Raw genomic sequence first — 55837 nt, forward strand, 5'->3', positions numbered from 1 at the left:
ACGGACCCGTGGCCGTCGTCCACCCCGAGGGCGCCTGGTACGGCCCCGTCGGACCCGACGACGCCGTCCGGCTCGTGCGCGAGCACCTCGCCGCCGGCCGACCCCTCGACGACCTCCGCATCCCCGGCACCACCGCGCCACCCGAAGGAGCAGCATGACCCGCATCGCCCTCATGTCCACGTCCGACACCGACCTCCTGTCGGCCCGCGCCAGCGGCGCCGCCTACTCGTGGGCGAACCCCGGCCGGGTGACCGACGACCGCCGCGACGCGCTGGTGGACGAGGTCGACCTGGTCGTCCTGCGCGTCCTGGGCTCACCGGAGGACGTCCGCGACGTCGCCGCCCTCGTGCGCGAGCGGGGCCGTCCGCTCGTCGTGCTCGGTGGCGAGCGGCTCCCGAACGCGGCCCTCATGGAGCTGTCGACCGCGCCGATCGGCGTGTGCGCCGAGGCCCACCGCTACCTCGCCGAGGGCGGCGCCGAGAACCTGCGCCAGCTGCACGCCTTCCTGTCCGACACCGTCCTGCTCACGGGCGAGGGCTTCGAGCCGCCCGCCGTGCTGCCCGAATGGGGCGTGAGCGAGCGCGCCACGCCCGCCACCGAGGGCCTGCCGCGCGTCGGCATCCTCTACTACCGGGCGCACGAGGTGAGCGGGAACCAGAGGTTCGCGCACGAGCTCGCGGACGCGATCGACGCGACGGGTCGTGGCACCGGCGTCCCGATCTTCGTCTCGTCCCTGCGCGCCGCCGCCGACGACCTGTTCGACGAGCTCGCGACCCTCGACGCCATCGTCGTCACGGTGCTGGCCGCCGGCGGGTCCAAGCCCGCGACCGCGAGCGCCGGCGGGGACGACGAGGCGTGGGACGTCGAGCGGCTGCGTGCGCTGGACGTGCCCGTCCTGCAGGCACTTGCGCTGACCTCGACGCGCGAGGAGTGGGAGGCCTCCGACGACGGCGTCACGCCGATCGACTCGGCCACGCAGATCGCCATCCCCGAGTTCGACGGGCGCCTCATCACGGTGCCGTTCTCGTTCAAGGAGGTCGACGACGACGGCCTGCCGCGCTACGAGACCGATCCGGAGCGCTGCGCACGGGTGGCCGGCATCGCGGTCAACCACGCCCGGCTCCGGTTCGTGCCGCCGGCCGAGCGCAGGGTCGCCCTCGTGCTGTCGGCCTACCCGACGAAGCACAGCCGGATCGGTAACGCGGTCGGCCTCGACACGCCCGTGTCGGCGATCCGCCTGCTCCGGCAGCTCCGCGACGCCGGCTACGACCTCGGCGCGCCGGGCGAGATCCCCGGCGTCGACCCACTGCCGCCCGTGGAGGGCGAGGAGCCGGACACCACGTCGGGCAACGCGCTCATCCACGCGCTCATCGAGGCCGGCGGCCAGGACGAGGAGTGGCTGACGCAGGCCCAGCTCAGCAGCTCGCACGTGCGCATCAGCCGCGACGACTACCTGCGCTGGACCGCCGACCTCCCGGCCGCGCTGCGCGACGAGATGGTCGAGACCTGGGGCGAGGCGCCGGGATCGCTGTTCGTCGACGACGACGGCGACATCGTGCTGGCCACCCTGCGCGCGGGCAACGTCGTCATCCTCATCCAGCCGCCGCGCGGCTTCGGCGAGAACCCGGTCGCGATCTACCACGATCCCGACATGCCGCCCTCGCACCACTACCTCGCGGCGTACCGCTGGCTCGAGCACGGCTTCGGGGCCGACGCCGTGGTGCACCTCGGCAAGCACGGGTCGATGGAGTGGCTGCCGGGCAAGAACGCCGCGCTGTCGGCCGCCTGTGCGACGGACGCCGCGATCGGCAGCATGCCGCTGATCTACCCGTTCCTGGTCAACGACCCGGGCGAGGGCGCGCAGGCCAAGCGGCGCGCGCACGCGACGATCGTCGACCACCTCGTCCCGCCGATGGCGCGCGCCGAGGGCTACGGCGACATCGCGAAGCTGGAGCAGCTGCTCGACGAGTACGCGAACGTGGCCGCGATGGACCCGCCGAAGCTGCCGGCCATCCGCCAGCAGATCTGGACACTCATGCAGTCCGCGCAGATGCACCGCGACCTCGGCCTCGACGAGCGACCCGGCGACGAGGAGTTCGACGACTTCCTGCTGCACGTCGACGGCTGGCTGTGCGAGATCAAGGACGTCCAGATCCGCGACGGCCTGCACGTGCTGGGGCAGGCGCCCGAGGGCGAGGCGCGGGTGAACCTCGTGCTCGCCGTGCTGCGCGCCACGCAGGTGTGGGGTGGCCAGGAGAAGGCGCTGCCGGGACTGCGCGCGGCGCTGGGCCTGGCGGAGGACGCCCCCCTGCCCGAGGTCGACGCCGTCGAGGCCCAGGCCCGCGGTCTCGTCGAGACCATGGAGAAGTCGGGCTGGGACCCGGCCGCGATCGACACGGTGCACGACGACCCGATCGTGCAGGCCGTGCTGCGCTTCGCGGCCGAGCAGGTCGTCCCGCGGCTCGCGGCCACCACCGACGAGCTGACCAACATCCTGCGCGCGCTGGACGGCCGGTTCATCCAGGCCGGACCGTCGGGCTCGCCGCTGCGCGGCCTCGTGAACGTGCTGCCGACCGGCCGGAACTTCTACACGGTCGATCCCCGCGCCGTGCCTTCGCGGCTGGCGTGGGACACGGGTCAGGCGATGGCCGAGTCGCTCGTCGCCCGGCACCTCGAGGACACGGGGGAGTACCCGCGCTCGGTCGGGCTGTCCGTCTGGGGCACCTCCGCGATGCGCACGTCCGGCGACGACATCGCCGAGGTCCTGGCACTGCTGGGCGTCCGGCCCACGTGGGATCCCGCGTCGCGCCGCGTCAACGGCCTGGAGGTCATCGACCTCGCCGAGCTGGGGCGCCCGCGGATCGACGTCACGGTGCGCATCTCCGGGTTCTTCCGCGATGCGTTCCCGCACGTCATCGAGATCCTCGACGACGCGGTGCGGCTCGTGGCCGACCTCGACGAGCCCGAGGAGTCCAACTACGTGCGGGCCCACACGGCGCAGGACCTCGCGGAGCACGGCGACCACCGCCGCGCCACGACCCGCATCTTCGGCTCGAAGCCCGGCTCGTACGGCGCCGGCATCCTGCAGGTCGTCGAGTCGGGCACGTGGCGCGACGACGCCGACCTCGCCGAGGTCTACACGGCGTGGGGCGGCTTCGCCTACGGCCGCGACCTCGACGGCGTCGCCGCCAGCGACGACATGCGCACGAGCTACCGCCGCATCGCGGTGGCCGCGAAGAACATCGACTCGCGCGAGCACGACATCGCCGACTCCGACGACTACTTCCAGTACCACGGCGGCATGATCGCCACGGTCCGCGCGCTGACCGGCACCGAGCCGAAGGCGTACGTCGGCGACTCCACCACCCCCGACGCGGTGCGCACCCGCACGCTGCAGGAGGAGACGAACCGCGTCTTCCGCTCGCGCGTCGTCAACCCGCGCTGGATCTCCGCGATGCAGCGCCACGGGTACAAGGGTGCGTTCGAGCTGGCGGCGACGGTGGACTACCTGTTCGGCTTCGACGCCACGGCGGGGGTCGTGCACGACTGGATGTACGAGTCCCTGGCGAAGGAGTACGTGCTCGACGAGACGAACCAGGAGTTCATGCGGCGCTCCAACCCGTGGGCCCTGCGCGGCATCGTCGAGCGGCTCAACGAGGCCGCCGACCGCGGGCTCTGGGAGGAGCCCGATCCCGAGGTCATGGCCGAGATGGCGCGCGTCTACCTGGAGGTCGAGGGCGACCTGGAGGACGACGCGTGACGCGGCGGCTCGCGCTCGTCGGACTCGGGCCGGGCGACCCCGACCTGCTGACGGCGCAGGCGGCCCGGGTGCTCAACGAGGTCGACCACCTGCTCGTCGCCGACAAGACCGCGCAGCACCCCGGCACGGCCGACCTCATCGCCATGCGCGAGGAGATCTGCCGCCGCCACGTGCGCGGACCGTGGCACCTCGTGGCGGTGCCCGACCCGGAGCGCGACCGCGACGACCCGACCGACTACGCCGGTGCCGTGCGCGACTGGCACGAGGCGCGCGCGATCGCGTTCGAGGCAACGCTGCTGGAGCACCCGGGGGACGCGGCGATCCTGGTCTGGGGCGACCCGTCGCTCTACGACTCGGCGATCCGGATCGCCGACCGCATCGAGGAGCGCGGGGTCGTCGAGGTCGAGGTCGAGGTCGTGCCCGGACTCAGCAGCGTGCAGCTGCTCGCCGCGCGGCACCGGCTCGTGCTCAACGCCGTCGGCGGCCCGATCACCATCACCACCGGCCGGCGCCTGCTGGAGGACGCGACCGCCGGAGACAACCTCGTGGTGATGCTCGACGGGTCGCTGACGTGCCGGCGCCTGCCGGAGCGCGCGGCCTGGAACGTCTGGTGGGGCGCCAACCTGGGATCGGCGGACGAGGTCGTGGTCGCCGGCCGGCTCGACCGCGTCGTCGAGGAGATCGCGGCCAGGCGTGCGGAGGCCCGGGCCGCCCGCGGCTGGGTCATGGACACGTACCTGCTGCGCCGGGCCTGACTCAGTCCCACGTCCGCAGCGAGGGCCGGTACGTCAGCTCGACGGTGCGGTCGTCGAGCACGCGGTGCTCCAGCAGCTCGAGGTCGAAGTCCTCGGCGTCGGCCAGCACGGGCCGCTCGCCCGTGCGCCCGGTCAGCACCGGGAACACCGTCAGCTGCACCACGTCGACGAGCCCCGCCGCCATGAGGTCGCGGTTCAGGCCGAGACTGCCGTGGGAGCGCAGCGGCACGTCGGACTCCTCCTTCAGCCGCGCCACGACCTCGGCAGCGTCGCCGCGAGCCACGGTGACGTCGGGCCAGTCGAGGTCGCCGTCCAGCGTCGACGAGACGACCGTGGTGGGCATCCGGCGCATCCGTCCGACCCACGTGTCGTCGAGCTCGGGGTACTGGTCGGCGGACAGCATCTCGACGAACTCACGGAAGGTCGTGGCGCCGAGCACCATCCGGACGTCCGACGAGTAGAGCTCCTCGCGGCGCCGCAGCAGTTCGGGACCCTGCCGGCCCCAGTAGCCGCCCCAGTCGCCCGGCGGCGGGTACGAGCCGTAGCCGTCCACGCTGGCGAACACGTCGAAGGTGTAGGTCGCGGTCATGCTGCCTCCCCGCCTCGGTCCCTGTCCCCGAGTGTCCACCGCAGGCGTCGATCCGGCCAGCACCGCGTGACAGCATGGGCCCATGCCCGATCCCCGCGTCGTCGCCGTCAGCCGGGACGACCGGCACCGCTTCAGCAAGGTGCCGGTCGAGTCCATCACGCTCGTCGAGGGCCACGGGGTCGAGGGCGACGCCCACGCCGGCGCCTTCGTGAAGCACCGGTCGCGCGTGCGGAAGGACCCCCGGCAGCCCAACCTGCGCCAGGTGCACCTGATCCACGCCGAGCTGTTCGACGAGGCCCGCGTGATGGGGCACGAGCTGACCGCCGGCGACCTCGGCGAGAACGTGCTGACCGAGGGCGTCGACCTGCTCGGCCTGCCCACCGGGACGCTGCTCGATCTCGGCGGCCCGGTCGTGCGGATCACCGGCCTGCGCAACCCCTGCGTGCAGATCAACCGCTTCCAGCCCGGACTCATCAAGGTGGTGCTGGCCAAGGCGGACGGCACGCCCGCCTCGCGACCCGCCCCGCCCACCGGCTCCGCGGGCGCCTCGGCCCCCGTGGTCCGCAAGGCCGGCGTGATGGCCGTCGTCGAGCGCGGGGGAGAGGTGCGCCCCGGCGCCGCGGTCACCATCACGCTGCCGGCCGAGCCGCACACGCCCCTGCAGCCGGTCTGACCTCCGCCCGTCCCGAGATTTGCTCCACTTTCCACGTTTCATACGTGCCAAAAGGTGGAAATCGGAGCAAATCTCGGGGGCGCTGGCTAGTCGTCGGCGAGGCGCGCGGGGAAGCCGCCGGTCGAGATCGGGCCCCAGGACGTGGGCGTGATCCGGATCAGGCTCTTGCCCTGGTCGAGCATCGCCTGCCGGTACTCGTCCCAGTCGGAGTGCTCGCCGGAGATGTTCCGGAAGTACTCGACGAACGCGTCCAGCGCGTCGGGCACGTCGAGCACCTCGGCCGTGCCGTTGACCTGCACCCACGCGTCGTTCCACTCGTCCGACAGCACGACCACGCTGACCTCGGGGTCGCGGCGCGCGTTGTGCGTCTTCGCCCGCTCGGGATAGGTGGAGATCACGAGCCGTCCGGAGTCGTCGACCCCGCCGGTGACCGGCGAGGCCTGCGGGCTGCCGTCGGAGCGTCGCGTGAGCAGGATGAACCGGTGACGCGGCCGGACGAAGTCGAGCAGCTCGTCGAGGCCGACACGGGTGTTGGTGGCGATGGAGCGGGGCATGGACTCACGCTACGCCGCGGGGATGATGGGGGCATGGTCGAAGCTCCCGTCCTCGCCGCGAGCGCCGTCGTGCTCGACGACGAGGGTCGCGTCCTGCTGGTGCGCCGCGCGCACGACCCGGGACGCGGGCAGTGGTCCGTCCCGGGCGGCCGGGTCGAGCCGGGGGAGACGCTCGAGGAGGCGTGCGCCCGCGAGGTGCTGGAGGAGACCGGCTACGTCGTCGAGGTCGGGCCCGAGCTCTGGACCGCGCACGTGCCGATCGGCGACGGCCGCGACTACGAGATCCACGACTTCGCGGCGACGGTCGTGTCGGGCCGGCTCGTGGCGGGTGACGACGCCGATGACGCGGGCTGGTTCAGCCTCGACGAGATGGCGGCACTGCCGATGGTCGACGACCTGCTGGACCTGCTGCGCTCAGCCCGCGCGTGAGATCGTGAACGCGCACAGGAACCCGATCGTCGTCAGGAGCCCCGCGTACAGGTGCGTGCGCTCGAACGCCTCGGGGATCATCGTGTCCGCCACCATCGCCAGGATCGCGCCCGCCGCCACGGCCGTGATGGCGGCGATCGTGGTGGGAGAGGCGCCCTCCAGCAGCAGGCACCCGGCCATGGCCGCCAGCCCGCTCGCCACCGCGATGCCGCCCCACACCCCGAAGACGTAGCGGGCCGAGCGGCCCTTGCGCTTCATGCCGGCGGCGCTCGACAGCCCCTCGGGCAGGTTCGAGACGAAGATCGCCGCCAGCACGGGAACCCCGACGCCGCCCCCGCCCACGAGGGACAGCCCGAGGACGACCGACTCCGGGATGCCGTCGAGCAGCGCGCCGATGGCGATCGCCGTGCCGCTGCCCGACTGCTCCTCCTCGGACGACTGCTGAGCACCCGACCGCTTCCGGTGGCGGGCGCCGTACCGGGCCAGCACGAGGTTGGCCGCGACGTAGGCGAGCGCGCCGGCGAGGAAGCCGAGCACGGTGGGTCGCAGTCCGCCCAGCTGCTCGGCCTCGTCGACCAGGTCGAAGGACAGCGCCGAGATCAGCACGCCGGCGCCGAACGCCATCACCGACGCGACCACGCGGCGCGGCACGGGCACGAGCCACGCGACCGCCGCGCCGATCACCAGCGCACCGCCCGCCAGCAGGCCCCACAGGCCCGCCTCCACCCCGATCGGCATGTCCATCCCCTGATCGTGTCAGTCCGGAGGCCCCGACGCAGGTCACGACGGGCCGATGCGGGTGCATCATGAGAGGGATGCCGAGGAGGTGGACGCATGTCCGTCGACTACTACGTCGCGTGGTGGAACGTGGAGAACCTCTTCGACGAGGAGAAGGCTCCCGCGACCCGGCGCACCGAAAAGGTCCGGCGGGCCCTCGGGAACGACCTCAGGGGCTGGACACGCACGCTCCGCAACCGCAAGATCGACCAGCTCGCGTCGGTGATCGCCCAGATGAACGACGGTGCCGGACCCGACCTGCTGGGTGTGTGCGAGGTGGAGAACCGCTTCGTCCTCAACCTGCTGGTGGCCAACGTCGAGAAGCGTCTTCCGGGGCGGCACTACGGCATCGCCCACGCCGACACCGACGACGCGCGCGGCATCGACGTGGCGTTCCTCTACGACACGGGGCTGTTCGAGGTGCCCGCCGACGAGACCTTCTTCCACGTCGTCATGCGCCGCAACGCCACGCGCGAGATCGTGCAGGTCAACTTCCGCACCCGCCACGGCGCTCGCACGTGGGCCGTCTTCGGCAACCACTGGCCGTCGCGGAGCGGGGGCCAGTACGAGTCGGCCGGCTACCGCGACATCGCGGGTGAGACCCTCGCCTACTTCCACGAGCGGGTGCTGGAGGTGCACGGACCGGAGACCCCCGTGCTGGCGCTGGGCGACTTCAACGACGAGCCGTTCGACGTCTCGCTCGTCACGCACGCGCTCAGCACCCGCCAGCGCAACCGCGTGCTCAACGCCGACGTCCCGCTGCTGTGGAACCTCGCCTGGCCGCTGCTCGGCGGCCGCGGCGGCCAGCCGGACGGCAGCTTCTACTGGCAGAACCAGCCGAACCTGCTCGACCAGGTGCTGGTGAACCGGGCGATGGCGGCCGACGGACCGCTGCGCGTCGACGAGGAGTCGGTGCGGATCCCGCGCTTCCCCGGCACGGCGGACGAGGGACAGTACCCCCGGCCGGTCCCGTTCGGCGGGATGGGCCACCCGGTCGACAAGCAGGGGTTCTCGGACCACTTCCCGATCGCGCTGCGGGTGACAGAGGAGGACTGACGGGGCTCAGCCCTTGCCCTTGCCCTTCGACTTCCCCTTGGCCTTGCCGTTGTTCTTGCCCTTGCCCTGGTTGCCGCTGGACTTCGCGGCGCCGCTGCCGCCGCTCGTGGCCTTCGGCGCCGTCGCGGCGTTCGTGACGACCGGCGCAACCGCCACGGAGACCAGGATCGTGGCGCCGTCGGGCAGCCGGCCGGTCTTGTCGAGTGCGACGACCTCGCCGGTGTCCCCGGCCCGCGTGACGTCCGCGCGCTTCACGGCGAAGCCGCGCCGCTCGAGCGCCGCCGCGACGTCGGCGAACGGCTTGCCGATGAGGCTCTTGGCGGTGATCCGCACCTTGCCGGACGCAACCGAGAGCGTGACCGGGCTGCTCTCGGAGCCCTCCGCGCCGGGGGCGGGGGACTGCTCCACGACCTCGCCCTCGGGCGTGTTCGCGACGTCGACGACCTTCGTGCGGGCGGTGAGTCCCGCCTCGTCGATCCGGCTCGTCGCGTCGGCTGCCTGCATCCCCACGACGTCGGGCACGAGCGGCGGCCCGCCGAACATCAGCTGGCGTCCTCCGAGCAGTGCGGCCACGAGCACGATCACGCCGACCGACGCGTAGGCGACCCGCGGGCGGCGGCTCCGGTGAGGGGCGACGGCACGGACGGCCGAGGTCGGCAGCGGGATGGGGTCCGTGGCGACGTCGCGGCTCGGGTGGGGCTCCTCGAAGCGCTCGGGCAGGTCGATCGATCCCGCCGCGCCGATGCGGGACGCAGCAGACGCGACCTCGGCCGCGGTGGACGGGCGGTCGGCCGGGTCCTTCGCCGTGAGCGATCGGATGAGATCGGCCACGTCCTCGGGCACGCTGGGCCCGAGATCCGGCAGCTCGTCGTGCAGCTGGGCCATCGCCGTGCCGATGTGCGTCTCGCGGCGGAACGGTGAGGTGCCGGTGAGGCAGTGGAACGCCACGACGCCGAGCGCGTACAGGTCGGACTGCGGGGTGGCGAGGCGGCCGCGCACCTGCTCGGGACTCATGTAGTCGGTCGTGCCGACGAGGGACCCGGTGTCGGTGAGCGGCTCGCTGGTGTCGGTGCGGGCGATGCCGAAGTCGACGAGAACCGTGCGGCCCTCGGGGGTCAGCATGATGTTCGCGGGCTTGAGGTCGCGGTGGACGATGCCGGCGTCGTGCGCGGCCTGGAGGCCCTCGGCGACCTGCTGCACGACCGACATCACCTGGTCGGGCGCCATCGGCCCGCGCTCCTTGAGCAGCTGGCCCAGCGAGTGCCCCTCGACGTACTGCATGACGATGAAGGTCGCACCGTCCTCGGGGGAGTCGTCCTCCGCGAAGTCGAAGACCTGCGCGACGCCCGGGTGGTGGATCGAGGCGGCCAGGTGGGCCTCGCTGCGCATCCGCGCGCGGTTGACCTCGTCGTCCTCCGTGCCGGGCCTGAGCACCTTGATGGCCACGGTGCGGCCGAGGCGCGTGTCGGTGGCTCGGTAGACCGAGCCCATGCCGCCGGTGCCGACGACCTCGTCGAGGGCATAGCGCTGCATCAGGGTCTGGGTCACCAGTCCACGGTAGGTCGGATTCGCCGACTTCGCGGCCCGAGTGATGAAGCGCACGGGCTCGCGAGGACTCTCGCTCACGCTGTCGGGACTAGGATTTCCGGGCGTCCGCACCCCGTCCCCGGATGCACGGAACGGAACCCCCATGACCTCCTCCGCGCCCTCGCGCGTGCCCGAGACCGGACGCGTCCCCACGGTCCGCGCCGCGCTCGCCTCGCCGCGCCTGCTGCGCACCGAGGTGCTGGCCGGGCTGGTGGTCGCGCTGGCGCTGATCCCCGAGGCGATCGCCTTCTCGATCATCGCGGGCGTCGACCCCGAGGTCGGCCTGTTCGCCTCGTTCACGATGGCCGTCACGACGGCGATCCTCGGCGGCCGTCCCGCGATGATCTCCGCGGCCACGGGCGCCGTCGCGCTGGTCGTCGCGCCGGTCATGCGTGAGCACGGCTACGACCACCTCATCGCCACCGTGATCCTGGGCGGCCTCATCCAGGTCGCGCTGGCGTTCGCCGGCGTCGCCCGGCTCATGCGCTTCATCCCGCGGTCGGTGATGGTCGGCTTCGTCAACTCGCTGGCGATCCTCGTGCTGATGGCGCAGGTGCCGCACCTGATCGGCGTGCCGGGGCTCGTCTACCCGATGGTGGCCGCCGGCGTGGCCATCATCGTGCTGCTGCCGCGACTCACCCGGGCGATCCCGTCGCCGCTCGTCGCGATCACCGTCCTGACCGCGGTCGCCGTGACGATGTCGCTCGGCGTGCCGACCGTGGGGGACGAGGGCGAGCTGCCCAGCAGCCTGCCGTCACTGTTCACGCCCGACGTCCCGCTGAGCCTCGAGACGCTGCGGATCATCGGCCCGTACGCGCTGGCGATGGCGCTCGTCGGCCTGATGGAGTCCCTGCTGACGGCCAAGCTCGTGGACGACATCACCGACACCCACTCGAACAAGACGCGCGAGTCGTGGGCGCAGGGCGTCGCCAACGTCGTCACCGGCCTGTTCGGCGGCATGGGCGGCTGCGCCGTGGTCGGCCAGACGATGGTCAACGTGAAGGTCTCGGGCGCTCGCACGCGGCTGTCCACGTTCCTCGCCGGTGTCTTCCTGCTGGTGCTGGTGGTCGGCCTCGGCGACGTCGTCGCGACGATCCCCATGGCCGCGCTCGTCGCGGTGATGATCATGGTCTCGGTGGCGGCGTTCGACTGGCACAGCATCGCGCCGGCCACCCTGCGCCGGCTCCCGCCCAGCGAGACCTTCGTGATGGTCGTGACCGTCGCCGTCGTCGTGGCCACGGGCAACCTCGCGATCGGCGTCATCGCCGGTGTCCTGGTCGCGTCGGTGATGTTCGTGCGCCGGGTCGCCCACTTCACCGAGGTGGTCGACGTCGCGCACCCCGACCCGGACACCCGGGTCTACAAGGTCAGGGGCGAGCTGTTCTTCGCGTCCAGCAACGACCTCGTCTACCAGTTCGACTACGCGGGCGATCCGCCAAACATCGTCATCGACCTGTCCGAGTCGCACGTCTGGGACGCGTCGAGCGTGGCCGCGCTCGACGCGATCGAGACCAAGTACGCGGCGAAGGGCAAGACCGTGCGCATCGAGGGCCTGAACGAGGCCAGCCTCGAGCGGCACCGCCGACTGGCCGGCCATCTCGACGCGGGGGACTGAGCGGCGCTAGCCCCGGCCGACCATCCGCGGACCCGACAGGCGGCGCTCCAGCCGATCGGCCTCCCGCTTGATCGGGCGGGCCACGTACTGGCCGAGGATGACGCCGGCGGCCAGGGCGAGGGCGGTCGCCAGGGCGGAGGCGAGCTCGAGCACGCCGTCGTGGCCCTGCGCGAGCAGCGCGAGCCCCCGGTAGACCTCGAGGCCGGGGAGCAGGGGCACGATCGCGGGCACCACGACGACCAGCGGCGGCACCCGGAACCGGCCGGCGGCGAGGTGGCACACCGCGCCGATCACGACCGCGGCCACCGCCGACCCCCACGTGCGCCCGACGGCGGTGCTGTTGACCGACAGCAGCACCGCCTGGCCGAGCCCGCCCACCAGCGCCACCGCCACGAGGGCGCGCCACGGGGCGTAGGAGGCGAACGCGAAGCCCGATGCCGCGAGGGCCGCTCCGACGACGATCACCCCGGCCTCGGCGATGCCGGCGGCGCCGACCTCGAGGTCGACGAGCCCCACCCCGAGCAGGTCGCCCACCGTGAGCCCCGCGCCCACGCCCGCGATGATCCCCATCGTGTTCAGGAACGCGTCGATGACGCGGGCCGACGCCGTCACCGGGAAGCCGGTCAGCGCGTCCTGCGTGGCGCCCAGGATGCCCACGCCCGCCAGCAGCATGACGATGCCCGACGTGACGACGCGGGACGGATCCGCCTCGATCGAGGTGGCCGACGCGAGCACCGCGATCATCGTCGCGACGAACCCGCCCGCCGCCTGCTGGTAGAACGTCGGGATGCGGTGCGGCGGGAGTAGACGCTGCGTGGCGTCGATGCCGCACGCGGCGATGAACGCCAGCGCGCAGATGACCGGCCCGCCACCCAGGGTGAGCGCGATCCCCGCGCCCATGACGCCCCAACCGAGCGTCACGGCCCAGCGCGGCCGGCTGTGGCCGGTCGACACGATCCGGGCGACGCGGTCGCGGGCCTCGTCGCGGGTGATGCGGCCGGCCACCAGCTCGGTCACCGCCTGGTCGACCTCCACGAGATTCGCGTAGTCGACCGGCCGTCGGTTGACCCGGCGCACCTGGATCGCGGCGGGCTCGTCCCGACTCGGCTGGTGCCGCAGCGTGAGGTCGACGAAGGTCACGTCGGCCGAGACGTTGCGCACGCCGCAGGCCCGCGTGACCTCGAGCATCGTGGCCGACACGTCCGCGGCGCCGGCTCCGGAGGACAGCAGCACCTCGCCGATCCGCAGGGCCAGGTCGAGCGCCTCGTAAGCCTCGCGGCGCTCGCTCATGCGAAGCGTTCGAGGAACAGCGCCTCCGCCAATGCCATGGACGCGATCTCCCGCGGGTCGACGCTCTCGTTGGGGGCGTGGATCAGGGCCTGCGGCTCCTCGACGCCCATGAGGAAGATCTCCGCCTCGGGGTAGAGCTCGTCGAACACGTTGCACAGCGGGATCGAGCCACCCTGGCCCAGGTGCGTCATCTCGACCCCGTACGCCTCGTGCATGGCCGACGCCATGGCCCGATACGCCGGCCCGTCGGTGGCGGCCCGGAAGGGCGAGCCCGTCGCCTCGGTCTCGACGGTGCAGTGCACGCCCCACGGGACGGCGGCCTTCAGGTGCGCGACGAGTCCGGCCTCGGCCTCGGCGGGGTCGACGCCGGGCGGGATGCGCAGGTTGAGGCGAGCGGCCGCCTTCGGCACGATCGCCGCGGCCGAGCCGATCACCGGCGGGCAGTCGATGCCCAGGATCGTCACCGCGGGCCGCGCCCAGAGCATGTCCGAGACCGTGCCGTCGCCCAGCAGCGACACCCCGTCCAGCACGCCCGCGTCCGAGCGGAACTGCTCGGGCGGATAGGGCGCACCCGTCCACTCCTGCCCGCTGTCGAGACCGTCGACGGTGGTGTTGCCCTCCTCGTCGCGCAGGCTCGCGAGCGTGGCCACGAGCGCCGCGAGGGCGTCGGGCGCGGCGCCGCCGAACATCCCGGAGTGGATCTCCGACGTCGCCGACTCGAGGGTGACCACGACGTTGACCATGCCGCGCAGGCTCACGGTCGCCGCCGGACGGCCCACCGCCGCGTTGCCCGTGTCACACACGAGGATCGCGTCCGCGCGGAACAGGTCGGGGTTCGCCTCGACGAACCCCTCGAGACCGCCGGTGCCCTGCTCCTCCGAGCCCTCGACCACGAGCCGGAGGTTGACCCCCAGGTCGTCGCCGATCGCCCGCAGGGCCGCGAGGTGCATGACGATGTTGCCCTTGCAGTCGGCGGTGCCCCGGCCGTACCAGCGCCCGCCGGACTCGGTCAGCTCGAACGGGGGAGTGCGCCAGTCGGCCTCGTTCCCGGGCGGCTGCACGTCGTAGTGGGCGTACAGCAGGACCGTCGGGGCGTCCTCCCGCGCGGACGGTCGGGTGCCGACCACCGCGTGGCTGCCGTCGGCCGTCTCCTCGAGCCGGGCGTCGGCGAAGCCGAGTGCCTCGAACCGTGCGCGCACCCACTCCGCCGTGCGCTCACACTCCTCGGGCGGGAACTGGCGGGGGTCGGCCACCGAGCGGAGCGCGACGAGCTCGGTCAGCTCGTCGCGCACCGAGGGCATGAGGGCATCGATGCGCTGGCGCAGGTCCATGGATCAGTCTCCGATGTGGTCGTCGGTCTTGAGGTCCTCCACGTACGAGCGGAAGTCCTCGAGCTCGTCGGGGCAGTAGACCTCCATGACGAGCAGCTGACCCTGGACGGCCCGGCTGTCGGCGATCACCGGCCGGGCGCCCGGGCCCGTGGCCCCGTTCGTCAGCAGCGAGGCGAGCGTCGCCCGGCGGAGGGCGTCGTTCGGGTTCTCGCACGTCGCGCCGCCGTCGTCGCCGAAGACCCGGACGATCATGTCCCGGTCGGGCGTACGGGCTGCGCCCGCGTCGACGAACGCCTCGATCAGCTGGTCGGCCTTCTCCTGCGCGCGGTTCGACTCGCGCGCCTCGCTGAAGGTCAGCACGGCGACCACCGCCGCGATGCCGAGCAGGACGCAGGCCGTGATGTAGATCCACGACCGCTCGCGCTTCGTCTGCGACTCCCGGTGTGTGCTCATGACTCGACCACCTCTTCAGGCTGGGGCTGCTTCCACGACGGCTTGCGGAAGCGGTAGAACAGGAACGGCACCAGCAGGCCCAGGCCGAGCGCGCCGCCGCCCACGATGAGGAAGTAGACGCCGGAGCTGCCCGAGGCGAACTGCGACGGCGGGATGAAGCCGACCAGCAGGGCCGCCAGCGAGGCCGCGAAGCCCACGCCGCACAGTCCCACCAGCATCGGGGCGCGGTAGCCGCGCGGGTGGTCGGGCTCCTTGCGACGCAGCTGCACCGCGGCGACGAACATCAGCAGGTACATGATCAGGTACACCTGCGTCGTGATCACCGAGAAGATCCAGTACGCGCTGGAGACGTCGGGGATCAGCGCGTAGGCCAGGCCGATCACCGTGGTGACGAGGCCCTGGACCACGAGGATGTTCTGCTGCACGCCGTTCTTGTTGAGCTTCTGCAGAAACGGCGGGAGGTAGCCCTCCTGCCGCGAGATCAGCAACAGGCCCTTCGACGGTCCGGCCAGCCACGTCAGCATGCCGCCGAGCGAGGCGGTGACCAGCATGATGCCGACGATCGGGGTGAGCCACTGCCAGCCGAAGTTCGCGAAGACCGCGTCGAACGCCTGCATGACGCCGGCGGTGAGCGAGAGCTCCTCGGCGGGCACGATCCACGCGATCGCGAGCGCCGGCAGGATGAAGATCGTCAGCACGAGGCCCATCGCCAGGAACATGGCCTTCGGGAACTCCTTGGCGGGGTTCTTCAGCGACCCGACGTGCACCGCGTTCATCTCCATCCCGGAGTACGACAGGAAGTTGTTGACGATCAGCACGAGGCTGGACAGTCCGGCCCACGCGGGCAGCAGGTGGTCCGACGTCATCGGCGCGGCCGACTCGTTGCCCTGGCCGAGGAACACCACGCCCAGCAACACCAGCACGACGCCGGGCACGAGCGTGCCAATGATGAGGCCGCCGCTGGCCAGGCCCGCGACGCCCTTCGTGCCGCGCGCCGAGACCCAGACGCCCGACCAGTACACGACGATGATGACCGCGGCGGTCCAGACGCCGCTGCTGGCCAGGGCGGGGTTGAAGACGTAGGCCAGCGTGCTGGCCACGAACCCCAGCAGGCTCGGGTAGTAGAAGATCGTCATCGCGAACTGGCACCAGACGGCGAGGAAGCCCATCGGCTTGGACAGGCCCTCCGACACCCACTTGTAGATGCCGCCCTCCCAGCCGGACGCCAGCTCGGCCGAGACCAGCGAGGTCGGCAGGAGGAAGACGATCGCCGGGAGCAGGTACAGGAAGACGCAGGCGAGACCGTAGACCGCCATGGTCGGGGCCGCGCGCAGGCTGGCCACCGAGCTGGTGGTCATCATCGCCAGCGCGATCCAGGAGATCCACTGGTGCGTGCTCGCGCGACTCGTGGCCGCGCGCACGCGGGAGCCGCCGCCCTCCGCGGAGAGGTCCGCGGTGGTCATGAGGTGCCTCGAGGCACTGCGAGGGTGAACATGTGCTCCTCCGTCCGTGCAGCCGTCAGCCGGCTGGTGGTCCGAGTCTCACGCCGCGGCGGGCGAGGCGGCCTCACCCCTGGCGGGTGATCAGTGGACGACGGCGAGGCCGCGGTCAGTGGCGTTGAGGCGCCGCCCGCCGGTGGCGGTGACCGTCACGATGTCCTCGATCCGCACGCCGAACCGCCCGGGCAGGTAGATCCCGGGCTCGACCGAGAAGCACATGCCCTCGACGAGCGGCTGCGTCTCGCCCTCGATCATGTACGGCGGCTCGTGGGTGGTCGTGCCGATGCCGTGCCCGGTGCGGTGGATGAACCGCTCGCCGTACCCGGCGTCGGTGATCACCTTCCGGGCGGCGCGGTCGATCTCCTGGCACGGCACGCCCGGGGCCACCGCCTCGACGCCGGCCTGCTGGGCCTGGCGGACGACTTCGTGCACCTCGCGCACGAGGGCCGACGGCTCGCCGACCGACACGGTGCGGCTGGTGTCCGACCCGTACCCGTGCATGAGGCCACCGAAGTCGAGGACGATCGCGTCGCCCTCCTCGATGGTTCGGTCACCCGCCTCGTGGTGGGGGTTGGCGCCGTTGGGACCCGAGCCGACGACCGTGAAGTCGACCTGCTCGTGCCCGAGGTCGCGCAGCAGCCGGGCGAGGTCGGCGGCGACCTCGGTCTCGCGACGTCCCGCGAAGCGCACCTTCAGGATCTCGCCGTAGGTCGCGTCGGCGGCGGCGCCCGCCGCGGCGAGCCGGGCCACCTCGGCCTCGTCCTTCACCGCGCGCAGCATCGGCAGCGCCTGGGTGAAGGAGCGGTAGGCCACGCCAGGAGCGGCGTCCTGCAGGCCCAGCAGGTGCATCGCCCAGGCGGAGTCGGAGATCGCCAGCGTCCGGGTGCCGCCGAGGAGGCCGGCCGCGACGGAGAACGGGTCCTGCCCGTCGGTCCAGTCGACGAGCTCCAGCGCGGAGGCGGCGGCGCAGCCCTCGGCGTCGGGGCGCTCGAGGGTCGGCACCACGAGGGTGGGCTCGCGGTCGGCCGTCAGCACGAGGGTGGTGAGCCGCTCCGTGATCGCCGTGGGCCGGTACCCGGTCAGCCAGACGAGCTCGGGGCCCGGCATCACCAGCAGACCGTCGAGGCCGGCGGCCTGCGCCGACTCGACCGCGTGGCGCATCCGCGCGGCGAGGTCGTCGGCCGTGAACGGGGTCGGTGTCGTGCTCATCGGGTCGCCTCCGCCGCGCCCGAGGCCGTGGTCGGCAGCGTGTGGGTGATCGCGGCGGCCGAGGCGACCGCGTCGTCCACGGTGCCGCGGGCCGCCCGATGCTTGGCGATGACGAGTGCCATCAGCACGCCGAGGAAGCTGAAGACGGCCATCAGCCACGACGCGGCGGCCAGGCCGTCGGCCAGCGCCTCCGCCTGCCCGGCGCCGTCGTCGGTGCGGTTGCCGATCACCGTGCCGTACACCGTCGCGGCCAGGGCGGTGGCGACGGCCGCGCCCACGTAACGGGCCATGTTCGAGACACCCGACGCCCCGCCCACCTGGCTCTGGGGCACCGAGGCGGTCGCCGCCGACGAGGCTGGGCCGTTCGACAGGCCCATGCCCACCGCGATCGCGACGAGCGGCAGCAGGAACGCCACGTACCGCCAGTCCGACTGGACGAAGCCCACGATGACGAAGCCCACCGTCGTGAGCACGAACCCGACCCCGATCGTCTGCCGGCCGCCGAACTTCGCGGCCAGCTTCGGCACCAGCGGGGCGACGACGACCAGGCCCACCGTCGCCGGCAGGGTCGCCAGGCCGGCCTGGAGCGGGCTGAAGTCGAGCGTCGACGGGTCCTGGAAGTAGAGGCTCAGCAGGTACATCAGGCCGTTGATCGTGCCGGCACCGATGAGAATCGCGATCGTCGAGCCGACGAGCACGCGGTTCCGCAGCAGCGCGAGGTCCAGCAGCGGCACGGCCACCCGCTTCTCCACGACGATGAACGCCCAGCCGGCGGCGATCGAGATCGCGAAGCAGCCGAGCGTGGCGGGGGAGAGCCAGCCCCAGTCGCTGCTCTCGGTCACCGCGAGGATCAGCGGCGTCAGCGTCGCGGCGATCAGCACGGTGCCGGCGTAGTCGATCGACCGCGGCCGGTCGGGGTCGCGCGACTCGGCGACCGTGACGAAGGTCAGCAGCATGCACAGCACGGCCACCGCGGCGTCGATCCAGAACAGCCCCTGCCACCCGGTGATGTCCACCAGGACGCCACCGAGCAGCGGTCCCGCCGCTGCTCCGACCGCCGCCGCGGCGCCCCACAGGGAGACCGCCCTGAGCTGTGCCTCGTCCTCGTTCGCCACCGAGAGCAGACTCAGGCCGCACGCCAGGATCGTGGCCCCGGCGGCGCCCTGGATCACGCGCCCCGCGATGACCATCCCACCGGACTCCGCCAGCGCGATGAGCACGCACGAGACGACGAACAGCAGCAGGCCCAGCTGGAAGACGCGCTTGCGACCGAAGACGTCGCCCAGCGAGCCCGAGGTCACGATGACGGCGGCGCCCACGAGCGAGTACCCGGTGACGGCCCACTGCAGCGTCGTGACCGACGTCCCGGTGTCCTCCGAGATCGCCGGCAGCAGGATGCTCACCGCCGAGGTGTTGGCGTTCACCACGAGGGTGGAGATGCACGTGGCGGCGAGCACGCCGCCGGCACGACTGGTCGACGGTGCGGTACGGCTCATCCGATCGTCCTCACGGCTCACGGGGCTGGAACCGCCCCAGGGTGTCGTCCCCCGCCTCGACGATGCCGAAGCTGGACTCGGGCACGGGGTTCCACGCGCCCTTGAGGTCGCCGAGGGGCTCAGAGACCACGATCCGCGTCTCGTCGTCGAGCTCGGAGAACACGGGGTTGTCCGGGTACATCTGGCGCAGGGTGGACAGGGCCGTGCTGACGTACAGCGTGCGGCTCTGACCGATGCTGGAGTACCGGAAGCCCCACAGCCGCTCGCCGTCGGTCGTCGCCACGGTCATCTGGAGCGGCTCGTCCACCCCGTGCGCGCGACCCACCGCCTCGACGAAGCCCGCCATGCGCTCGACCGCGCCGATCGTGTCCTCGTGCAGCCCGAACGTCAGCGCGAGGAAGAACATCACCTCGGAGTCCGTGGAGCCCGCCATGAAGGGGTAGAGCTCGGGATCGACCGCCATGACCAGATCGCGCTTGAGCACCGAGAAGTCGCGGATCGCGCCGTTGTGCACCCACAGCCAGCGCCCGTGCCGGAAGGGGTGACAGTTCGACTGCTGCACGGGCGTGCCCGTGCTGGCCCGGATGTGCGCCAGGAACAGGCCCGACGAGGTCGACCGCGCCAGCTCGCGCAGGTTCTGGTCGCCCCAGGCCGGCCCGACGCCCCGGAACAGCACGGGCTCGTCGCTGCGGCGCGTGCCGGGCAGTGCCGGCGCCTCGTCGAGGCCGTACCAGCCGACGCCGAAGCCGTCGCCGTTCGTCGTCTCGATCCCCATGCGCGAGTGCTGGCTCTGGTCGATCAGGGAGTGGACGGGCTTGTAGAGCAGCTCCTCGAGCAGGATCGGACTGCCCGAGTACGCCAGCCATCGACACATCGCGGCCTCCTCCAACGCTCGGTCTCCTCGGAGCGTGACCCAGCCGCGCGCCGGGATGCCTCATCCCACGGGGATGAGGTCCGTCCGCCGCGCGGTCCGCACGATGGGTCCATGCTGACCGTGGGCGTGGAGGAGGAGTTCCTGCTCCTCGACCCCGAGGGAGCGGTCCGGCCCGTCGCCGACGACGTCATCCGCGCGATCGGCGACCCCCGGGTGAAGCCCGAGCTCATGTCGTTCCAGGTGGAGACGAACTCCGGCGTGTGGACCGACCTGGCCGATCTCGATCGCGAGCTGCGCGACCTCCGCTCACGGGTGGCGGGCGCGTGCCGCGACCTCGGGGTGCGGCTCGTCGCGGCGGGCTCGCCGCCGATGGACGACCCGGGAGCCGAGCTCGTCACCGACGCACCGCGCTACCGCGGTCTGGCCGAGCGGTTCCCCGAGGCCACCGCCGCGGCCGGCACGTGCGCGTGCCAGGTGCACGTGGGGCTGCCCGACCGCGACCTCGCGGTCCAGGTGCTGGCGCGCCTGCGCACCTGGCTGCCGACGCTGTTCGCGCTCGGCACCAACTCGCCGGTGACGTCGGGTCGGGACTCCGGCTGGCAGAGCACGCGGTACGCGCGCCAGCTGCTCTGGCCGACCTTCGCGCCGCCCGAGCCGTGGGCCGACGCGGCGGCCTACGACGCCGCGGTGCAGGAGCTGGTTGACCGCGGCGCCGCCCTCGACGCGCGCAGCGTCTACTTCCTCGCGCGGCTCTCCCCGCGCTATCCGACGATCGAGATCCGCATCGCCGACACGTGCCTGGAGACCGCCGACGCGGTCCTGCTCGCCGGGATCTGCCGCGCTCTGGTGACGGTGCTGGTGGCCGACGTGGAGCAGGGGCGTCCTGCCGTGAAGGTCTCGGGCACGGCGCTGCGCACCGCCCTGCTGGCGGTCGCCGTGGACGGAAGGCCACCGTCGAGCGGTCCGGACGAGGTCACCCGGGCGGTCGTGGTGGCCCGGCTGCTGCGCACGATCCTGCCCGGCACCACCGGCCGCGACGACGCCGACGTCCTGCTGTGCGGCCTCGAGCGCGTCCACCGTGAGGGCACGAGCGCCGACCGTCAGCGCCGGCTCCTGACCACCCACCGCGAGCCCCGCGTGTTCGTCGACGTCCTCGCGTCGGCCACGGCGGGGGAGGAGACGCCATGACCACCGACCGACCGCCTCACGGCTTCCGGATGCGCGTCGCCCGGCGCTTCGCCGGGCTGCACCCGGCCGGCATGATCCATGGCGCGCTCGTCATGGGCGCCACCCTCGCCCTGATGAGCGAGAAGACCCGGGCCGAGGTCAGCGTGATCGGCGCGGCGGGTGTGCTGACGATCTACTGGCTCTCGCACGCCTACACCCACGCCCTCGGACGGGGCATCGACGGTGACCAGGTCCATCTCGCCGCCCGCCTCGTCGGCAGCGTCCGGCACGAGTGGCCCGTGTTCCTCGGTGGTCTGCCGGCCCTCGTCGTGTTCGCGACCATGCTGGCCTTCGGGTCGCAGGTCGCGACGGCGATGGCCGCGGGCCTGTGGGTCACCGTCGTGCTGATGGCGGTGTCCGGCTACCTCGCAGCCCACCAGGCCGGCGTCTCCGGCTGGCGGACCGGTGCCGAGACGGCGTTCGCAGCGCTCCTCGGGCTCTTCATGGTGGGGCTCAACACCCTGCTGCACTGAGGTGTCAGGCAGCCACGGGCTCGCGGCGGCTGCGCAGCACGGCCTTGACGATCTCCTCGACCACGACGAGCGTCGCGGCCAGGCCGAGGCACGTGCCCCACTGGCCGAGGGTCATCTCGGTCGTGCCGAAGATCCGCTGGAGGAAGTCCAGCGTCGTCACCAGCACGATGGCCAGCAGCGCGATCCCGTACCGCCGCAGCTGCGCGACCGCCGGCAGTGCCCGACTGTCGAAGATGGTGTTCTCCTGGTCGCGGCTCAGCAGTGCCCCCGCCAGGTGGAACAGCGAGAGGGTCGTCAGCAGCATCGTCGAGGCCAGCACGGCGTCCTCCCACTCGACGCCGATCTGGTAGGCCGCGAGCGAGCCCGCGGTCATCACCGCGCCCTGGACGCACAGCCGGATCCAGTTGGCGCGCGACAGCACCGGGGCGCCGACCGGCCGCGGCGGGCGCGCCATGAGGCCGCGGGCCGGCTGGTCGAAGCCCAGCGCGATCGCGAGCGGGATGTCGACGACCATGTTGAGCCACAGGATCTGCAGCGGATTCAGCGGTGAGCCGTCGGCGATGCCCAGCACCCCGGCCACGAGGAACACCGCGATGTAGGCGACGAGGGTCGACATCTGGAACCGCAGGTACTTCAGCAGGTTGTCGTAGAGGGTGCGGCCGTACGAGACCGCCTCGACGATCGTCGCGAAGTTGTCGTCGGTGAGGATCATGACGGCGGCCTCCTTCGAGACCTCCGTGCCGGTGATGCCCATCGCGACGCCGATGTCGGCCGACTTCAGCGCGGGGGCGTCGTTCACGCCGTCGCCCGTCATGGCGACGATCTGACCGTTCCGCTGCAGGGTCCGCACCAGACGGACCTTGTCCTCGGGCGCCACCCGGGCGACGACGCCGATGTCGTCGACCCTCCGGTCGAGCTCCTCGTCGGACATCGCGGCGAACTCGCTGCCCGTGACGGCCTCGCCCTCGATGCCCAGCTCGGTCGCGATCGCCGCCGCCGTGGACGCGTGGTCGCCGGTGATCATGCGCACCCGGATCCCGGCCTCTCGGCACTCGGCGATGGCGGCCTTCGCCTCGGCGCGCGGCGGGTCGACGATGCCGACCATCGCGAGCAGCGTGAGCTCCTGGACCTGCCCGATGAGGTCGGTGCCGTCGCGCACGACCGAGGGTTCGAGGTCGCGCTGCGCCACGACCATGACGCGCTCGCCGGCGGCCGCGATCCGGTCGTTGGCCTCGAGCGCCAGGTGGCGGTTCTCGTCGCTGATGGTCACCAGCGTCCCGTCGGGCTGCCGGAACGTCGTGGCGCGCGCGATCAGCACGTCGGGCGCGCCCTTGACGTAGCAGCGGACGACCGGCGTGCCGTCGTCCGCGGTCATGTCGTGGAACGTCGCCATGAACTTGTACTCGGAGTCGAACGGGACCTCGGCGACGCGGGGGTGGGCCGCGCGCGTATCGGTGATGTCGAGGCCCCCCTTGGCGCCCAGCACGATGAGCGCGCCCTCGGTCGGGTCGCCGATGAGGCTCTCACCGTCCAGCACCGCGTCGGCGCACAGCACCATGGGCAGCAGGTAGGGGTCGAGGTCGACCGCCCCGCCGCCCACGCGGCTGATCTCGCCGGCCGTCGCGTAGCCCTCGCCCGAGACGCTGAAGCGGTGGTGGCCCGGGATCACGAGCTCGCGCGCGGTCATCTTGTTGAGCGTCAGCGTGCCCGTCTTGTCCGAGCAGATCGCCGAGGTCGAGCCCAGCGTCTCCACGGCCGGCAGCCGTTTCACGATCGCGTGGCGGCTGGCGATCTCGCGCGTGCCCATCGACAGCAGGGCGGTCACGACGGCGGGCAGGCCCGTCGGGATCGCCGCCACCGCGAGCGCGACGCCCGTGACGAAGAGGGTGTCGAAGGACTGGCCGCGGGCGAGGCCGAGCAGCAGCACCAGCACCAGGGCGACGCCCGCGATGGAGGCGATGATCTTCGACAGGGAGTCCAGCTGGCGCTGCAGCGGCGTCTTGCCGACCGAGGTGCCGGCGAGCAGGTCGGCGATGTGACCGATCTCGGTGTCCATGCCGGTCGCGGTGACGATGATCTCGCCGCGGCCCCGGGTGACCGACGTGTTCATGTAGGCCATGCAGGTGCGGTCGCCGAGCGGCACGTCGTCGCCGGGCACGGGCTGGTCGGACTTGCCCACGGGCAGGCTCTCGCCGGTGAGCGCGGCCTCCTCGATCTCCAGGGTCGCCGCGAGCCACACGCGGCCGTCGGCGGGGACGCGGTCGCCGGCCTCCACCAGGACGATGTCTCCGGGCACCAGCTGCTCGGCGTCGACCTCGACGGCCCGGTCGCCGCGCCGGACGCGCGCGATCGTCTTCATCATCTGCGAGAGCGCCTTGACGCTCTCCTCGGCCTTGGCCTCCTGGCGCAGCCCGATCACGGCGTTGAGCACCGTCAGCCCGGCCAGCACGACCGTGGTCCCGGTGTCGCCCGTCACGACCTGATTGATGACGGCGGCGCCGAGCAGGATCAGCTGCATGAAGTCGCGGTACTGGCGCAGGAACGCGCGCAGACCCGACTCCTTGGCTCCCTCGGCGAGGCGGTTCGGTCCGACCGAGGCGAGCCGCCGGGCGGCCTCCTCGTCGGTGAGGCCCGTCGCGGGCACGACGCCGAGCGTCCGCGCGACGGCCGCTGCCGAGGACCCCACGGGGTCGAGGTCGGTGGGCACCCGGTCCGTGGGCGTGCTCTGCATCGTCATGGCGCGAGCATCCCCGCACGCGTGCGGCGACGCCTCATCCTCGACGGGTGAAGCGGAGCACGCCGCGTCGGGGGTGCACTCGGTGGGGGCACTCCCGCCCCCGTTCGCACCACAGGAGACCGCATCATGGCCCAAGCCACCCTGACAGTCTGGAAGTTCGCCTCGCCGGAGGGAGCCGACCGTGCGTCGGAGACGCTCCAGCGACTGAGCCGCGAGAACCTCATCACCGTCCACGACGCCGCGACCGTCTCGTGGGCCGAGGGCGCGAAGCGGCCGAAGACCCACCAGCTGCACTCGACCACCGGCGCGGGCGCGCTCGGCGGGTCCTTCTGGGGCATGCTGTTCGGCCTGATCTTCTTCGTGCCGCTGCTGGGCGCCGCGATCGGCGCGGCGACGGGCGCCCTCGCCGGGTCCCTGGCCGACGTCGGCATCGACGACGGCTTCATCAACCGGATCCGCGACGAGGTGACGCCCGGCACCTCCGCCCTGTTCGTCATGACGTCCGACGCGGTCCTGGACAAGGTCACCGACGCGTTCGCCGACCTCGGCCCCTCGGAGCTGGTGTTCACGAACCTCAGCTCCGAGCAGGAGACCGCGCTGCGTGAGGTCTTCGCGGGCGAGTGAGCCCAGGTCAGGCGTCGCGCAGCTCGTCGCCGTGCACGATGACGGCCCAGATCACCAGGACGTCGATCGTGATCATCACGACCGACCACAGGGGATAGGCCGCCATGAACGCGAAGTTCACCAGGATGCTGAGCATCGCGACCAGCACGGCGATCACGCGGGCCCACACCTTGCCGGTGAGCAGCGCGACGCCGGCCGCGGCGACGATGACACCGCCGATCAGGTGGGCCCAGCCCCACGCGGTGTAGTCCGCGGTGACGACCAGGCCGTCGTTGCCGACGAGGAAGTACTGGTCCTTGAACAGGGCGACGAGGCCCGTGATGGCGTGCAGTGCTCCCAGGAGCACCATCATGAAGGCGGCGAAGTAGACCCAGCCCACCCAGCCGGAGACCGGGCTGGGCTGAACGGCTTGGTACTGGCCGGAAGTGGGGGTCGTGGCGGGCCCGGCGGGCTCTGCGGTGCGAGACATGATCGTGCCTTTCTGTCAGGGCAGCAGCCTCAGTGTCCGAGCGCGCGCGAGCGGGTCGCCTCACCCTGCACGGATGATCCGCACACCGGTCCATGCGCGCTTGCATGGCAGGAGGGCCCGCTCGGGCCCCGGCCCCTCGGGCCCGGACGCAGGAGGACCAGCGACATGACCGACTCACGCACGGCACCACGCCGTTCCCAGGGAGCCGCCTTCGGCTTCATCGCGTTCGCCGGAGTGATGATGATCCTGATGGGCGTCTTCCACGCCTTCATGGGCATCGTGGCCCTCGCCGAGAACGAGATCTACGTCGAGGGCCCCCAGTACCTCCTCGAGTTCGACGTCACCGCCTGGGGCTGGATCCACCTGATCGCCGGCGTCGTCGTCGTCATCGCCGGGTTCGGCGTGTTCAGCGGGCAGGGGTGGGCGCGCGGCGTCGGCATCGCCGTCGCGGCGCTCAGCATGCTGCTGAACTTCGCCTTCATCCCGTACTACCCGATCTGGTCGCTGCTCGTGATGGCGATCGCGGTGTGCGTCATCTGGGCGCTGGCCGACCACGGCCCCGACTTCCCGGTCCGGGACACCACGCGCGGTCTGTGAGGGCCAGGACCGAGGAGGCCGCATGACGATCGAGCAGGGCCCGGGGCCGGGACCCACCGGGCGGACCGTGTCGGGCGTCCTGACGTTCGTCGTCGGCGCGGCCGCGCTGACGATCGTGCTCGGCGGCGTGCACGCCGTCGCCAGCATCATCGGGCCGGTCTTCCTCGCCCTGGTCATCACGGTCACGGTGCACCCCGCCCGCCGCGCGCTGGAGCGCACGCGGCTTCCGGAGTGGGCCGCCTCGACGGTCATGCTGATCGCGGCGTACCTGCTGATCGTCGTGATGACCCTCGCCCTGGTGGTGTCGGTGGCCCAGCTGGCCGCGCTGCTGCCGAAGTACACGACGGAGTTCACCGAGACCGTGAACGACGCGGTCGCGACCTTGGAGGGCTTCGGCGTCGAGCAGGCGCAGCTCGACAAGGTGGCCGCCGCGATCGACCCGGCGCGGCTCGTGGAGCTGGTCGCGTCGATCCTGGGCGGCACGCTGGGAGCGCTGACCGACGTCTTCTTCCTGTTCACCGTGCTGCTGTTCATGGCGTTCGACACCAACGCCGCCCGCCGGAACCTGCACCTGCTGGGCGGTCGCTTCGGCGACGTGGTCACGGCCGTCGGGCACTTCGCCGACGGGACCCGCACGTACATGGTCGTCGCCGCGACGTTCGGCCTCATCGTGGCGATCGTCGACGGCGTCGCGCTGTACGTCATCGGCGTCCCGGGCGCCTTCGTCTGGGCGGTGCTGGCGTTCGTCACGAACTTCATCCCCAACATCGGCTTCGTGATCGGTCTCGTGCCGCCGGCGCTGATCGCCCTGCTGGAGGACGGACCGGGGCTCATGCTCGCGGTCATCGTCGTCTACTGCGTCGTGAACTTCGTGATCCAGTCGATCATCCAGCCGCGGGTCGTGGGGGAGAGCGTCGGGCTCTCGCCCACGCTCACGTTCTTGTCGCTCGTGTTCTGGGCCTGGCTGCTCGGTCCGCTGGGCGCGCTGCTCGCGGTGCCGCTCAGCCTGTTGATGAAGGCGATGCTCGTGGAGGCGGATCCTCGCCTGTCGTGGGCGCTGCCGCTCATCTCGGGAAGACCCGAGACCTCGGACTGAGGCCGCGATGGACCAGGACAGCAGCCGGGACGAGCCGTTCGCACCGGTCAGTCAGTCGACCGAGCGGATCGACACGGCCGTCGAGCGGCTGCCGCCTTGGGCGCGCGAGCGCGTGCAGTGGGTGCTGTCCACGTGGATCGGCCGCACCCTGATGCGGCTGGCGGCCGCGTCCGTGCGCGTCGAGATCTTCGACCGCGCCATGACGATCGCCGCGCAGTTCTTCACCTCGATCCTGCCGCTGCTCATCGTCGCGGTGACCTTCCTCGGAGCCGGCTCGGACCAGATCGCCGAGGTCGTCGGCGCATCGGGGGAGACCAGCGAGCTCATCGACGAGGCCACCCGCGGCGAGGGCGCCGCGGCGTTCGGCGTCGTGGGCGTCCTGTTCGTCCTCGTGTCCGCGACGAGCCTGTCCCGCGCGCTGAGTCGCGCGTTCGCCGTGGTCTGGCAGGTCGACCGGCCGCGGGTGGACCTGAGGTCGGCCTGGCGCTGGTTCGCGGTGGTGGTCGTGCTGATGATGGCGGTCGTCGTGGTCCAGAACCTCACCCAGCGCACGAGCGCGCTCCCACCCCGCTCGCTGTGGCCGGCCGCGCTGTCCATGGCCACCGACGTCGCGGTGGCCGTCTTCGTCCCGTGGGTCCTGCTCGCCGGGCGGATCGCGGCGCGGTGGTTGCTGCCCGGCGCGGTCGCCTGCGGGATCGCCATGGCCATCGTCCGCCCGGCCGCGGAGGTGTGGCTGCCGTGGGCGCTCGACGTGAGCGCCGGGCGCTACGGCCCGATCGGGATGGCCTTCACCTACCTCGCCTGGCTCTACGTGGTGGCCTTCATCCTGATCGGCACCGCGGTGCTGGGGCAGGTCCTGGTGAGCGACGAAGGACGGGCCGGCGCCTGGCTGCGGGGCGACCCCGGCTCACCCCCGGAGCATGATGCCCGGCTCGGTCCCGATGACGAGAATCGCGACACCGGAAGGAGCGTCCGATGACCCAGGACTCCACCACACCCATGCCCGCCACGACCACGAACGCCTCCCGCGGCCGCACGGCCGGCGCGGTCGTGTGCCTCGTGCTGGCCGCCCTCCTGACCACCCCGGCGGCGATCGCCTACTGGGGCCAGCGCACCCTGAACGACGGCGAGCGGTACGTCGAGACCGTCGGCCCGCTGGTGCAGTCGCCCGAGATCCAGGAGGTGCTCGCCACCCGGGTGACCACGGCGATCTCCCAGCAGGTCGACATCGAGGGCCTCCTCGACCAGGCGTTCGCGGGCCTGAGCGACGAGGCACCCCGCCTCGAGCTGCTCGCCGCGCCGCTGTCGGCCGCCATCAACGCCGCGATCGACCGCCAGGTCCGCGCCTTCCTGGCCTCCGACGCGTTCGCGGACCTGTGGACCCGGCTCAACGTCCGCGCGCAGCAAGCGTTCCAGCGGATCCTCGAGGGCCGCGGCGGGGGAGCGGTGAGCCTCCAGGGCGACGACGTCGTGCTCGACGTCGGCGAGGTGATCGACGAGGTCAAGGCACGGCTCGTCGACCGCGGCATGACGTTCGTCGAGAACGCTCCCATCCCCGAGACCGATCGCACGATCGTCCTGATGGAGGCGCCGCGCGTGCAGCAGATCCGCACGATCTACGCCTTCAGCGACCCCGTGGCCCGCTGGGCGCTGCCGGTCGTCGGGGTGCTCTACCTCGGCGCCGTCCTGCTCGCGCGGCGCCGGCCCCGCATGACGGTGGCCGTCGGGATCGCGATCGCCGTGAACGCCGTCGTGCTCGCGATCGCGCTCGGCGTCGGCCGCCAGCTCTTCTCGAACGCCCTCGCCGAGACGTCCTTCGGCCCGGCCAGCACCGTCTTCTACGAGACGCTGTCGGCGTACCTCGAGCGCGGCCGGCAGGTCGTGCTGATGCTCGGCCTCGCGCTCGTCGTGGCCGGCTGGTTCACCGGCTCCAACCGGTCGGGCACGGCGGTGCGCACGGCGATCGGCGGTGCCCTCGAGCGGTTCGGCGCCGGCGTGGTTCACGGCCAGCTCGGCCTCGGCTGGCGCTGGGTGACGGACAACGTCGCGTGGCTGCGGGTCGTGGCCGTCGGCGTGGCGGTGGTCGTGCTGGCCTGGGGCAACGAGATCTCGCCCGAGCGCTGGTGGTGGTCGCTGGCCCTCGCGCTGGTCCTGCTCGCCGTGCTCCAGGTGCTGGCGGGTGCGGGCCGGGCCGTCAGTCCGGCAGCGTCCCGGGATCACGCCCCGACAGCCCACGCCTAGCGGCCGAGGCGAAGACCTTCACGACGGCGCCGAGGATGACCAGGTCCAGGATCATCTGCGCCGTGACGGCCACGCGCATCCCCTGCGACGTGGCGGTGATGTCGCCGAAGCCCACCGTCACGAACGTCGAGACCGTGAAGTAGAGCGCGTCGACCCGGGTGAGCGGCCTGCTGAACGCGTCCGGGTCCGCGAGGGACACCGTGAGGTAGGCGCGCGCGAACATCAGCAGGAACACCGGGATCGCCAGCGCGAGCGCCTCGACGGCCCGGATCACCGGGAACGTCGAGCGCGCGATCAGCGGCACCTGGACGGCCACGACGCCGCTGAACACGAGCAGCGCGAGCAGGAACCAGGGCAGGTCGGATCCCGAGTCACGCGCCGGCAACAGGAAGTAGGCGCAGAGCAGCACCGTCACCGACAGCACGACGCGCACGGCGGCCCGCCGGACGAGCGCCCACGCCTGTCGGCGGGCCGGGTCCGGCCTCGGACGGGTCATGACTCACATCTGCGCGAGGATCCGCGCCTTCTGCGCGGCGAACTCCTCGTCGGTGAGCGTTCCGGCCTCGTGCAGGCGCCCGAGCTGGCTCAACAGGGCGATCGGATCGTCCGCCGGCGGGGCCGCGGGCGGCGGGGGCGGAGGCGGCGCCTGCTCGTACTGCTGGTCGTAGCCCTGCTGGTACTGCGGCTGCTCGGCCGCCCAGCGGGAGGCCTGGCGACGCGAGACGCGGTTCGAGACGGCCGTGGCCGTTCCGGCGACGACGGCGGTGCGTGCGACGCCCCTCAGTAGTCCTGGCATGTCGTGCTCCTTCGCTCGGGTGGTGTGCGGGCTCAGCCCGCGGCCTCGGTCGCGTCCAGCGCCTCGGCGATGTCGTCCAGGGGGATGAAGCCGGCCGCGACCAGCTCCGCGCCGTTGCGGCGCAGGGCATGGACGAATGGGGCGGCCCAGCGGTTCTCGTAGAGCAGGATCGCCGCGGCACTGCCGTCGGTCAGCACGTCGCCCGCCTCACGCAGGTCGTGCTCGCCGAGCAGGCTCGACGACGCGCCCTCGAAGACCGTGAGGTCGAACGCGCCGTCGCCGTCGAGGTCGTTGATCTCCAGCGCGCTGACGGACCCGTCGGCCTCCTTCAGCACGAAGGCCAGGTCCAGGATGCGGATCGTGCCGCTGTCCGTGAGCGCGACCAGCTCCTGCAGTCCCTCACCGGTCATCCTCGCACCGGGGAACTCCACGATCAGGTAGCCGACCGGTCCCCATTCGACCTCGTCCATGGCGGTGCCGTCCTTCCTCACGGTGGCGACGCGCGGCGTGCGTGTCCCGATCACGGTAGGAGCGCGGCCGGGGGAGCGGCCTCATCCTGCGGGGACGAAGTGCCGTCCCACGGCCGGAACGATCGGCAGGCGAACTCATCACGTCGTGACGAGGAGAGCCGGTGCCGATCCGACGAGACTGCACGCAGGACGACGACCACTCGGGAGGTGGGCCATGACGACGGAGCACCCGCGCCAGCAGGTGTTCGAGGTCAGGATCGAGGGCGCCGTTCCCGACGAGGTCCTAGGGGACCTCGCGGACATCCAGGTGGTCGGCCGCGAGCTGCGCACCTCGCTGCGCGCCCGCATCCGCGACCAGTCCGAGCTCCACGGATTCCTGGCCCAGCTGCGCACGTACGGCCTCGAGGTCGTCGAGGTGCGCCGCATCGTCACACCGGACGACGAGCCGGAGGCCGAGGAGCCGTGACCGGACGTGGCGGGCCGACCGTGGAGTACGAGCTCACGATCGACAGCGGGCTGGGGCCCGTCCTGCGGAACGCGCTCGGACCCGAGCTCGTGGCGCGCACCCGCACGTGCACGACGTTCGTCGCGGTGACCGCCGCGGACGTCGACGCGCTGGTCGCCGTGATCCATGCGCTCGGACTGCGACTGGAATCCGTCGTCGTCGTCGACCCCGCGGTGGCTACCCTCAGTCCATGACCGGGGCGCCGGAGGGGGTCGGTCGCGGCGAGATCATCGCGGCGGCCCGGTGCGCGCCGTCCCGCGTCGTCGCCGTCACGGCCGCCGCGGGGTATGGCAAGACCACGCTGCTGCGCCGCTGGGCGACCTTCGACCACCGCACCGTCGTCACCGCGTCCCTGGCAGCCTCCGACGACGATCCCGACGCCCTGGTCGCCACGTTCGCCGACGCCTTCGCCGTCGCGGACGGCACCACCGCTCCGCGGCGGCCCACGCTGCGCGGACTCGTCGCCGCGGTCAGCGCGCGCCCCCGACCCTTCGTGCTGCTCGTGGACGACCTGCAGGTCCTGCGGTCGGACGAGGCGCACGACGTCGTGCGGCTGACCGCCGCGCGCATTCCGTCGGGCTCGCAGCTGGTGACCGCGAGTCGGCGCGCTCAGCCACACCTGCCGCGGCTGCGTGCCGAGCACGAAGCGCTGGAGCTCGACGAGTGTCACCTCGCCGTCGACGGCATCATCGCCCGCGCGATCCTCGCGCGCGCCGGGCTGGACGTGGAGCCCGAGACGGCGGCCCGACTCGCGCGCGACTGCGAGGGGTGGGCGGCCGGCGTCGCCCTGGCGGCCGCGGTGGCGAAGGCCTCCCCGGACGGTGGGCTGGACGTCGCCGGTGACGACCGGTTCGTGGCGGACTACTTCGCGTCCGAGGTGCTGGGTCCGCTGGACGCCGACCAGCGCGAGTTCCTGCTCAGGACGGCGATCCTCGACCGGCTGGGCGGCGAGCTGTGCGACGCCGTGCTCGACCGCACGGACTCCACCGCGCGCCTGCGCGAGCTGGAGGACGCGAACCGCTTCGTGATGCCCACCGGACGCGGGCGCGCGTGGTACCGCCACCATCGCCTGTTCCGCGAGTTCCTCCTCGCCGAGCTGCGCCGCGAGGACCCCGAGCACGTCGAGCGCCTGCACACGCGGGCCGCCACCTGGCACGAGGCGCGCGGCGAGCAGGAGGCCGCGATCGAGCACCTTCTCTCCACGTCCCGGCACGAGCGGACCGCGGCCCTGGTCGACGCCGCGGCGCCGGCGGCGTGGGAGCGGGGCGAGTCCGCCGTGGTCCAGCGCTGGCTGACGACGCTGGGCGAGCTGCAGCTGGCGTCGCACCCGCGGCTGGCCGTCGTGCAGGGGTGGGTGGCGGCGTTGACGGGGGACCCCGGCACGGCACAGCGCTGGCTGTCCTTCCTCGAGTCGACCGCGGACCCGACCTCCTCCCTGGAGGCCGACCGTGCCCTGCTCCGCTCCGCGATGGCACCGGACGGTCCCGACCGGGCGCTGCGCGACGCGCGGTACGCCCTGACGCACGTCGATCCGTGGAGCTTCCGTCGCGTCCGAGCCATCGCCCTGTGCGGCGAGGCCCACCTGATGCTCGGGCAGGTGGACGAGGCCCTCCCGTGCCTCGAGGAGGCGGCGCGCGAGGCGACGCGGGGCGGTCACTACTACATCGCCGTGGGCGCGCTCGCCCTGCTGGGCTGGATCGCGATGGACCGTGGCGACTGGCGCGCCGGGGGCGAGCACGTGCGCGCGGCGGTCCGCGCGACCGAGGAGTCCGGCCTGCCGGGTCACCCGGCGACCGTGCTGACGCTGGCGGCCTCGGCACGCCTGCACCTGCGCGTCGGTGACCGAGCGGCGGCCCTGCACGAGCTGGGCGAGGCCATGGAGTCGCGTCACGTCAGCACGTCCGCGCGGCCCCTGCTCGCGGTGAAGGGCCGGCTCGCCGTGGCGAAGCTGCTCTGGGCCACGGGCGACCACGGTGGTGCCCGCGAGCTGCTGCGCGAGCTGCACGACCTCGCCCGCGAGCGTCCGGACCTCGGCGTCCTGGGCGCCGAGCTGGCCGAGTTCGTCGCCATGGTGGACGGCGGCGACCGCGACGACGGGGTGACCGCGCCACTGACCCCCGCGGAGCTCCGTGTCCTGCCGTACCTGCAGACCCACCTGACGATCGCGCAGATCGGCGAGCGGCTGTTCGTCTCGCGCAACACCGCCAACTCCGAGATCGCGTCGATCTACCGCAAGCTCGGGGTGAGCACCCGGGGTGCGGCGGTCGCGCGGGCCACCGTGCTGGGGCTGCTGGGGCAGTAGACGCCTTCGGAGGCACTGGGAGCACACGGTCCTTCACACGATTCGTGTGATCTGCGCGGCTGCGGCCGCTCACTAGCGTGCTGGGAGGGGAGGTGAGGGCTATGGTGCGACGCTCGCAGGACGAGCCCTCGTCCGCAGATCACGAGTCCTACCGGGCCGCCCCCGCCACCGGCGGCTGGCCGGGAATCCCCGACCGACCCCGCCAGTTCGTCAGCCGCGCGCGACTGCTCGACCTGATCGACGCCGACCCCGGCTGCTCGCTCGTGCTGGTCAGCGCGCCCGCAGGGACGGGCAAGACCTCGCTCGTCGTCGACTGGGCCACCACGCGTGCGCCCGAGCGCCTGGAGTGGATCACCTTCGACGCCGGCGACGTGCTGTGGCCCGCGTTCGTCGAGGCGCTCGGGCGTCTCGGGATCGTCGTTCCCGCGGGACCGCTCCCGCCCGGGGACGCGCCCCTGGACTCGCGGGTGCGCCGTGAGCTCGCCGTCGCGATCGCGTCCGAGCCCGAGGCCATCACGATCGTGATGGACGGGTTCGACGTCAGCTCGGCCGTGGTCGCCGACGACCTGGACTTCCTGCTCCGCCACACGGGGCACCGCCTGCGCCTGGTGCTGCTGACCCGGGCCGACCCGGTGCTCCCGCTCTACCGCTACCGGCTCGAGGAGTCGATGACCGAGGTCCGGATGGCCGACCTGGCGCTCACCGACGAGGAGGCCGCCGCCGTCCTCGACCTCATGGGCGTGCCGCTGCGCGCCGACTCGGTGCACCTGCTCAACACCCGCACCCGCGGCTGGGTCACCGGCACCCGCTTCGCCGGCAAGTTCCTCGGCGACCACGAGGACCCCGACGCCGACGTGGGCGACGTGATGGGCGAGAGCGGCAGCATCGCGGAGTACCTCATGGGGGAGGTGCTCGCGGCGCACTCGCCCGAGGTCCTCGACCTGCTGATGACGATGAGCGTGCCCGACACGGTCGAGCCCGGTCTGGCCGTCGCGCTGGGCGGCCACAGCGCGGTCCGCGGCCTGTCCTCCCTCGCACGGGTCAACGTCTTCATCGAGCGCGTGCCGGGTCACGCCGAGCACTATCGCTTCCACCCCTTCTTCCGCGACCTGCTCCGCGCCGAGCTGGGGTACCGAGCGCCCGGCACGCTGCTCGACCTGCAGCGCCGGACGGCCGACTGGTACGCCCGGGAGGGCATGCTCACCCCGGCCGCGCGCCACTACGCAGCGATCGAGGCGTGGACCGACCTCGCGGGGCTCGTCACCGACCACGACGCGTGGCGCCAGCTGCTGCTGGCGGACGGCACGCACCCGCTGGTCCAGGAGCTGCGCGCCATCCCCACCGCGCTGGAGGACCCGGACGTCGTCCTCGTCCGGGCGGCGCTGGCGCTCGCCGAGCGCGACCCGGCCGCCTTCGACCGCGAGGTCGCCCGGCTCTCCGGCGCGACGGATCCGGGAGAGGACGTCCGGCGCGCACTCGCCCTGCTGCTCGCCGTCCGCGGCCGCGACGCCGCGGACCCGCGCGAGTCGGCGGCGCTCGCCGACGCGGCCGGCCTGGCGCTGGTCAGCACCGGCGGCCGGGCGGAGTCCGACCCCGGGATGGTCCCGTTGGTCTGCGCGATGCAGGGTCTGGGTCACCTCCGTGAGGGCGACGTGCCCGGCGCCCGCGAGGCGCTACGCCTCGGCGCCGATGCGGCCGACCGTGCCGGCGAGCTCGCCCTGCTGGTCGAGTGCCTCGGCCTGCTCGCCCTGATCGCGTGCTGCGAGGGCGACACGACCCGCGCCGCCACCCTCGCGGCGCGCGCGGCGCGGACCGCCTCCGACGCGGGTCTCACCGTCTGCGTCCTGCCCCGCGCGCCACGGATCGCGCAGGCGTGGGTCGCCCTCGAGCAGTTCGACCTCCGCGCCGCGAGCGAGCACGTCGACGTCGCGGCCCGCGCGGACTTCGTCCTCGGCGATCCGGTCTCGAACGCGATGCTCGCCCTCGTCACCGCTCGCCTGCGTGCCGCACAGGGCGATCGCGCGACCGCCATCGCGACGATCGGCGCCGCACTGGAGCGTCTCGGGACGCAGGACGCGTGGCTCGTCGCGCGACTGCGCCTCGAGCTGGTCCCGTGGCTGCTCGCCCGGGGCGAGACCACCGAGGCGAACGAGGAGCTCGCCCAGGTGGACGACGAGCTGGCCGGGCCCGCGGTCTCCCTCGCCGCGGGCCAGGTCCGGCTCGCCCAGGGGGACGACGTCGCGGCCGCCACGGCCTACGCGCGGGCCCGCGACCAGCACGCACCGGTGCCGGTCCGCGTCGCCGGGTCCCTCGCGGAGTGCGCGCGCCTGCTGCGTGCCGGCGCTCCCGTCCAGGCCCACCGGGCCGTCGTCGAGGCCCTGCAGCTGGCTCGGCCGTCCACCCTGCGACGGCCGTTCCACGAGGCGAGCGTGCCCGTGCGCCAGCTGATCCAGCAGGACCGCCAGCTCGCGACGGCGCACGCGTGGCTCTTCGAGCGCACCGGTCCGGCCGCCGCCCGGCCCCGGCCCGGTTCGGGGGTGGAGTCACGCCAGCCGGCACCCGTCGAGCAGCTCACGGAGAAGGAGATGGAGGTGCTGGGGCACCTCGCCGCGCTGCTCACCACCGACGAGATCGCCGCGGAGATGTACATCTCGGTCAACACCGTGCGCACCCACGTCCGCAACATCCTGCGCAAGCTCGGCGTGACCCGCCGCAACGCCGCGGTCCGCGTGGCGCGCGAGTACGAACTGCTGCCCGGCTGACTTTGGCCCTAGGGTGCGAGGGTGAGCCTCGAACTGCCCCCGGTGGGCTTCGGCACCTACCAGCTGAACGGCCTGAGCGGCGTCGACACGGTCATCTCGGCCCTGCGCGTCGGCTACCGGCTGCTCGACTCGGCCATGAACTACGAGAACGAGGGCGCCGTCGGCACGGCCGTGCGGCGCTCCGACGTGCCGCGCGACGAGATCGTGGTGACCTCCAAGCTGCCCGGGCGCCACCACGCCTACGACCTCGCCGTCACCTCGATCGAGGAGAGCGTGCTGCGCACCGGCCTCGACCACCTCGACCTGCATCTCATCCACTGGCCGAACCCGTCGCACGACCTCTACGTCGAGGCGTGGCAGGCGCTCGTCGACGCCCAGCGGCGCGGCCTGGTGTTCCACATCGGCGTCTGCAACTTCCTGCCCGAGCACCTCGACCGGCTCGAGCGCGAGACGGGCGTCCTGCCCGCCGTCAACCAGATCGAGCTGCACCCCTACTTCCCGCAGGTCGAGGCGCTCGCCGACCACCGGCGTCGCGGCATCGTCACCCAGGCGTGGAGCCCGCTCGGCCGCAAGAGCGACCTGCTGACGAACCCGGTCGTCGTCGAGGTCGCTGAGCAGCACGACCTGACCCCGGCCGAGGCGGTGCTCGCGTGGCACGCGGCCGTCGGCGCCGTGCCACTGCCGAAGGCGTCCTCGCAGGAGCGCCAGCGCCAGAACCTCGCCGCGGTGGGCCACGTCCTCGATCCAGCCGCGGTGGAGCGGCTCACGGCGCTCGGCCGTCCCGACGGCCGGCTGTTCGACGGCGATCCGGCTACCCGGGTCGAGGACTGACCGAGTCGACCGATGACGACGCGGCGCTTCGTGCTGCTCGTGGTGGCGCTGGCGATCCTGGCGCGGCTGCCGTTCCTGACGGTGCTGCCCAGCCCCGACGAGGCGGGCCTGCTGATCGTCGGTGGCCAGTGGCACGACGGCACCTCGCTCTACGGCGACTACTGGGTCGACCGGCCGCCCCTGCTGATGGCGCTCGCCGAGCTGGCGGCGGGCACCGGGGGAGTGGTCGCACTGCGGCTGCTCGGCCTGGTGGCCGTCGCGGTCACGGTCGTCGCCTGCGCCGCCACGGCGCGCCGCCTCGCGGGCGATCGCGCCGCGCGCTGGGCCGCGGTGGCGGCCGCGGTCCTCACGGTCAGCCCCTGGCTGGGCGCCGACCGCGTCAACGCCGAGCTGCTGGCGGCACCGTGGCTCTCCGTCGGCGTGTACGCCGCCGTCCGAGCGGTGGAGCACGGCTCCCTGCGCTGGTCGGTGCTCACCGGCGCCGCGGGGATGGCCGCGGTGATGACCAAGCAGAACCACGCCGACGCCGCCGTCTTCGCGGTGGTGCTGCTCGTGGCGTCGGTGATCGCGCGGGACGTGCCGGCGCGGCGTGCTCTCGCCATGGCCGGGGTCGCCGCGACCGGCGCGCTCGCCTTGGCGGCCACCCTGCTGCTGTGGGCCTGGGCCCGGGGCACCGATCCGGCCGCCCTCGCCGACGCCCTCTTCGCGTTCCGGCTGCGCGCGGACGAGGTCATGGCGACCGACCGCTCCGACTCCGCCGACGGACGGCAGTACGAGCTCCTCGGACGCTCGCTGGTCTCGGGCCAGCTGCTGCTCGTGCTGGCGACCGTCGCCGCGCCTGCTCTCCGGCGGTGCCGCGCGCCCGTGTGGTGGGCGCTGAGCGCGATGACCCTGTTCGCGGCGGCCTCGGTCCTGGCCGGCGGCAGCTGGTGGAGTCACTACCTGGTCGAGTTCGCCGTGCCGGTCTCCGTGGCGACCGGGCTGCTCGCGGCGCGCACCCGGCGGGTCGTGCCGGTCGTCGTCGCGTATGCGGTCGCGGCCGGTGTGGTGGGTGGGGTGCTGATCCACCCGGCCCTCACGACGGTCGACGGCGCCGTGGCGGCCGGACGCATGGTCGGACGGGTCGCGGATCCCGGCGACACGGTCGTCAGCGCCTGGGGCAGGCCGGACCTCGTCCGGGCCACGGGGCTCGGGTCGCCCTACGAGCACCTCTGGAGCCTGCCGGTGCGCACGGACGACCCGGCGCTACGGGAGTTCACCCGCGTCCTCTCCGGCTCCGACGCGCCGACCTGGGTCGTGAGCAACGGGACCCTCGGCACGTGGGGACTGACCAGTGACACCGCCGAGCGCGAGCTGAAGCGTCGCTACCGGCTCGTCGCCGGCGTGTGCGCGTATCGGATCTGGGTGCGGAACGACGTCCGGCGGCCGGTTCCCGAGCGACCCGCCGGCGTCGAGTGCGTCAGGTCGTCCGGGCTGCGCTGAGCCCGTGGGCGGGCGTCAGCTCTCGAGGCTGAGCGCGCCGCGCCGACCCAGCCGCCGGTCGACCAGGGTCAGGGCAGCCAGGCAGCCGATCACGAGCGCGGCGATGCCCGCGCACGTCATGGCCACGCCCGACCAGCCCGACGCCGCGACGTCGAGGAACGGGTAGGGGTACCAGCCCGTCACCGCTTCGACCGTCAGCGTGACCGCGAGCCAGGCCACCGGCCACAGGAACGCCACGAGCAGGGCTCGACGATCGATCCGATCGCGAGGCCCGAACACCAGCCAGCCCACCACGGCCAGCAGCGGCACCGCGAGGTGAAGGAGGCGGTCGGCCACGAGGCTCGCCCCCTCGAGGTCGAGAAGCGGCCGGAGCAGGAAGAAGTGCACGAGACCCGTCACCGTGATCCCCATGACACCGGCCAGACGCACGGCCCGCCACCAGGGCCCGTCCGCCAGCGTGTCGCGCGCGAGGACCACCGCCGAGACCAGGACCAGCAGGTTGCTCTGGATCGTGAAGTACGCGATGAAGCGAGCGAGCCGGACGCCGAGGTCCGGGCCCTCGGTCTCGGCCAGGACGGACGCCCCCGAGAACACCAGTGCGAGCTGCAGGAGCAGCGCCACCGCCGCCGTCCCTGCCGTGAGGGCGTGCCATGCCCTCGCCGGCGTCGCGGCTCGGGGAGATCGCGCTGCGTCCACGGCTTCGGTCCTTCGCTCTCGACCCCTCCAGGGCTTCGACGACGGCGCGAGCCCGGGGCGCCCCACATCATGGCGGGTGCACCCGCGTCTGCCAAGCCGTCGCCGCCGAGCGACGTCCGCCCCGGAGTCAGCGCTGCGACACGGCCGAAGCCGCCCGGACGAGCGCGGTCGTCAGGCACTCTGGGTCCGAGCCCGCCGCTCGGCGGGTCGCGAGCGGGCACGAGACGAGGGAGTGCGATGACGGGCGAGCCCCAGGTCCGCGCGGTCGGACTGACGCGCGCCTTCGACGACCGCGTCGCCGTCTCCGGACTCGACCTCACCGTGCGACAGGGCCGCGTGCTCGGCGTCCTGGGGCCCAACGGCTCGGGGAAGTCCACGACCGTTCGGCTGCTCACGGGGCTGCTGCGTCCGACCGCCGGCACCGTCGAGCTGTTCGGCGAGCCGGTGACCCCCGAGACCGCGCCCCGGCTGCGCGCCCGCATCGGCGTCCAGACCGAGGCGAACCTCTACCTTCGGCTCACCGTCGCCGAGAACCTGCGCACGTGGGGCGCGCTGCACGGCCTGTCCCGTCGGCACACCGCCGAGCGGATCGACGAGGTGCTCGACGTCGTCCACCTGGCCGACCGCCGCGACGCCCCGGTCGGATCGCTCAGCAAGGGCCTGCGTCAGAAGGCCAAGATCGCCCGTGCCCTGCTGGCGGAGCCTGAGCTGCTGTTCCTCGACGAGCCCACCGCCGGGCTCGACCCGGCCTCGGCTCTCGACGTGCTGGGCCACCTCGCGAAGCTCCGCGCCGACGGCCGCACCACGATCGTCCTGTGCACGCACCAGCTCCACGGGCTCGAGGAGCTGTGCGACGACGTGGTGATGCTCGACCGCGGGCGCGTCGTGGCCTCGGGGGAGGTCGACGAGCTGGTCGCCGCGCACTGGCCCGAGCGCGCGTACGTCGTCCGTGTCACCGATCGCGCGGCCGCCGAGCAGGCCGTCGCCGACCTCCGCGCGGCCGGCCACACCATCCCGGACCCCGAGCCGGTCGAGCCCTCGCTGCACGACCTCTACTTCGCGCTGCTGCAGGGGGAGGGGCGTTGAACGCCGACCGCGTCCGCGCCCTCGTGGCCAAGGACTGGATCGAGCTGCGCCGCAACCGGCAGACGCTGCTGCCGATCGTCATGCTGCCGATCGTGTTCGCGCTCGTGCTCCCGGCGACGCTCATCGCCGCGACGCGGCAGCCGGATGCACTGGCCCGGCTCGACTTCCTCACGTCCTACCTGGACGGGCTGCCCGCCGGCGTCGCCGCCGACCCCACGCGGGCGGTCGTGCAGTACTTCATGGCGCCGGTCTTCCTGATGATCCCGATCGTGGTCGCCACCGTCCTGGCCACCGCGGCGTTCGTCGGGGAGAAGGAGCGCGACACCCTCGAGGGCCTGCTGTTCACGCCGCTCACGGACCGCGAGCTCGTGATCGGCAAGATCCTCGTCTCGTGGGTGCCGGCCGTGGGGGTCACGTGGCTGTCGACCGCCGTCTACGCGCTGGTCGTGAACGGCCTGGCGCGGCCGTGGCAGCACGGGTGGGCGTTCCCGAACGGCACGTGGCTCGTTCTGGCCCTCGTGATCGCCCCGCTCGTGTCCTTCCTCGCGATCGGCTGCATCGTCCTGATCTCGCACCGCGCCTCCACGCTCCAGGGCGCGCAGGCGGTCGCGGGACTGCTGGTGCTGCCCGTGATCGTGCTGATCGTGTCGCAGGCGGCGGGCGCTCTCGCGTTCGACGGCGGGGTCGTGATCGGCGTCGGAGTGGCCGCCCTCGTGGGCGATCTCGCGGTGTTCCACCTGGCCGTCCGGCGCTTCGACCGCGACCGTGTCGTCACGCGACTGTGACCCATTCGTGCTGTGACATGTGCCACAGGGCCCGCCGGAGAGTGGCACCCGAAGCGCGGTAGGGTCACGGTAATCTCCGGGATCGTGTCGTCGGAAACGCCGTCGACACGGGACGGAACATCGACGTGACCGGACCGGCCGGCGGGCTGGTCCAGGAGAGGACAAGGCAGACCTATGGTCGACGTGGACAAGGTCCTGGACGAGGCGGGGTTGAAGAACCCCCACGTCCATGAGTTCGTGAAGCACTGGGCGGGTGTCACCCAGCCCGAGCGCATCGAGGTCGTCAGCGCCAGCGACGACGCCCGACTGCTGCAGGAGGCCCTCGAGGCCGGCGAGCTCGAACCGGCCGGTGAGGGCCTGTACTACTCGCAGAGCTACCACAAGGACACGGCCCGCTCGGAGGAGCGGACCATCGTGGCCACCAGCGACCCCGCGGACAAGGGCGTCTACAACAACTGGCGCCACGCCGACGAGATCAAGCCGGTCGTCATCGGGAACATGACGGGCGCCTCGCAGGGCAAGACGATGTACGTCATCCCCTACCTGATGGCCGCTCCCGGCTCGCCGCTGGAGGCCTACGCCGCCGGCATCGAGCTCACCGACAACCGCTCGGTCGTGCTGCAGATGATCCGCATGGCCCGCGTCGGCGTCGACCTGTTCGAGAACCTGCAGGACCCCGAGAGCTTCGTGCGCGCGGTCCACGTCACCGGCGACCTGGAGAACCTCGGCCAGGGCACCCCCGACGACAAGCGCTACTTCGTGACCGTCGCCGACGAGCGCACGATCCTGCACTTCGGCTCGTCCTACGGCGGCAACGCGCTGCTGGGCAAGATCGCCCACGGCCTGCGCCAGGCGAACTGGGACGGCTGGGCGTCGCGCAAGTTCCTCGCCGAGCAGTACATGCTCATCGCGATCCAGGACAAGGAGACCGGCAAGAAGTACCACATCGCCGGTGGCTTCCCGAGCGCCTCGGGCAAGACGAACCTCGCGATGATGGTCGCCCCGGGCGTCCTGGGCGAGCGCTACTACGTCGAGTTCTTCGGCGACGACATCGCGTGGCTGTGGGTCGGCGACGACGGCAAGCTCTACGGCATGAACCCCGAGTACGGCGTGTTCGGCGTGGCGATCGACACCAACGCGATCACCAACCCCAACGCGCTCGCCGCGGTCCAGGAGGGCACCGGCGCGATCTTCACGAACACGGCGTACAACGTGAACACGCACGAGACCTGGTGGGAGGGCAAGTCGCCCGAGTACCCCACCGACGTCGAGGGCTGGCGCGACTGGAAGGGCCACCTCATCTCCGAGCGCCCGGTCGAGGAGCAGCGCTCCAAGGACCACGTGTGGGCGCACCCGAACTGCCGCTTCACGTCGACCATGTCGAACGTCCCGAACGAGTCGCCCGACTACGACGACCCGGCGGGCGTGCCGATCGACGGCATCATCTACGGCGGCCGCACCCGCGACCGTGAGCCTCTGATCCGCGCGATCGAGGATCCGGCCGAGGGCGTCTACGACGGCCTGACGCTGGGCGCCGAGGCCACCGCCGCGGCCGAGGGCGTGGCCGGCCAGCTGCGCTACGACCCCATGTCGATGCGTCCGTTCCTGGCGCTGCCCGAGGGCCGCTACGCGCAGCACTGGCTCGACATCCTCGACCAGGTCACCGACAAGCCGCTGTTCGCGCACGTGAACTGGTTCCAGCGTGACGCCGACGGCGGCTACCTGTGGCCCGGCTACAGCGAGAACCTGCGCGCCCTGCTGTGGATGATGGACTACCGCGAGGGTCGTGTCACCGGCACGAAGACCCCCGTCGGCGTCGTCCCGAGCAAGGACGAGCTGAACCTCGAGGGCCTGGACATCGACGACGCCGTCCTCGACCAGCTGCTGGCGATCGACGTCGATCGCTGGAAGCAGGAGATCGGCCTGCGCGAGTCGCACCTCGAGCAGTTCGGCGGACTGCCCGAGCGCATCTGGGAGGCGCACCGCCGCGTCGCCCAGGCTCTCGACGAGGCCTGACGCACCGAGCGAAGGGGTCCACCGCGTGAGCGGTGGGCCCCTTCGTCATGTCCGGGCCGTCTCGCGCTCCTCGACGGGGGACCGGGGCCGCTCCGCCTGCACGACGAGGGCCACGCCGACCACGACGATCGCGCCACCGGTGACGATGGCACCGGTGAGCGGCTCGGCGAGGATGACGGCGCCGAGCAGCACGGCGACCACCGGGTTCACGTACGCATAGGTCGACACGAGCGCGAGCGGAGCGTTCTGCAGCAGCCACACGTAGGCCGTGTAGGCCACGAGCGAGCCGAAGACGACCAGGTACCCCAGCGCGATCCACGAGGAGGTCGACGCCTCGGCGAAGTCGCTCGGACGCTCGCCCCGCGCGGTCCCGAGGACCACCAGCGCGATCGCCGCCGACAGCATCTCCCACACGGTGGCCACGAACGGGTTCGCCGGCATCGGCATCCGCGGCGACAGGAACGAGCCGACCGACCAGCACAGCGTCGCCCCGACGATGAACACGATGCCGGTGGTCGTCCCGCCGGCGCCGCCGCCGGGGAGGACCAGTACGCCCAGGCCCACGAATCCGACCAGCACGCCGGTCCAGGTGAGCAGCCGCGGACGCTCGCCGCCGGCGAAGCGGAACAGGATCAGCCACAGCGGGACCATCGCGACGAGCAGCGCCGCCAGCCCGGACGGCACGGTGCGCTCGCCGAGGACGACGCCCCCGTTGCCGCCGGCGAGCAGGAGGATCCCCACGATCGCCGCGCCCCGGAGCTCGCGCGGCCTGACCCGCAGCACCCCGAGCCCGGACCGGACGGCGAGGAAGATCCCCATCAGCACCGCGGCCGTCAGGAACCGGGCCGCGGCCGAGAGCAGCGGCGGCATGTCCTCCACGACGATCCGGATGCCGAGGTAGGTCGAGCCCCAGGCGACGTAGACCACGACCAGCGCGAACCACATCGCGCCGGGGGAGACGTCGCTCTGCGGGGTGGTGGCGGGGTGCGCTGTCATGACCGTCCTGTCCTCGTGGTCCTGACACTCATTCAACCTGCAGGGTCCGACGACTCACCACCGATCGACTGCCATCACCCGCAGGGATCCGGACAAAGACGGCGCGGGCGTCCGCTCAGGCGGTGGGCAGCGACCAGGTGCCGTTGCCCTCGCCCTTGAGGCCGAGCTTGGCGGCGCGCTTGGCCACCCAGGCGGACTGGGCCTTGCTGAGGTCGCCGAGCTCGAAGCGGGTGCCCCAGCCGAACGGCGAGGTGCCCGGGATGTCGACCAGCGTGCCCTCGGGCCCGCGCTGGATCTGGCCCACGATGTCGCGGTAGCCGGTGGCGAAGTCGAGGCGCTCGCCGCGGAACTCGCGGGCGTAGTCGGCCGCGAGGCGCTTGGCGCGCTTCGCGACGTCGCAGCGCAGCATCGTGTCGCCGACGGCGCACAGCACGCCGCGAGGCACCTGGCCGTTGCTGTAGCCGCCCCAGCCCTTGCCGGCGCCGTTGTTCGTCAGGAACTGCACGAGCACGGGCATCGGGTCGATGAACTGGCCGTCGACCTGGATCTCGAAGTGCAGGTGCGGGCCGGTGGAGTTGCCGCGCGAGCCGACCAGGGCGATCTCGTCGCCCGAGCTCACCGTCTGCCCGTCCTCGACGAGCACCTTGGACGAGTGCGCGTAGCGCTCGGCCGTGCCGTCGGGGTGCGAGATCGTGATGAGCGTGCCGGCCCAGCCGACCTCCTGCAGGCTCACGGTGCCGCCGCGCGAGGCGTAGATCGGGGTGCCGGTGGGGGCGGCGAGGTCCTGGCCGGTGTGGGTGGACTGCCACATGCTGCCGCCCATGCCGAACCCGGCCGAGATCGAGTAGGAGCCCTGCTTCAGCGGGAACGTCCAGCCCTGCCGCGTGGCCGCGACCGGACGGGTGGCGTTGCAGACCGTGGTGGGGGAGTCGGCCGAGCCGTTGGGCGGGGTGTTGCGGCCGCTGCCGAGCGAGGGCCGCGTGACCGCGTACGGCTTCGCGGGCACCTCCGAGACGCCCACCTGCGCGCGAGTGGCGGGCGCGTCGATCATCAGGCCGTCGCCGACGTAGACGCCGACGTGGTGGATGCCCGACTTCTTGTTCGCGGAGAAGACCAGGTCGCCGCGCAGGATCTCGTCGGTGGGCACCTTCACGGTGCGGGCGTAGAGCTGCGCGGGCGTGCCCCGCAGGTCGTAGCCGTTCTTGACGTTCACGACGCCGCCGCAGCTCCACGCGGGAGAGGCGTTCCGCGCGGAGTAGTCCTGTCCGATGCGCCCGACGAGCGCGTCGATCATGCGGATCGTCTGCGCCGGCAGGACCTGGACGGTCCGCGAGCCGACGGTGGCGGTGCCGACACCCTTCGTGGCCTTCAGGCGGGCGGCCGACGGCGCCTTCACCCCCAGCCGGGCGAGACGCTTGCGGTACGAGGTCCACGCGGTGGCGACCCGGTCGTTCCACGCCTCCTGCTCGACCCGCGTCTGCGGCAGGCCCTCGGGCGTGGAGGAGGCGCCGAGGCCGAGCTGCTCGGCCAGCTTGCCGACCTGCGCCAGCTGGCGGGCCGCCGCCTTCTCGGCCTTCTCGGCGATGGCGGTGGCCCGGTCGGCGCGGCGCTGGAGCTTCTGCGCCGCCTCGAAGGCTCGCTTGGCGTCGCCGAGGTGACCCTCCTGCGCCTCCGTGACCTGCTCGGTGCTGAAGATGCCGGTGATGAGGTCCTCGGGGTTCTCCGCCGCGGCGAGGGCCGTGAGCTTGCGCGCGAAGGGATCGCCGCTCGGGGACATCGCGTAGTCGACGACCTGCGCGACGTAGGCCCGCGCGACCCGGCGCTGGCGGTCGGCGTCGCGGGTGCGCTCGGCGGCCTCCTTGCGACGGTCCTCCGCGACGCTGAGGTTGGCCTCGTAGCGCAGCGCCAGGGTGGTCAGCTCGGTGATGGCGCTCGGCGCGATGGCGAGCGGATCGGGGACGTCGGGGACGTCGAGCGAGGGGGCGGAGGACGTGGCCGACGGGGCCCCGGTGGACGGGGGAGTCGTGGGGTCGACGGCATGAGCGGCGGTCGGGAACGCCAGGCCGGCGACCAGGACCGTCACCCCCGCGAAGACCCGAGTCCAGCGCATCAGTGCGACACCTCCATCAGTGAGTCAACCACGCTCCTCCATCCACTGTTCACACAATCCCCAGCCGTCACTCCCGTCGTGCCACGGCGCCTGGTCCCGATGGGCCAGAAACCCTGCGAACACCCGCCGGATAGGCTGGGGAACGTGCGTGCGATCTCCCTTGTGCTCTTGGTCACTTCGGCTCTGCTCGGGTGGTCGATGCCTGCGCAAGCGCACACCTCTCTCATCTCCACCGACCCCACCGAGGGCGCTCGGCTGGCCTCCGTGCCCGAGCAGGTCGTGCTCACGTTCAGCGAGAATCTGCGCGAGCCCTCCCAGGTCGGCGTGGCCGTCGACGGCGAGGCCGTCGATGTCGAGTTCCAGGTCGACGGACCCCGGGTGGTCGTCACGCCGCCCGCGGACGCGCCCGAGGGCGCGTACGACATCAACTATCGCGTGATCTCCGCCGATGGGCACCCCGTGACGGGCACGCTCTCGTTCGAGGTCGCCCAGGCGGCCGGCATCGCCACCGAGGAGGCGCCCGCCGGCGACGAGCCCACCGCCACCCAGTCGCCCGAGACGGCGACGAACGACGCCGCCGCCGACGTCGAGGACGACTCGGTCTGGTCGTCGCCGCTGCTGCTCGGCGTGGGTGTCGTCGCGGTCGTGCTGGCGATCGGCGCCGCCACCGTCCTGCGCCGTCGCTCCGTCACGTCCGACCATGACCGCTCCTGAGCTCTCACCGCGCCTCTACGGCGCGGTCCTGGGCGTCGTCGGCCTGGCGTCCCTCGTCGCGGTCGTCGTGCTGTCCGGCGCGACCCCGCAGCCGCCCCCGCCGGGCCTGCCCGACCCGGGTCCCGTCGTCGGCTGGGCGCTGCCGATCTCGCGATACGCCTCGGACATCCTGGCCACCGTCACGATCGGCTTCCTGCTGACGGCGGTCGTCCTGCTGCCCTCCGGCGACAGGCTCGAGGGCCTCGCCGTCCAGGCCGTCCGCATCGCCTCCTGGGCCGCGGGCGGCTGGTTCGTCGCGGCGCTCGTCTTCTACTGGGCCAACGTCGCCGACCTCTACGCACGTCCGATGACGCAGGTCGAGCTCGGCCAGCTCGTCGACTTCGCGTCGGTGTTCGCCACCGGCCGCGGCCTGCTGGTGCAGGCGGTCGCCGCCCTCGTCGTCGCGCTGTGGGCCCGCTGGACGTTCTCGGTCCGTCAGCTCGCGCTGTGCGTCGCCGTCGGCCTGATCGGCATCTCCGCCGTCGGACTGACCGGTCACTCGGCCTCGGCCGGATCGCACATGCTCGCCACCGCCTCGCTGGTCCTGCACCTCGTGGGCGTCGTGCTGTGGGTGGGCGGCCTCATCGCCCTCGGCTGGGTCGCGCTGCGTCGCAGCCGTCGCCTCGACGACGCCGTCGCGCGCTACTCCACCCTCGCGCTGTGGTGCTTCGCCACCGTCGCGGTCTCCGGGCTCGTGAGCGGCTTCGTGAACCTCGGTTCGCTCGGCGGCCTCGACTCCACCTACGGTGTGCTGCTGCTGGTCAAGGCGACCGCGCTCGTCGGTCTCGGCGCCTTCGGCGTCGTCCAGCGGCGCCGCCTGCGCCACCGCGGTGCCGGCTTCGCCCGCTTCGCGGTCCTCGAGGTCCTGCTGATGACCGTGACGATCGCCGTCGCGGTCGTCCTGAGCCGCACGGCCACCCCGGTGGGGGAGGACGTCCTCACCAGCCCCGCCGAGCTGCTGCTCGGGCGCCCGCTGCCGCCGGAGCCCACGCTCGCGCGGGTCCTGACCGGGTTCTACCCCGACGGCATCGGCATCGCCGTGGTCGTCTTCGGCACCGCGTTCTACCTGACCGGGCTGCGGGTGCTGCGTCGCCGCAACGACCGCTGGCCGGTCGGTCGCACCATCAGCTGGTTCCTGGGCCTGGCGGTCGTCGCCTGGGCCACGTTCGGCGGCCTCGGCGTGTATTCCAGCGTCATGTTCAGCCTGCACATGGTCTCGCACATGATGCTGTCGATGATCGCGCCGATCTTCCTCGTGCTGGGCGCGCCGATGACGCTCGCGCTGCGCACCCTGCCGGGCCCGCGCCGGCCGGGCGAGCACTCGCCGCGGTCCCTGCTGCGCGACGCGCTGCACTCGAAGGTCTCGGCGTTCTACACGAACCCGATCGTCGCCGCGGTGATCTTCCTCGGCACCCTCTACGCCGTCTACTTCACCGGCCTGTTCGAGGCCATGATGCGCACGCACTCGGGCCACGCGTTCATGGAGCTGCACTTCCTGTTCTCGGGACTGCTCTTCTACTACGTGATGATCGGCGTCGATCCCGCGCCGCGACGCCTCACCCCGCTGGCCCGGTTCGGCGTGCTCATGCTGTCGGTCCCGTTCCACGCCTTCTTCTCGGTGGCGCTCATGTCGTCCGACGTGATCATCGCCGAGTCCTACTACCAAGCACTCGAGCGCCCGTACGCCACGGACCTCGCCGCCGACCAGTACCTCGGCGGCGGCATCGCCTGGGCGATGGGCGAGATCCCGCTGCTGCTCGTCGTCGGCGCGATCTTCGTGCAGTGGTTCCGCTCGGACTCGCGCGAGGCCAGGCGCAGCGACCGGGCGGCCGACCGCGACGACGACGCGGCGCTCGAGCAGTACAACGCGTACCTCTCGAGCCTGCGCGACGACGCGCCGCGCCGCTGACCGACCCCGGACACACCACTGCCCGGCCACCTGAGGGTGACCGGGCAGTCGTGTGTCTCGCCCCGGCGGGGCGGCGGGTCAGAAGAGGATCTGGCCGCCGCTCGTGGCCGCGGTGAAGCGCTCCTGGGCGTCGGCCCAGTTGGCGATGTTCCAGAACGCCTTGACGTAGTCGCCCTTGACGTTGAGGTAGTCGAGGTAGAAGGCGTGCTCCCACATGTCGAGCTGCGAGATCGGGATCAGCGTCGCGGGGATGTTGGACTGCTGGTCGTAGAGCTGGACGATGACCAGCTTCTGTCCCAGCGTGTCCCACGCCGTGATGGCCCAGCCCGAGCCCTGGATGCCGAGGGCGACCTGCTCGAACTGCGCGCGGTACGCGTCGAACGAGCCGAAGTTGTCCTCGATCGCGGCAGCCAGCTCGCCGGTGGGCTTGTCGCCACCGTCCGGCGAGAGGTTCTTCCAGAAGATCGAGTGGTTGATGTGACCACCGAGGTTGAACGCGAGGTTCTTCTCGAGCAGGTTGATCGTGTCGAACTCCTGGACCTCACGCGCCTGCTCGAGCTTCTCGAGCGCCGTGTTCAGACCGTTGACGTAGTTCTGGTGGTGCTTGCTGTGGTGCAGCTCCATGATCTTGCCCGAGATGTGGGGATCGAGTGCCCCGTAGTCGTAGGGCAGGTCCGGCAGGGTGTAGTCGGCCACGCGTCCTCCTGGTCGTCGAAGTGGTTGATGTCTTCGTTGAGTTCAAGCCTCAGTCTGTCAGTTGTGTTCCCCGGGGCAAGGGCAGCCCGGATCGCGGGACGTCCGCCGGTAGGCTGTGGGCGTGACAGGCAAGCGCGTGCGCCGCATCGAGGGCGAGGAGGAGCCCGAGGTCGTGGCGGCCTCCGAGACCGCCCCGAGCCGCGAGCGCGCGGCCCGGCCCGATCCCGTGTCGCCGCCGCCCGGCCGTCGCGGTGAGACGCCCGACCAGCGGGAGCCGCGCCCCGAGCCGCAGGCCCCGCAGGAGCCGGCGGCCGAGCCCGCTGAGAAGCCCGCCAAGCCCTCGCTGCGCAGCGAGCTGTTCACGATCCCCAACCTGCTCAGCGCGATCCGGATCCTGCTGGTGCCGGTCTTCCTGTGGCTCGTGCTCGTCCCCGAGGCCGACGTGCTCGCGATCGGCGTGCTGGTGCTGTCGGGCATCACCGACTACCTCGACGGCAAGATCGCCCGCGCCACCGGCGCCACCACGCGCCTGGGCGCCGTCCTCGACCCGGTGGCCGACCGGCTCTACATCCTCGCGGTCGTCGTGGGTCTCGGCCTGCGCGACATCATCCCGTGGTGGCTCGCGATCATCCTGCCGCTGCGCGACGTCGTCCTGTTCTCGCTCGTGCCGTTCCTGCGCACCCGCGGCTTCAGCGCCCTGCCCGTGCACTTCCTGGGCAAGGCCGCCACGGCGGGCCTGCTCTACGCCTTCCCCCTGCTGCTGCTCGGCGACGGCGACGGCGCGGTGGCCAACCTGGCGCGCGTGTTCGGCTGGGCGTTCACGGTGTGGGGCGTCGGCCTCTACTGGTGGGCCGGCATCCTCTACGCGATCCAGGTGCGCCGCCTGCTGGCCACCACGCCACGGGTCCGATGAGCAGCCGGCGCGACGAGGAGTCGTCGGTCGCCGAGGCCGAGTCGATCCTCGAACGGCTGGCCGCCACCGCGCTCGACGACGACTACTACGTCGACCACGAGAAGCCGCCGGGCAACGGCGCGAAGGCGCTCACCGGCCTCGCGATCGCGACCATCGCCACGATGCTCACCGTCGCGGCGGTGCAGACGCGCATCGACCGCCCCGCCACCGAGGCCGAGCGCGACGCGCTGATCGAGAACATCCGCCTGCGCGAGGACCTCGTGGCCAACAAGCAGGAGACCGTCGCCGGGCTGCAGGGCGAGATCGCCGACCTCCAGGCCGAGTCGGTCGTCGACGGACCCGGCACGGTGGCGGTCCGCGTGGCGTCCGGCGCCGTCCCCGTCGAGGGGCCCGGCCTGACCATCACGGTGCAGTCGTCGGCGAACGAGGACCGCCCCGGCGGCCGCCTCACCGACGCCGACCTCCAGCTCGTGGTCAACGGGCTGTGGCTGGCCGGCGCCGAGGCCGTCTCGGTCGGGGGCCACCGGCTCACCTCCACCTCGGCGATCCGCTCCGCAGGGGAGGCGATCACCGTGAACTACCGCTCCGTCACCGAGCCGGTCGTCGTCGCGGCGATCGGCGACGAGTCCACGCTGGAGACCCAGTGGCAGGCCGGTCCGTCGGGCCGCTACCTCGACGCGCGCGCCGAGGCCGATGGTCTGCGGTACGACGTGCAAGGATCGGACGACGTCGAGCTGGCCGCCGCACCCGAGTCGCGGCTGAGGGTCTCGGCCGAGCCCCTGAGGAGGAGCGCGTCGTGATCCCGGTCATCGGTCTCGTCGTGGGTGTCACGATCGGCCTGTTGCTGCAGCCCACGGTCCCCAGTGCCCTCCAGCCCTACGTCCCGATCGCGATCATCGCCGCCCTCGACGCCGTGCTGGGCGCCGCCCGCGCCTACATGGAGGGACGCTTCGACGACCGCGTCTTCGTCGTCTCCTTCGTCTCCAACGTGGCGATCGCCTCGATCATGGTGTTCGTCGGCGACCAGCTGGGCGTCGGCTCGCAGCTGTCCACCGGCGTCATCGTCGTCCTGGGCATCCGCATCTTCGCCAACTCCGCCGCGATCCGCAGGCTGATCTTCCATGCGTGACCAGCTGGGCCGGCGGTCCTCCTGGATCGTGGCGCTCCTCGTGGGGCTGCTGGCCTTCACGATGACCGTCCAGTGGCGCCAGGACGACGAGACCGACGACTTCAGCGGCGTCCGCGGCGTCGAGCTCGCCGAGCTGCTCAAGTCGCTCGACGCCACCAACACGCGCCTGTCGCAGCAGATCGACACGCTGCGGGCCTCGCGCGACGACCTGCGCGACTCCAACGAGAGCACCGCCGAGGCCAGGAAGGCCGCGGTCGAGCGCGCCAACGCGCTGGCGATCCTCGCCGGCACGGTCGGGGCCGAGGGCGAGGGCATCGAGATCACGATCACCGCCCCGCCGGGCGCCGTCACCGCCTCGGTCCTGCTCGACGCCGTCCAGGAGATGCGCGACGCGGGCGCCGAGGTCATCTCGCTCAACGGCGTCGCGCGCGTCGTGGCGCAGACCTGGTTCCTCGACGACGACGCCGGCGTGCGCGTCAGCGGCCGCGTCCTGAAGCCGCCCTACGTCATGGAGGTCATCGGCGATCCCGACACCCTCGCCGACGCCGTGACGTTCCGCGGCGGCCTGGCCGACCGCGTCGAGGGACGCGGGGGAGAGGTGGGCGTGGAGAAGCGCCAGCGCATCCGCGTGACCGCTGTCGCCGATGCCCCCGAGCCCCAGTACGCTCGACCCGCGAACGACTGACCGCGACGATGGAGGACGACCGTGATTCCTGAGGACCTGTTCTACAGCGAGGAGCACGAGTGGGTGCGTGTCGAGGGCGACGTCGCCATCGTCGGCATCACCGACTTCGCCCAGGACCAGCTCGGCGACATCGTCTACGTCGACCTGCCGGCCGAGGGCGACTCGATCGACGCGGGCTCCGTCGTCGGCGAGCTGGAGTCCACGAAGTCGGTCTCGGACGTCTTCACGCCCGTCACCGGTGAGGTCATCGCCCGCAACGACGCGCTGGAGGCGACCCCCGAGGTCATCAACTCCGACCCGTACGGCGAGGGCTGGCTGCTCAAGGTCCGCATCGCCGACGAGGACGTCACGTCGGGCCTGCTCACCGCCGAGGCGTACTCGGCTCTGGTGACCGGCTGACCCACGCGAGCCCGGGTGTTAGGTTGGGGGCGAAGGAACCCTGAACCCCCACTTGAGCCAACCTTCAAGCTCTACTTGAGACGGAGTTGATCGCGGTGACGACGCCGGACGGTTTCGACGAGACCAACTTCATCCCGGTCATCGACGCCGACACCGAGGAGATGTCCGAGGGCGACGTGTTCGCCGTCGAGAACCTGCCGGTCGGCAATGCGATGCTGCTGGTGCAGCGCGGTCCCGACGCGGGCTCGCGGTTCCTGCTCGACCAGGACGTCGTGTCGGCCGGGCGCCATCCCTCCAGCGACATCTTCCTCGACGACATCAGCGTCTCGCGCCGTCACGCGACCTTCTCGCGTCGCGGCAGCGGCTACGTGGTCACCGACCTGGGCAGCCTCAACGGCACCTACGTCAACCGCGACCGCATCGACGGCGACATCCCGCTGTCCGGCGGCGACGAGGTCCAGCTGGGCAAGTACCGCCTCATCTACTTCCCCGGCACGGTCGCCTCCGAAGGTGGTCAGTGACCGCCTCCGAGGCCGGGCGCGAACCGCTGCTCGGCATCTCCCAGGTCATCGCCGAGCTCTCCGAGGAGTTTCCGGACATCTCGCAGAGCCGCATCCGGTACTACGACGAGCAGGGCCTGGTCGAGCCGCGCCGCACGCCGTCGGGGTACCGCAAGTTCAGCTACGGCGACGTCGAGCGGCTGCGGTTCGTCCTGCGCATGCAGAAGGACCGCTACTGGCCGCTGAGCCACATCCGTCAGGTCCTCGACCAGATGGACTCGGGCGAGGTCCCCGACACCGAGCTGCGCGCCACGCTGCGCGTGCCGCAGGTGACGCTGGCCGCCGACGGCTCGCCCACGGCCCAGTCGATCACCGAGGGTGCCGGCGCCACGCGGATGACGCGTGACGAGCTCGTCGACGCCGCCGGGATCGACGACGCCACCCTCGACCAGATCGAGGAGTTCGAGCTGATCCGTCGCCGCCCGAACCAGCGCTACTACGACACCGACGACCTCGTCGTCGCGTCGCTCGTGGGCCAGCTGGCCGAGCTCGGTCTCGAGCCCCGCCACCTGCGCGGGTTCCGCAGCGCCGCCGACCGCGAGGTCGGCCTGCTCGACCAGGTCGTGCCGCCGTCCACGCGCCAGCAGGCGGGTGCCGCGGCCGGCCTCGCCGAGCTCGCCGCACTGAGCGTCCGGCTGCACACGGTGCTCGTGCGCGCCGGCCTGCGCGCCTGACCGGGAGGATCGTCGTGCGCGAGCTCGAGATCGTCGGAGTCCGGGTGGAGATGCCCACCAACCAGCCGCTGGTGCTGCTGCGCGAACGCGAGGGCACCCGCTACCTGCCGATCTGGGTGGGGGCGATCGAGGCCTCGGCCATCGCCTTCGCCCAGCAGGGCGTCGAGTCGCCGCGGCCGCCCACGCACGCGCTCATGGCCTCGATCATCGAGGGCCTGGGCGACGAGCTGGAGGAGGTCCGCATCGTCGACGTCCGCGAGGGCGTCTTCTTCGCCGAGCTGAAGTTCGCCTCGGGAGCGGTCGTCGACGCGCGACCGTCCGACTCGATCGCGCTGGCGCTGCGCACGGGCGTGCGCGTGGTGTGCGAGGAGGACGTGCTGGACGTCGCCGGATTCGCCCAGACGCCCGACGAGGACGAGGAGGTCGAGAAGTTCCGCGAGTTCCTCGACCACGTGGACCCCGAGGACTTCGAGAAACCTTGAAGTCGAACTTCAAACTTTAAACGCGCCGACACGCCCGTCGGTACGTGCGTCGAGAGACCCTCACGTCTAACTTGAGGGTACGCAAGACCACAGTCGTGTGGTTCTCTTGTTGTGGGAGGCCGGCTCCACCAGTCGGCAGCCAGGAAGGCGTGACCATGATCGAACCTCGTGACGAGGCAGCAGAGGCGCAGGCCCAGGCCAGCGCCCAGGGGCTGTTGTTCGACGACGACCTGGCCCCCCTGCCCCAGGACACGGGGTTCCGCGGTCCCACGGCCTGCAACGCCGCGGGCATCACGTACCGCCAGCTCGACTACTGGGCCCGCACCGGCCTGGTCGAGCCCACGGTCCGCTCGGCCACCGGCTCGGGCACCGCGCGGCTGTACTCCTTCAAGGACATCCTGCTGCTCAAGATCATCAAGCGCCTGCTCGACGCCGGCGTCTCGCTGCAGCAGATCCGCACCGCGATCGACCACCTGCGCGAGCGCGGCACCGAGGACCTCACGCAGGTCACGCTCATGAGCGACGGCGCCTCCGTCTACGAGTGCCGCTCGGCCACCGAGGTCATCGACCTCCTCCAGGGCGGCCAGGGCGTCTTCGGCATCGCCATCGGCGGTGTCTGGAAGGAGATCGAGGGCACGCTCCACGAGCTGCCCACCGAGCGCGCCGAGGCCGACGTCCCCGTCGCCGGCGACGAGCTCTCCCAGCGTCGCGCCCGCAAGGCCAACTGACGGACGCACCGCACGCCCCGACGTCGGTCGAGGTAGGCTGGCGGTGCCGTTTGAACCGTGCGGGAGAGTCCCGTCAGGGCGCCGAAGGGGCAATTCCTCCCCGGAACCTCTCAGGCCACCGGACCGTACGTCACAGGCGACTCTGAAGGCGTGTCCTGCCGGGCATGACGACAGAGGGGGAGGGCCCTGTAGTCGAGCCCTCGGAGACCCTTGATGTCGCAACCCCTGATGCCGCAGTCCGACCGCCTTCCCGCCACCCGCTTCGTCGACCGTCACATCGGTCCGCGCGCGTCCGACCAGGCAGCGATGCTGCAGCGGCTCGGGTACGACAGCCTCGACGCGCTGATGCAGGCCGCCGTGCCGTCCGGCATCCGCTCGGCCCTCGACGGCCTCCCGCCCGCGGCGAGCGAGACCGAGGCCACCGCTCGACTGCGTGAGCTGGCCGACCGCAACACCCCGGGCGTCTCGATGATCGGTCTGGGCTACCACCCGACCACGACGCCCGCCGTCATCCGGCGCAACGTGCTGGAGGACCCCGCCTGGTACACGGCCTACACGCCGTACCAGCCCGAGATCTCGCAGGGCCGCCTCGAGGCTCTGCTCGCGTTCCAGACGATGGTCGAGGACCTCGCGGGCCTGCCCACCGCGAACGCCTCGCTGC

55 protein-coding genes and 1 riboswitch (2 of these 56 cut by a window edge) are annotated in these 55837 nt (G+C 72.2%); of the genes, 35 read left to right on the forward strand and 20 right to left on the reverse strand.

The window, feature by feature from the left end; translation table 11 throughout:
* The 3 genes in view from O3S82_RS08570 to cobF are tightly spaced (each overlapping or abutting the next) and all read left to right on the forward strand, a layout consistent with a single transcriptional unit that may run on beyond the window.
* Window positions 1–158, forward strand: the end of a protein-coding gene (locus tag O3S82_RS08570; RefSeq protein ID WP_269302137.1) for a (2Fe-2S) ferredoxin domain-containing protein. Its footprint begins 496 nt before the window's first position; only the last 158 of its 654 coding nucleotides appear in the window; its start codon lies beyond the left edge, outside the window; the stop codon is at window positions 156–158.
* Window positions 155–3760, forward strand: coding sequence for a cobaltochelatase subunit CobN (cobN, locus tag O3S82_RS08575; RefSeq protein WP_269302139.1), 3606 nt, complete (start codon window positions 155–157; stop codon window positions 3758–3760). The genes O3S82_RS08570 and cobN overlap by 4 nt, the downstream gene beginning before the upstream one ends.
* Window positions 3757–4515 carry a precorrin-6A synthase (deacetylating) gene (cobF, locus tag O3S82_RS08580; protein WP_269302141.1) on the forward strand — a complete coding sequence of 253 codons (759 nt, stop codon included), beginning with the start codon at window positions 3757–3759 and terminating at the stop codon, window positions 4513–4515. Before cobN ends, cobF begins: the two co-directional genes overlap by 4 nt.
* A gap of 1 nt (window position 4516) precedes the next feature.
* Here cobF and O3S82_RS08585 read toward each other — a convergent pair whose 3' ends face one another.
* Window positions 4517–5104, reverse strand: coding sequence for a dihydrofolate reductase family protein (locus O3S82_RS08585; RefSeq protein ID WP_269302143.1), 588 nt, complete (start codon window positions 5102–5104; stop codon window positions 4517–4519).
* Between the two features lie 82 nt (window positions 5105–5186).
* Between O3S82_RS08585 and O3S82_RS08590 the strand changes: the two genes are divergently transcribed.
* Window positions 5187–5777, forward strand: a complete 591-nt coding sequence (locus O3S82_RS08590) for an MOSC domain-containing protein (protein WP_269302145.1) — start codon at window positions 5187–5189, stop codon at window positions 5775–5777.
* Between the two features lie 86 nt (window positions 5778–5863).
* Here O3S82_RS08590 and O3S82_RS08595 read toward each other — a convergent pair whose 3' ends face one another.
* The gene (locus O3S82_RS08595) at window positions 5864–6331 is read right to left on the reverse strand and encodes a PPOX class F420-dependent oxidoreductase (RefSeq protein ID WP_269302147.1); all 468 of its coding nucleotides are present in this window, start codon (window positions 6329–6331) and stop codon (window positions 5864–5866) included.
* Between the two features lie 33 nt (window positions 6332–6364).
* On the opposite strand from O3S82_RS08595, the gene O3S82_RS08600 reads away from it, so the two are divergent.
* Complete coding sequence (locus O3S82_RS08600) at window positions 6365–6760, forward strand: NUDIX hydrolase (protein ID WP_269302149.1); 396 nt, start codon at window positions 6365–6367, stop codon at window positions 6758–6760.
* On the opposite strand, the gene O3S82_RS08605 is transcribed toward O3S82_RS08600, so the two are convergent.
* Entirely contained in the window at window positions 6746–7504 is a 759-nt protein-coding gene (locus O3S82_RS08605) for a ZIP family metal transporter (RefSeq protein ID WP_269302150.1), read from the reverse strand. The two genes, O3S82_RS08600 and O3S82_RS08605, sit on opposite strands and share 15 nt — an antisense overlap.
* Window positions 7505–7594: 90 nt before the next feature.
* Here O3S82_RS08605 and O3S82_RS08610 point away from each other — a divergent pair, with 90 nt between their 5' ends.
* A complete protein-coding gene (locus tag O3S82_RS08610) occupies window positions 7595–8593 on the forward strand; it encodes an endonuclease/exonuclease/phosphatase family protein (RefSeq protein ID WP_269302153.1) in 999 nt (332 codons plus the stop codon).
* 6 nt (window positions 8594–8599) lie between these two features.
* Here O3S82_RS08610 and O3S82_RS08615 read toward each other — a convergent pair whose 3' ends face one another.
* Complete coding sequence (locus O3S82_RS08615; protein ID WP_269302155.1) at window positions 8600–10141, reverse strand: protein kinase domain-containing protein; 1542 nt, start codon at window positions 10139–10141, stop codon at window positions 8600–8602.
* A 142-nt stretch (window positions 10142–10283) separates the two neighbouring features.
* Here O3S82_RS08615 and O3S82_RS08620 point away from each other — a divergent pair, with 142 nt between their 5' ends.
* A complete protein-coding gene (locus O3S82_RS08620; protein WP_269302157.1) occupies window positions 10284–11795 on the forward strand; it encodes a SulP family inorganic anion transporter in 1512 nt (503 codons plus the stop codon).
* 6 nt (window positions 11796–11801) lie between these two features.
* On the opposite strand, the gene O3S82_RS08625 is transcribed toward O3S82_RS08620, so the two are convergent.
* The 7 genes from O3S82_RS08625 to O3S82_RS08655 form a co-directional block, all read right to left on the reverse strand.
* Entirely contained in the window at window positions 11802–13085 is a 1284-nt protein-coding gene (locus tag O3S82_RS08625; RefSeq protein WP_269302159.1) for a threonine/serine ThrE exporter family protein, read from the reverse strand.
* Window positions 13082–14416: a dipeptidase gene (locus O3S82_RS08630; protein WP_269302161.1), complete on the reverse strand. Its 1335-nt coding sequence runs from the start codon at window positions 14414–14416 to the stop codon at window positions 13082–13084. Before O3S82_RS08630 ends, O3S82_RS08625 begins: the two co-directional genes overlap by 4 nt.
* A 3-nt stretch (window positions 14417–14419) precedes the next feature.
* Window positions 14420–14869, reverse strand: a complete 450-nt coding sequence (locus tag O3S82_RS08635) for a hypothetical protein (protein WP_179424389.1) — start codon at window positions 14867–14869, stop codon at window positions 14420–14422.
* On the reverse strand, window positions 14866–16332 hold the full coding sequence (locus O3S82_RS08640; protein ID WP_179424388.1) for an APC family permease: 1467 nt from the start codon (window positions 16330–16332) through the stop codon (window positions 14866–14868). Before O3S82_RS08640 ends, O3S82_RS08635 begins: the two co-directional genes overlap by 4 nt.
* A gap of 120 nt (window positions 16333–16452) precedes the next feature.
* Window positions 16453–17577: an aminopeptidase P family protein gene (locus O3S82_RS08645; protein ID WP_269302165.1), complete on the reverse strand. Its 1125-nt coding sequence runs from the start codon at window positions 17575–17577 to the stop codon at window positions 16453–16455.
* Window positions 17574–19073 carry an MFS transporter gene (locus O3S82_RS08650; protein ID WP_269302167.1) on the reverse strand — a complete coding sequence of 500 codons (1500 nt, stop codon included), beginning with the start codon at window positions 19071–19073 and terminating at the stop codon, window positions 17574–17576. The genes O3S82_RS08645 and O3S82_RS08650 overlap by 4 nt, the downstream gene beginning before the upstream one ends.
* 10 nt (window positions 19074–19083) lie before the next feature.
* On the reverse strand, window positions 19084–19947 hold the full coding sequence (locus O3S82_RS08655; protein WP_269302169.1) for a class II glutamine amidotransferase: 864 nt from the start codon (window positions 19945–19947) through the stop codon (window positions 19084–19086).
* 111 nt (window positions 19948–20058) lie between these two features.
* Here O3S82_RS08655 and O3S82_RS08660 point away from each other — a divergent pair, with 111 nt between their 5' ends.
* A complete protein-coding gene (locus tag O3S82_RS08660) occupies window positions 20059–21135 on the forward strand; it encodes a carboxylate-amine ligase (protein ID WP_269302170.1) in 1077 nt (358 codons plus the stop codon).
* Window positions 21132–21647 (forward strand): hypothetical protein, encoded by a 516-nt coding sequence (locus O3S82_RS08665; RefSeq protein ID WP_269302172.1) that lies wholly within the window; start codon window positions 21132–21134, stop codon window positions 21645–21647. The genes O3S82_RS08660 and O3S82_RS08665 overlap by 4 nt, the downstream gene beginning before the upstream one ends.
* Window positions 21648–21651: 4 nt before the next feature.
* On the opposite strand, the gene O3S82_RS08670 is transcribed toward O3S82_RS08665, so the two are convergent.
* Complete coding sequence (locus O3S82_RS08670; protein ID WP_269302174.1) at window positions 21652–24384, reverse strand: cation-translocating P-type ATPase; 2733 nt, start codon at window positions 24382–24384, stop codon at window positions 21652–21654.
* A 126-nt stretch (window positions 24385–24510) separates the two neighbouring features.
* On the opposite strand from O3S82_RS08670, the gene O3S82_RS08675 reads away from it, so the two are divergent.
* Window positions 24511–25008, forward strand: a complete 498-nt coding sequence (locus O3S82_RS08675; protein WP_269302177.1) for a DUF1269 domain-containing protein — start codon at window positions 24511–24513, stop codon at window positions 25006–25008.
* A gap of 7 nt (window positions 25009–25015) precedes the next feature.
* On the opposite strand, the gene O3S82_RS08680 is transcribed toward O3S82_RS08675, so the two are convergent.
* On the reverse strand, window positions 25016–25477 hold the full coding sequence (locus O3S82_RS08680) for a DUF7144 family membrane protein (protein ID WP_269302179.1): 462 nt from the start codon (window positions 25475–25477) through the stop codon (window positions 25016–25018).
* A gap of 165 nt (window positions 25478–25642) precedes the next feature.
* On the opposite strand from O3S82_RS08680, the gene O3S82_RS08685 reads away from it, so the two are divergent.
* Genes O3S82_RS08685 through O3S82_RS08700 form a run of 4 tightly spaced genes read left to right on the forward strand, consistent with a single transcriptional unit; the run spans window position 25643 to window position 29411 of the window.
* Complete coding sequence (locus O3S82_RS08685) at window positions 25643–26074, forward strand: DUF7144 family membrane protein (protein WP_179424380.1); 432 nt, start codon at window positions 25643–25645, stop codon at window positions 26072–26074.
* A 22-nt stretch (window positions 26075–26096) separates the two neighbouring features.
* Window positions 26097–27170 carry an AI-2E family transporter gene (locus O3S82_RS08690; protein ID WP_179424379.1) on the forward strand — a complete coding sequence of 358 codons (1074 nt, stop codon included), beginning with the start codon at window positions 26097–26099 and terminating at the stop codon, window positions 27168–27170.
* 7 nt (window positions 27171–27177) lie between these two features.
* Window positions 27178–28149 (forward strand): YhjD/YihY/BrkB family envelope integrity protein, encoded by a 972-nt coding sequence (locus O3S82_RS08695; RefSeq protein ID WP_179424378.1) that lies wholly within the window; start codon window positions 27178–27180, stop codon window positions 28147–28149.
* Window positions 28146–29411, forward strand: coding sequence for a hypothetical protein (locus tag O3S82_RS08700; protein WP_269302184.1), 1266 nt, complete (start codon window positions 28146–28148; stop codon window positions 29409–29411). The genes O3S82_RS08695 and O3S82_RS08700 overlap by 4 nt, the downstream gene beginning before the upstream one ends.
* Here the strand turns inward: O3S82_RS08700 and O3S82_RS08705 are convergent.
* The 3 genes from O3S82_RS08705 to O3S82_RS08715 are packed head-to-tail and all read right to left on the reverse strand — an operon-like array spanning window position 29365 to window position 30731.
* Window positions 29365–29907: a potassium channel family protein gene (locus tag O3S82_RS08705; protein WP_179424376.1), complete on the reverse strand. Its 543-nt coding sequence runs from the start codon at window positions 29905–29907 to the stop codon at window positions 29365–29367. The two genes, O3S82_RS08700 and O3S82_RS08705, sit on opposite strands and share 47 nt — an antisense overlap.
* A gap of 3 nt (window positions 29908–29910) precedes the next feature.
* Window positions 29911–30207: an SHOCT domain-containing protein gene (locus O3S82_RS08710; RefSeq protein ID WP_179424375.1), complete on the reverse strand. Its 297-nt coding sequence runs from the start codon at window positions 30205–30207 to the stop codon at window positions 29911–29913.
* Window positions 30208–30239: 32 nt separating this feature from the next.
* On the reverse strand, window positions 30240–30731 hold the full coding sequence (locus tag O3S82_RS08715; protein ID WP_269302188.1) for a DUF6325 family protein: 492 nt from the start codon (window positions 30729–30731) through the stop codon (window positions 30240–30242).
* Window positions 30732–30891: 160 nt separating this feature from the next.
* On the opposite strand from O3S82_RS08715, the gene O3S82_RS08720 reads away from it, so the two are divergent.
* From O3S82_RS08720 to O3S82_RS08745, 6 genes are all read left to right on the forward strand, one after another.
* Window positions 30892–31143 carry a hypothetical protein gene (locus O3S82_RS08720; protein ID WP_269302190.1) on the forward strand — a complete coding sequence of 84 codons (252 nt, stop codon included), beginning with the start codon at window positions 30892–30894 and terminating at the stop codon, window positions 31141–31143.
* Window positions 31140–31376 carry a hypothetical protein gene (locus O3S82_RS08725; RefSeq protein WP_269302192.1) on the forward strand — a complete coding sequence of 79 codons (237 nt, stop codon included), beginning with the start codon at window positions 31140–31142 and terminating at the stop codon, window positions 31374–31376. The genes O3S82_RS08720 and O3S82_RS08725 overlap by 4 nt, the downstream gene beginning before the upstream one ends.
* Window positions 31373–33484, forward strand: coding sequence for a LuxR family transcriptional regulator (locus tag O3S82_RS08730; RefSeq protein WP_269302194.1), 2112 nt, complete (start codon window positions 31373–31375; stop codon window positions 33482–33484). The genes O3S82_RS08725 and O3S82_RS08730 overlap by 4 nt, the downstream gene beginning before the upstream one ends.
* Before the next feature lie 101 nt (window positions 33485–33585).
* Window positions 33586–36246 carry a LuxR C-terminal-related transcriptional regulator gene (locus tag O3S82_RS08735; RefSeq protein WP_269302196.1) on the forward strand — a complete coding sequence of 887 codons (2661 nt, stop codon included), beginning with the start codon at window positions 33586–33588 and terminating at the stop codon, window positions 36244–36246.
* Window positions 36247–36267: 21 nt separating this feature from the next.
* Window positions 36268–37077, forward strand: a complete 810-nt coding sequence (locus O3S82_RS08740) for an aldo/keto reductase (RefSeq protein ID WP_179424371.1) — start codon at window positions 36268–36270, stop codon at window positions 37075–37077.
* Between the two features lie 12 nt (window positions 37078–37089).
* Entirely contained in the window at window positions 37090–38559 is a 1470-nt protein-coding gene (locus tag O3S82_RS08745) for a glycosyltransferase family 39 protein (protein ID WP_269302198.1), read from the forward strand.
* A gap of 15 nt (window positions 38560–38574) precedes the next feature.
* Here the strand turns inward: O3S82_RS08745 and O3S82_RS08750 are convergent, their stop codons facing one another.
* Complete coding sequence (locus O3S82_RS08750; RefSeq protein ID WP_179424369.1) at window positions 38575–39180, reverse strand: Pr6Pr family membrane protein; 606 nt, start codon at window positions 39178–39180, stop codon at window positions 38575–38577.
* 312 nt (window positions 39181–39492) lie between these two features.
* Between O3S82_RS08750 and O3S82_RS08755 the strand changes: the two genes are divergently transcribed.
* The 3 genes from O3S82_RS08755 to O3S82_RS08765 all read left to right on the forward strand — a co-directional run bounded on the left by O3S82_RS08755 (window position 39493) and on the right by O3S82_RS08765 (window position 43142).
* Window positions 39493–40341 (forward strand): ABC transporter ATP-binding protein, encoded by an 849-nt coding sequence (locus tag O3S82_RS08755; protein WP_269302200.1) that lies wholly within the window; start codon window positions 39493–39495, stop codon window positions 40339–40341.
* Complete coding sequence (locus tag O3S82_RS08760) at window positions 40338–41126, forward strand: ABC transporter permease subunit (RefSeq protein ID WP_269302202.1); 789 nt, start codon at window positions 40338–40340, stop codon at window positions 41124–41126. The genes O3S82_RS08755 and O3S82_RS08760 overlap by 4 nt, the downstream gene beginning before the upstream one ends.
* 174 nt (window positions 41127–41300) lie before the next feature.
* Window positions 41301–43142 (forward strand): phosphoenolpyruvate carboxykinase (GTP), encoded by a 1842-nt coding sequence (locus O3S82_RS08765; RefSeq protein WP_269302204.1) that lies wholly within the window; start codon window positions 41301–41303, stop codon window positions 43140–43142.
* Window positions 43143–43187: 45 nt separating this feature from the next.
* Here the strand turns inward: O3S82_RS08765 and O3S82_RS08770 are convergent, their stop codons facing one another.
* Window positions 43188–44138, reverse strand: coding sequence for an EamA family transporter (locus O3S82_RS08770; RefSeq protein WP_269302206.1), 951 nt, complete (start codon window positions 44136–44138; stop codon window positions 43188–43190).
* Between the two features lie 115 nt (window positions 44139–44253).
* Window positions 44254–46248 (reverse strand): peptidoglycan DD-metalloendopeptidase family protein, encoded by a 1995-nt coding sequence (locus O3S82_RS08775; protein WP_269302208.1) that lies wholly within the window; start codon window positions 46246–46248, stop codon window positions 44254–44256.
* Window positions 46249–46446: 198 nt separating this feature from the next.
* Here O3S82_RS08775 and O3S82_RS08780 point away from each other — a divergent pair, with 198 nt between their 5' ends.
* Together O3S82_RS08780 and O3S82_RS08785 are read left to right on the forward strand one after the other, a co-directional pair.
* Entirely contained in the window at window positions 46447–46962 is a 516-nt protein-coding gene (locus O3S82_RS08780; RefSeq protein WP_269302210.1) for a copper resistance CopC family protein, read from the forward strand.
* Window positions 46949–48910, forward strand: a complete 1962-nt coding sequence (locus O3S82_RS08785) for a bifunctional copper resistance protein CopD/cytochrome c oxidase assembly protein (protein WP_269302211.1) — start codon at window positions 46949–46951, stop codon at window positions 48908–48910. The genes O3S82_RS08780 and O3S82_RS08785 overlap by 14 nt, the downstream gene beginning before the upstream one ends.
* Before the next feature lie 78 nt (window positions 48911–48988).
* Here O3S82_RS08785 and O3S82_RS08790 read toward each other — a convergent pair whose 3' ends face one another.
* Window positions 48989–49606 carry a superoxide dismutase gene (locus O3S82_RS08790; RefSeq protein ID WP_179424361.1) on the reverse strand — a complete coding sequence of 206 codons (618 nt, stop codon included), beginning with the start codon at window positions 49604–49606 and terminating at the stop codon, window positions 48989–48991.
* Window positions 49607–49949: 343 nt separating this feature from the next.
* Here O3S82_RS08790 and O3S82_RS08795 point away from each other — a divergent pair, with 343 nt between their 5' ends.
* From O3S82_RS08795 to gcvP, 10 genes are all read left to right on the forward strand, one after another.
* Entirely contained in the window at window positions 49950–50519 is a 570-nt protein-coding gene (locus O3S82_RS08795; RefSeq protein WP_179428083.1) for a CDP-alcohol phosphatidyltransferase family protein, read from the forward strand.
* On the forward strand, window positions 50516–51319 hold the full coding sequence (locus O3S82_RS08800) for a DUF881 domain-containing protein (protein ID WP_179424360.1): 804 nt from the start codon (window positions 50516–50518) through the stop codon (window positions 51317–51319). Before O3S82_RS08795 ends, O3S82_RS08800 begins: the two co-directional genes overlap by 4 nt.
* Window positions 51316–51648, forward strand: a complete 333-nt coding sequence (locus O3S82_RS08805; protein WP_179424359.1) for a small basic family protein — start codon at window positions 51316–51318, stop codon at window positions 51646–51648. Before O3S82_RS08800 ends, O3S82_RS08805 begins: the two co-directional genes overlap by 4 nt.
* Entirely contained in the window at window positions 51641–52333 is a 693-nt protein-coding gene (locus O3S82_RS08810; protein ID WP_179424358.1) for a DUF881 domain-containing protein, read from the forward strand. Before O3S82_RS08805 ends, O3S82_RS08810 begins: the two co-directional genes overlap by 8 nt.
* A 21-nt stretch (window positions 52334–52354) precedes the next feature.
* Window positions 52355–52732, forward strand: a complete 378-nt coding sequence (gene gcvH / locus O3S82_RS08815) for a glycine cleavage system protein GcvH (protein ID WP_179424357.1) — start codon at window positions 52355–52357, stop codon at window positions 52730–52732.
* 95 nt (window positions 52733–52827) lie between these two features.
* On the forward strand, window positions 52828–53253 hold the full coding sequence (locus tag O3S82_RS08820; protein WP_395487500.1) for an FHA domain-containing protein: 426 nt from the start codon (window positions 52828–52830) through the stop codon (window positions 53251–53253).
* A complete protein-coding gene (gene ftsR, locus O3S82_RS08825; protein WP_179424356.1) occupies window positions 53250–53966 on the forward strand; it encodes a transcriptional regulator FtsR in 717 nt (238 codons plus the stop codon). Before O3S82_RS08820 ends, ftsR begins: the two co-directional genes overlap by 4 nt.
* Window positions 53967–53980: 14 nt before the next feature.
* Window positions 53981–54448 carry a bifunctional nuclease family protein gene (locus O3S82_RS08830; protein WP_179424355.1) on the forward strand — a complete coding sequence of 156 codons (468 nt, stop codon included), beginning with the start codon at window positions 53981–53983 and terminating at the stop codon, window positions 54446–54448.
* Window positions 54449–54603: 155 nt separating this feature from the next.
* A complete protein-coding gene (locus tag O3S82_RS08835) occupies window positions 54604–55176 on the forward strand; it encodes a MerR family transcriptional regulator (protein WP_179424354.1) in 573 nt (190 codons plus the stop codon).
* A gap of 50 nt (window positions 55177–55226) precedes the next feature.
* A riboswitch (glycine riboswitch) is annotated at window positions 55227–55312 on the forward strand.
* A 77-nt stretch (window positions 55313–55389) separates the two neighbouring features.
* Window positions 55390–55837, forward strand: the start of a protein-coding gene (gene gcvP / locus O3S82_RS08840) for an aminomethyl-transferring glycine dehydrogenase (RefSeq protein ID WP_269302220.1). 2405 nt of this gene lie beyond the right edge of the window; only the first 448 of its 2853 coding nucleotides appear in the window; it begins with the start codon at window positions 55390–55392; its stop codon lies off the right edge, out of view.

It is taken from the genome of Aeromicrobium sp. HA (genome assembly GCF_027171405.1).
GTDB classification, from domain to species: Bacteria; Actinomycetota; Actinomycetes; order Propionibacteriales; family Nocardioidaceae; genus Aeromicrobium; species Aeromicrobium tamlense.

Excerpts from the sequence above, each read along its gene's own strand:
- cobN (WP_269302139.1), top strand. The coding sequence starts at position 155 with ATGACCCGCATCGCCCTCATGTCCACGTCCGACACCGACCTCCTGTCG.
- O3S82_RS08585 (WP_269302143.1), bottom strand. The coding sequence starts at position 5,104 with ATGACCGCGACCTACACCTTCGACGTGTTCGCCAGCGTGGACGGCTAC.
- O3S82_RS08590 (WP_269302145.1), top strand. The coding sequence starts at position 5,187 with ATGCCCGATCCCCGCGTCGTCGCCGTCAGCCGGGACGACCGGCACCGC.
- O3S82_RS08595 (WP_269302147.1), bottom strand. The coding sequence starts at position 6,331 with ATGCCCCGCTCCATCGCCACCAACACCCGTGTCGGCCTCGACGAGCTG.
- O3S82_RS08600 (WP_269302149.1), top strand. The coding sequence starts at position 6,365 with ATGGTCGAAGCTCCCGTCCTCGCCGCGAGCGCCGTCGTGCTCGACGAC.
- O3S82_RS08605 (WP_269302150.1), bottom strand. The coding sequence starts at position 7,504 with ATGGACATGCCGATCGGGGTGGAGGCGGGCCTGTGGGGCCTGCTGGCG.
- O3S82_RS08610 (WP_269302153.1), top strand. The coding sequence starts at position 7,595 with ATGTCCGTCGACTACTACGTCGCGTGGTGGAACGTGGAGAACCTCTTC.
- O3S82_RS08620 (WP_269302157.1), top strand. The coding sequence starts at position 10,284 with ATGACCTCCTCCGCGCCCTCGCGCGTGCCCGAGACCGGACGCGTCCCC.
- O3S82_RS08625 (WP_269302159.1), bottom strand. The coding sequence starts at position 13,085 with ATGAGCGAGCGCCGCGAGGCTTACGAGGCGCTCGACCTGGCCCTGCGG.
- O3S82_RS08630 (WP_269302161.1), bottom strand. The coding sequence starts at position 14,416 with ATGGACCTGCGCCAGCGCATCGATGCCCTCATGCCCTCGGTGCGCGAC.
- O3S82_RS08635 (WP_179424389.1), bottom strand. The coding sequence starts at position 14,869 with ATGAGCACACACCGGGAGTCGCAGACGAAGCGCGAGCGGTCGTGGATC.
- O3S82_RS08640 (WP_179424388.1), bottom strand. The coding sequence starts at position 16,332 with ATGACCACCGCGGACCTCTCCGCGGAGGGCGGCGGCTCCCGCGTGCGC.
- O3S82_RS08645 (WP_269302165.1), bottom strand. The coding sequence starts at position 17,577 with ATGAGCACGACACCGACCCCGTTCACGGCCGACGACCTCGCCGCGCGG.
- O3S82_RS08650 (WP_269302167.1), bottom strand. The coding sequence starts at position 19,073 with ATGAGCCGTACCGCACCGTCGACCAGTCGTGCCGGCGGCGTGCTCGCC.
- O3S82_RS08655 (WP_269302169.1), bottom strand. The coding sequence starts at position 19,947 with ATGTGTCGATGGCTGGCGTACTCGGGCAGTCCGATCCTGCTCGAGGAG.
- O3S82_RS08660 (WP_269302170.1), top strand. The coding sequence starts at position 20,059 with ATGCTGACCGTGGGCGTGGAGGAGGAGTTCCTGCTCCTCGACCCCGAG.
- O3S82_RS08665 (WP_269302172.1), top strand. The coding sequence starts at position 21,132 with ATGACCACCGACCGACCGCCTCACGGCTTCCGGATGCGCGTCGCCCGG.
- O3S82_RS08670 (WP_269302174.1), bottom strand. The coding sequence starts at position 24,384 with ATGACGATGCAGAGCACGCCCACGGACCGGGTGCCCACCGACCTCGAC.
- O3S82_RS08675 (WP_269302177.1), top strand. The coding sequence starts at position 24,511 with ATGGCCCAAGCCACCCTGACAGTCTGGAAGTTCGCCTCGCCGGAGGGA.
- O3S82_RS08680 (WP_269302179.1), bottom strand. The coding sequence starts at position 25,477 with ATGTCTCGCACCGCAGAGCCCGCCGGGCCCGCCACGACCCCCACTTCC.
- O3S82_RS08685 (WP_179424380.1), top strand. The coding sequence starts at position 25,643 with ATGACCGACTCACGCACGGCACCACGCCGTTCCCAGGGAGCCGCCTTC.
- O3S82_RS08690 (WP_179424379.1), top strand. The coding sequence starts at position 26,097 with ATGACGATCGAGCAGGGCCCGGGGCCGGGACCCACCGGGCGGACCGTG.
- O3S82_RS08695 (WP_179424378.1), top strand. The coding sequence starts at position 27,178 with ATGGACCAGGACAGCAGCCGGGACGAGCCGTTCGCACCGGTCAGTCAG.
- O3S82_RS08700 (WP_269302184.1), top strand. The coding sequence starts at position 28,146 with ATGACCCAGGACTCCACCACACCCATGCCCGCCACGACCACGAACGCC.
- O3S82_RS08705 (WP_179424376.1), bottom strand. The coding sequence starts at position 29,907 with ATGACCCGTCCGAGGCCGGACCCGGCCCGCCGACAGGCGTGGGCGCTC.
- O3S82_RS08710 (WP_179424375.1), bottom strand. The coding sequence starts at position 30,207 with ATGCCAGGACTACTGAGGGGCGTCGCACGCACCGCCGTCGTCGCCGGA.
- O3S82_RS08720 (WP_269302190.1), top strand. The coding sequence starts at position 30,892 with ATGACGACGGAGCACCCGCGCCAGCAGGTGTTCGAGGTCAGGATCGAG.
- O3S82_RS08730 (WP_269302194.1), top strand. The coding sequence starts at position 31,373 with ATGACCGGGGCGCCGGAGGGGGTCGGTCGCGGCGAGATCATCGCGGCG.
- O3S82_RS08735 (WP_269302196.1), top strand. The coding sequence starts at position 33,586 with ATGGTGCGACGCTCGCAGGACGAGCCCTCGTCCGCAGATCACGAGTCC.
- O3S82_RS08745 (WP_269302198.1), top strand. The coding sequence starts at position 37,090 with ATGACGACGCGGCGCTTCGTGCTGCTCGTGGTGGCGCTGGCGATCCTG.
- O3S82_RS08755 (WP_269302200.1), top strand. The coding sequence starts at position 39,493 with ATGACGGGCGAGCCCCAGGTCCGCGCGGTCGGACTGACGCGCGCCTTC.
- O3S82_RS08765 (WP_269302204.1), top strand. The coding sequence starts at position 41,301 with ATGGTCGACGTGGACAAGGTCCTGGACGAGGCGGGGTTGAAGAACCCC.
- O3S82_RS08770 (WP_269302206.1), bottom strand. The coding sequence starts at position 44,138 with ATGACAGCGCACCCCGCCACCACCCCGCAGAGCGACGTCTCCCCCGGC.
- O3S82_RS08775 (WP_269302208.1), bottom strand. The coding sequence starts at position 46,248 with ATGCGCTGGACTCGGGTCTTCGCGGGGGTGACGGTCCTGGTCGCCGGC.
- O3S82_RS08780 (WP_269302210.1), top strand. The coding sequence starts at position 46,447 with ATGCCTGCGCAAGCGCACACCTCTCTCATCTCCACCGACCCCACCGAG.
- O3S82_RS08785 (WP_269302211.1), top strand. The coding sequence starts at position 46,949 with ATGACCGCTCCTGAGCTCTCACCGCGCCTCTACGGCGCGGTCCTGGGC.
- O3S82_RS08800 (WP_179424360.1), top strand. The coding sequence starts at position 50,516 with ATGAGCAGCCGGCGCGACGAGGAGTCGTCGGTCGCCGAGGCCGAGTCG.
- O3S82_RS08810 (WP_179424358.1), top strand. The coding sequence starts at position 51,641 with ATGCGTGACCAGCTGGGCCGGCGGTCCTCCTGGATCGTGGCGCTCCTC.
- O3S82_RS08835 (WP_179424354.1), top strand. The coding sequence starts at position 54,604 with ATGATCGAACCTCGTGACGAGGCAGCAGAGGCGCAGGCCCAGGCCAGC.